Here is a 57,671-nt window from a genome sequence, read left to right on the forward strand (position 1 = left end):
CGCCGCCAGCGTTCGTCCTGAGCCAGGATCAAACTCTCCATAATAGGTGAGTCGATTAGCTCGACTTTGTTGCTGGCGTCAAATTAATGACGTTTATAATGAACGTTTAAGTTCAAGTTTTGCTTCCGGCACCGAAGTGCGTTCCGCTTTTTAGTTGACGTTTTGCTGTTCAGTTTTCAAGGTTCATTTCGTTGGTCACTCTCGCGACAGCAACTTTTATATCTTAGCAAATCCAGTTTGTCATGTCAACAAAAAGTTTTGCTTTTTTATTTATTTCGTTGCAATCATTTTAGCAACTTTATTAATATACCTTCATTCGAAATCAAAGTCAATAACTATTTTGAAATATTTTTCTTCGCTTCCGAAGGACAAGTATTAATATACACCCTCTTGATTTACAAATCAAGAGGTTTTTTACGAAAAAGTTTAATTATCTTCTTAAAGTCGGCTACAAACAGCACTATACCTGCAATTACAATGATTCCTCCGATGATCTGAGTCGTGATTAAATATTCATCAAAGATATAAAACGCTAAAATTGCTGCACCAACTGGTTCAAATAAAATTGCGATTGAAATAATATTTGTAGAAACATATTTTAAAGACCAATTAAACAAAGTATGCCCTAATAAGTTTGGAACAATTGCTAATAAGATAAACCATAACCAATCATCAGCCGGATAAGGTCCAAATGATTCCCCTTTAACTAATACATAGAAAAAGAGCGTGATTGTGCTAATTCCATAAACCACAAATGTATATGTTACCAAGGACAGTCTTTGTCTAACATCTTGTCCAAATAGCAGATAGGCTGTAACAAGTCCACATGCAATGAGGGCCAATACATCTCCATACAATGCACTTCCACTGATTCGGAAGTCTCCCCAGCTTATTAGAATGGATCCTCCAATCGCTATTGCTCCAGAAATAATGGTCTTTAATGATAAGCGTTCTTTAAAAAAGAAATATGTACCCGCAAAAGCAAACAATGGTTGTAGAGTTACTAACACAGTTGAACTGGCCACCGATGTGTAATTTAAAGATTCAAACCATAAGATAAAATGAAAAGCCAAAAAGATACCGGCAATTAATGAAAAGCTCCAATCTCTTTTTGTTAATCGTTTAATTTCAGACGTGTATTTCCAAAAGAAAACGGGTGACATAATCAATACTGAAAATAACATACGATAAAAAGCTATTACTCCCGCGTCCGCATTTGCAAGTTTTACAAAGATTGCAGACATGGAAACAGCAATGACTCCAATAGCAATTGGAATCCAAGGGTGAATTGGTGGTTTTTCCATGAAGTTCACTTCTCTCTGTACCCTCTGAAAAATTGAAAATACTATATAAATAAAGGTACTATATAATTAATCCTTCATAATTGTTTCATGTCTACACGATCAACGCAAGTAAGATTTTATGTTTTGATAAAGGAGGATTTCAATGGGGGAAATAATTATCAACAGTTTTGTACATACTGAAATATTAATGAAATTAGGATTAGCGGCATTTTTAAGTTTAATTATTGGTCTAGAGAGGGAACTTAAGAAGAAACCCGTAGGATTAAAGACAAGTTTGGTTATTGCCACTTTCAGCTGTCTGCTTACATACATCTCTATTGAGTCAGCTTATATGGCTGAAAGCAGAGACGGAGTGAACATTACAATGGATCCCTTGCGCCTCGCTGCACAAATCGTCAGTGGGATCGGTTTCTTAGGAGCCGGGGTAATTCTTCGTAAAGGAAATGACAGTATTACTGGGTTAACAACGGCTGCTATGATTTGGGGTGCTGGTGCAATCGGAATAGCTGTCGGCGCAGGATTTTATGTTGAGGCAACGATTTGTGTATTAATTGTACTGGTTGGAATTGAAGCACTTCCCCCGCTTCTTTCGAAGATTGGCCCCAAACGGCTTAGAATGAAAGAAGTATATATGAAGGTTCTGATTTCTGAAACTGGTTCGATTGAACATTTGGTTTCTTTTATCAAATCAGAAGGAATTGTTGTAGAAAGTCTTCGTATTAAAGACGTACCGCTCTCAGACCATCGTTTGAAACACGAAGTAGAATTACGCTTATCTACTTTACCAAAGCATAATTCGTTCACTATTTACGACAGCATCCATTCTCTTTCATATATTGATCGAGTCGAACTAGAAATTTTAACTTAATAGGAGGAAATTATGAAAGAATTTTTCGTGTTACTTAAAGATGGAAACAAACCGTCGCTGCTCGCGGCAATTGTCAATTCAATTATTGCAGTATTAAAAGGTTTTGCATTCTTTTTCACTGGAAATGTGGCTATGTTCGCAGAAATGATGCACTCCATCGGGGATGCAGCCAACCAGTTTTTCGTTTTCATTGGCTCAGCTTTATCAAAGAAAGCTCCAACACCACGATTTCCTAATGGTTTTGGGAGAGTAGTCAATTTAGTTTGTTTGGGTGCTGTATTAATAGTTGCAATTTTATCTTACGAAACTGTAATTGAGGGATGGCACCATATTCAACATCCTGCGAAATCCGGCGGTTTATTAATTACTCTTGGTGTTTTGGCTATCGCAATTTTATTAGAATTATTTGTACTATATAAAGCTTCTAAAGAAGTTCTTCATGAAGCTGGTGTCCCAAAAGCGCAAGGTTTGGCTCCTTTAGCTCTTGCGTTCACTCATTTAAATCGAGCTAAACCTGCCACAAAATTAGTGTTTATGGAAGACTTAGTGGCGACAGCTGGTGGAATTCTGGCTTTTGTAGCCGTTTTAATCGCTCATTTTACTGGTTTTTTACAAGCAGAGGGTATTGCTTCAATCATGATTGGTTTAATGATGTTCTATGTTGTAGGACGCGTATTCCTTGAAAATGCCAGAGGTGCAATTGGCGAGACGGATGAACAAATGCTAAATCACATTGCTCATCTAGTAATGGAACATAAAGATGTCAAAGATATTCAAAAACTTTCTGTTATTAAAGAAGGCGAGTTTCTACATGTAGAACTTGTTGCGGAAGTTGACTCTTCCATCTCTTTTGCAGAGGCTGATGACATCCGTGATCATTTAGTTGATTTAATTCTTCATCAACAAGGAGTTCAAGATGTAACGATATCGTTTGATGAAGACGATGGCGTCACTCATTGGAAACATGTGAACAATCGACCTGATAAATTATCACCACAATAATTCGCAAAGCGAAAGCCCCGTTCAATGAATATCATTGAATGGGGCTTTTCTTATTGCAAACGACTATCGAGAGTTCTCAGCAATTCTACACCTTGAACAACTAGTTTATTACTGATGGGCGCATCTTTATCCGTTGGCTTTTGAAATTGGTTCAGCAATCCTCCACCAATTCCAAAAAGGGCATCTTTCTCATCATCAATTCCATATTGATAACAATGGCGTAATAAAAAAGGTACGCCACATTCCAATTTAGCAGATGCCTGTTCAAAATCACCACTTTTTACCGTGACCGGAATTCGCAAGACATCATAATAGGGTGTTTTTTGAAACACGTAATCAAAATAAGCATGGTCGTAATCCCAGCCTCCACCTACAGTAAATCCATGGCTAGTTAAAAACTCTTCAAGGTGACCTTTTTCAAAACGTTTTCCTTCTAATGAAGAATTAAGTTCTATCAATTAAAAAACCTCCCGTCTTCTATTAGAATGGACAGGAGGTGTATGGTTTTATTCGTGACTGCAAAAGAAAACATCCATCATAAGCCACGGATTATATCAATGTTAAAGTGAAGCCTTTAAAATGGCGCGTACATCGTCTGCTTCTAAAGGTACAAAGTTTCCAAACGGACCGTAAACCATCGCTTTTTCCACCATTGATTCAATTTGAGAATCGTCGATGTTATAGTCAGCAAGTGTCTCTGGAGCTCCTAATGAAGTCCAAAAAGCACGCAAGTTATCGATTCCTTCATTCGCAATTTCATCAACCGTCTTGCCTTCTGGCTCTACTCCAAATACATAAACGGCTAATCTTGCGAATCGTTCAGGGTCAACTTTGATATTATGGCGCATCCAATGTGGGAATAAAATAGCCAGACCACCTGCGTGAGGGATATCATATATAGCTGATACTGCATGCTCAATATTATGAGTTGCCCAGTCTCCTCGGTATCCCATTTGCAACATTCCGTTTAAAGCAATTGTTCCGGAGAATAGAATGGTTTCACGATGTTCGTATGAATGTAAGTTGTTAAGTAATTTTGGCGCAGTTTCCATAATTGCACGCAAGACACCTTCACACATTTCATCTTGTACTGGTGTATTCGTTGCGTTATTGAAATATTGTTCGAAAATATGAGACATCATATCCACAATTCCGTAAACAGTCTGGTCTTGCGGAACTGAGAATGTATAAGCTGGATCCAGCACCGAGAATTTAGGGAATACTAACGGGCTTCCCCAACCGTATTTTTCTTGCGTTTCTTCATTAGTAATGACCGACCCCGAATTCATTTCAGAACCAGTTGCAGCCAAAGTTAACACCGTACCAAATGGAAGTGCTGCTTCAGGCACTGCTTTACGGCTGACGAAGTCCCATGCGTCACCTTCATATTTTGCACCAGCAGCGATTAACTTCGTACAGTCAATAACAGAACCGCCACCTACTGCAAGTAATACATCGATATTTTCTTTCTTACACATCTCTACGCCTTTTCGGACAGTCGAAATACGTGGATTCGGATCTACTCCACTCAATTCAAAAACGTCCAAATCAGCTTCTTTTAAAGTGGACATAACTTCCTCATAAAGACCATTTTTCTTAATACTTCCACCGCCATAAACGACTAGAACTTTTTTGCCGTATGTAGGTAATTCTTGTTTAATTTGCTCAAGTTGCCCTTTTCCAAAAATCAATTTTACAGGGTTATAAAATGAAAATGCATTCATTTATATCACGCTCCTCTATTGAGTATTATGTGCATATTTACATATAAAATCAAAGAAAAGAACTTATTCTACACTAAAAAAGCGACTTGTCTCCAAGGAGACAAGTCGCTTAATTTTTATACCCAGCCACGGAAGCGAGAAGCTTCAGCAGTTTTACGAACACCCACCATATATGCAGCTAAGCGCATGTTGATATTGCGTGTTGTAGCAACTGTGTATACATTCTCAAATGCTTCTACCATTTTTTTATAAAGTTTCTCATTAACTTCTTCTTCCGTCCAGTAGTACCCTTGATTATTTTGAACCCACTCAAAATAAGATACTGTTACGCCGCCTGCGCTAGCAAGAACGTCAGGAACAAGTAAAATGCCACGATCAGTTAATATTTTTGTTGCTTCAGTTGTTGTTGGACCATTTGCAGCTTCAACCACAATGCTTGCACGAATACGGTCTGCGTTTTCAGCTGTAATTTGATTTTCAATTGCGGCTGGCACTAAGATGTCGCAATCCAATTCTAGCAACTCTTGGTTTGAGATTGTATTTTCGAACAAAGTAGTTACCGTTCCAAAACTATCACGGCGATCCAGTAAATAGTCAATATCTAAACCATTCGGATCATGTAAAGCTCCGTATGCATCTGAGATACCGATTACTTTTGCTCCAGCATCACTCATGAATTTAGCTAAGAAACTACCTGCATTACCGAAACCTTGAATGACTACTCGTGCTCCATTCATATCGATGCCACGTTTTTTTGCAGCTTCCTCTACACAGATTGTTACACCTTGTGCTGTAGCACGTTCACGCCCTTGAGAACCTCCAAGAACAATTGGTTTACCAGTAATAAAGCCTGGTGAGTTAAATTCATCAATTCGGCTGTATTCATCCATCATCCAAGCCATAATTTGTGAATTTGTAAATACATCTGGAGCTGGAATATCTTTAGTTGGACCTACAAATTGACTAATCGCACGAACATAGCCACGACTAAGTTTTTCAATTTCGTTCATCGACATTTGTCGAGGGTCGCAAATAATTCCGCCCTTACCACCACCATAAGGTAAATCAACGATTCCACATTTCAATGTCATCCACATCGATAATGCTTTCACTTCATCTTCAGAAACCTCCGGGTGAAAACGTACGCCACCTTTAGTAGGTCCTACAGCGTCGTTATGTTGAGCACGATAACCCGTGAAAACTTTAACTTTACCATCATCCATTTTAATAGGAATACGCACTTCAAGCATACGTAATGGTTCTTTTAAAAGTTCAAACATTCCTTCATCATATCCAAGTTTGTTAAGAGCGTCCTGAATAACATCTTGTGTTGATGTGAACAGGTTTAGATTTTCAGCCATTTTATAGTTTCGCCTCTTTATTCATAATGATTACGTCGCAATCATTGTAACATATTTATTTTTATTTTTTAACAGTAAAAATTATTTATTGAATACTTTTTGAATTTTTTCGATTGCCCAGTCTAGTTCTTCTTTCGTAATAACCAATGGTGGAGCAAAACGAATCACTGTATCATGAGTTTCTTTACACAAAAGTCCAAGTTCTTTCAATTCCTCACAGAATGGACGTGCTGCCGTGTTAAGTTCCATTCCGATAAATAATCCGCGACCTCGTACTTCTTTAATAGAAGAATGTTCGATTTTTGTCAAAGCATCTTTGAAATAGTTTCCTAGTTCTTCAGAGCGTTCTGCTAACTTCTCTTCTACTAATACGTCTAAAGAAGCAATCGATACGGCACAAGCCATTGGGTTCCCACCGAAAGTTGAACCATGAGATCCTGGGTTAAATACTTCCAGAATTTCTTTGTTGGCAACTACGCAAGAGATAGGGAATACTCCTCCACCTAGCGCTTTACCCAAAATATACATATCTGGATCTACATCTTCCCATTCACAAGCAAACATTTTACCTGTGCGGCATAGACCAGCTTGGATTTCATCCGCAATAAACAAGACATTATTTTCGCGACAAAGTTCACGAGCTGCTTTCATGAATCCAGCTGGAGGAATAACAATTCCTGCTTCTCCTTGAATTGGTTCAATCAAGAAAGCTGCAGTGTTCGGCGTAATTGCTGATTTTAACGCTTCAATGTCACCGTATGGAATTAAGTTGATACCTGGAAGCATTGGTCCGAAGCCACGTTTGTAATCAGGATCTGAAGATAAAGACACTGCGGCCATCGTACGTCCATGGAAGTTTCCGTTACAAGCAATGATTTCTGCCTGGTTTTCAGAAACTCCTTTTACATCATAAGCCCAACGACGAGCTGCTTTAATCGCAGTCTCAACAGCTTCAGCCCCTGTATTCATAGGGAGTGCCATATCTTTTCCAGATAGTTCACAAATCATTTCATACCAAGGTCCTAATTGATCGTTGTGGAATGCACGGGACGTCAAAGTCACTCGGTCAGCTTGATCTTTTAGTGCTTGGATAATTTTTGGGTGACGATGCCCTTGGTTAACTGCTGAATAAGCAGATAACATATCCATATATTTGTTGCCTTCCGGATCTTTTACCCATACACCTTGTGCTTCAGAAATAACAATTGGTAGCGGATGATAGTTTGGTGCACCAAACTTTTCTGTTTGCTCAATCACATTTTGTGAAACTGTCATAATGTTTTGCCTCCTCAAGTTTTCAAAAAAAGGCAGACGCATCTTCTGATGTGCCTGCCTATATTTAATGTCGCTTTTCTTAGTGTTTAGCTTCGACACCCAGCTTGCTGGAATCCAGCGGCGGTCAGAAAGACGAATGGCTTCCATCCTTCCAGCGCGAGATGAGCTACCGTTAGGGTTTCCCGCTAGGCTTAGTGTCTAGTTCCGAAGCCCAGCTCACACCTAAGCTTCAGTCTCTCATGCGAAAGCAAGCTTTCGATTAGAGCCTTCCAGCGCCGGTGATGAGCTACCGTTAGGTTTTCCCGCTAGTCTTAGTGTCTAGTTCCGCAGGGTAGGCTGCACCTAAGCTTCAAATCCTCATTCGGAAACAGGTTTCCGATTCGGCTTTTCCAGCGCCGGTGTCAGCCTAACACACCCTGCTGCACTTTTCTTATAACATTTCAGATGTTGTTTTTGCTTGTAAGTGTAAAGTCAGGTAGTCAGGACCGCCTGCTTTAGAGTCTGTACCTGACATGTTGAAACCACCGAATGGTTGGTATCCAACGATTGCGCCAGTACATCCACGGTTGAAGTACAAGTTACCAACATGGAAGTCTTCACGTGCTTTTTCTTGGTTCATACGGTTGTTTGTGATTACCGCACCAGTTAAGCCGTATTCCGTGTTGTTAGCAATTTCAAGCGCTTCATCGAAATCTTTTGCTTTCGCGATTCCTACAACCGGTCCAAAGATTTCTTCTTGCATGATACGAGCTTTAGGATCTAAGTCAGCGATTACAGTTGGTTGAATGAAGAATCCTTTCGAATCATCACCAGTACCACCAGCAACTAAGCGGCCTTCGCCTTTACCGATTTCGATGTAGCTCATGATTTTTTTGAATGCAGCACCATCGATAACAGGACCAACGAAATGCTCATCTTGATCTGGAACACCAACTGATAGAGCTTTAGTTAATTCTTCAACTCGATTTAAAACTTGATCGTATACATCTTCAACGATTACAGCGCGTGAACATGCTGAACATTTTTGCCCACTGAAACCGAATGCAGATTTCACGATTGATTGAGCAGCTAGTTCTAAATCTGCTTCTTTATCAACAACAATTGTATCTTTACCGCCCATTTCAGCGATTACACGTTTAATCCAAATTTGACCTTCAGACAATTTAGAAGAACGTTCGAAGATACGAAGACCTACGTCACGTGAACCAGTGAAACTGATTAAACGAGTACGTGGGTGATCAACCATGAAGTCCCCAACTTCAGCACCAGAACCTGGAATGAAGTTTACAACTCCTGCAGGCATACCCGCTTCTTCTAAAACTTCCATGAATTTGTAAGCTACGATTGGTGTAGTTGATGCTGGTTTTAGTAATACTGTGTTACCAGTAACCATTGCTGCAACTGCTGTTCCCGCCATAATTGCAAATGGGAAGTTCCAAGGAGAAATAACAACTGCTACACCCATTGGAATATAGTCATAACGGTTATACTCACCTGGACGGCTTTCAACAGGTTGACCATCTTTCAAACGAAGCATTTGACGACCGTAATATTCTAGGAAATCGATTGCTTCAGCTGCTTCAACGTCAGCTTCAACCCATGTTTTACCCGCTTCTTTAGAAAGCAATGCCGAGAATTCAAATTTACGACGGCGCATAATTGCTGCCGCTTTGAATAATACATCTGCACGAATTTCAGGTTTTACTTTTTTCCATGTGTTAAATGTAGCATCTGCAACGTCCATTGCTTTAGAAGCCAATTCTTGGTTCGCTTTAGAAACAGAACCTACAACTTCAGTTTTGTTAGCTGGGTTGTAAGACACGATTTTTTCTTCAGTCGTGATACGCTCGCCACCAATAATAAGTGGGAAGTCTTGACCCATGTAACCTTCTACTGTTTTATAACCTTCTTGAATAGCTTTTTTGTTTTCTTCTTTTGTGAAATCTGTGAATGCTTCATGTTTATAAGGAATCATGTGAATCCTCCTAAGATTTATTTTAGTGCAAAAATAATTTGCGCTTTTAATTCGTTTACATCTATAATAATGCAAAAGATTGTTGCGTTTTTCAAGTGATATTTCTTATTTTCGTAAAAAACTTTAGGAGTGAGCCTCCCTTGAACGATAAAGATCTTCAATTATTGCCTTTTTACCGCTTTGCAAGTGATCATATTTCCGTAGGAATTCACGCAATTGACAGGAATGGGCGTACCATTTTATACAATGAAAAAATGAAGAACATTGAAGGTCTCGATTTACAGGATGTTGCCGATCGCTCCCTTCTTGAATTATTCCAATTTGACCAACAGGAAAGTACTCTTTTGAAAGTACTGCAAAGTGGAGAACATGTCATGAATGTCAAACAGACCTACTGGAATCGTAATGGACATGAAATAACAACCATTAATGATACGCATCCTGTATTTGAAAACGGAGAATTAATCGGGGCTGTAGAATTAGCACGTGACGTAACCACCTTAGAACGATTAGTTTACCAGCCATTGCGTCGTTATGGAGAACCCATTACATTTTCAGTGATAACTGCCGTTTCCGAATCGATGAAACAAGTGATTTCAACTGCCAAAAAAGCAGCAATGGCTCGTTTATCTGTCTTGCTTGTCGGTGAAGCTGGCACTGGTAAAGACTTGGTGGCTGAAGGCATTCATTACGAATTATCCCCACCTTTGTCCCATTTCTATACGTTATATTGCCACAACTCCGATCCAACGATTCTCAATAAATTAAAAGAAGACATGATTGCACTTGAAGCAAGTACAATCTTCTGTGAACGGATAGATTTATTGACATTGGGGATGCAACAGCAATTAATGGACATGGTTAATGATCCAACACTCGGGAATCATCTGTTTTTGGCGAGTGTAGGTGCTGATCCAGTTGATTTGATTGCTTCAGGTGAACTTTTGAAAGAGCTCTATTATTTCTTTGCTTCCATGACGATCGTCGTTCCTCCATTGCGTGAACGGCGAGAAGATATTGATCCGTTTGTTAACGACTATTTTGCTCGCCACAGAGTTCGTTTCGGATCCGCCATTATGGGATTAACCGAAGAAGTACGTGACATTTTCCACGCGTATGACTGGCCTGGTAATTTAAAAGAAGTGGAAATCTTATTGGATGAAATCGCTTCGATGCTCACCGTAGAGGAAATGGTGACGTTTGAAATGTTGCCGCTGCATTTTAAATTAAAAGTACAGGAAATGCGTGAACCTCTGAAACGTGCAGAAGATTTTGTCGTTCAATCAGATCGTGACTTACTACCACTGGATGATTATTTACGCGAAGCAGAGATGTACTATTTGCAGAAAGTAATGGGGATGTTTGAAGGGAACGTGACAAAGGCTGCAGTTGCCTTAGGCATGAGCAGACAGAACTTGCAGTATCGACTAAGGAAGATAAGAAAATAACATAAGATATGCTATCTTACAGAAAATCGTTACTTTTACTACCTCGAAGATTTTTTATTAAAAAAGCGAGCAGACTCACACGGAGTCTGCTCGCTTTTACTCATTGTCTAGCTCCAAGCGCCAGACCGCACCTTAGTTTAGGGCCACATGATGTGGGTCATGAAGGCGTCCCGACACGATGTCGGGATTTTAGCCTTCCTCCCCTTTATCATGCGAAAGCAGGCTTTCGAATCGGTCCCTCCAACACCGGCGTCGGTCTAGAGTGGCGCTTTGCGCTTTTACTCATTGACCGGATTGTTTGATCCAGTCTTGTAATTTGTCTTTTAAAGAGTTGAAACCTTCTGCATCATGCTCGTCAACGCGTGCTTGCAATGATTTTTTCGGTTTGTCTTCTTTACGTAAAACCGGTGGGCGTTCTTGTAATGCGCGAATTGAAAGGCTGATTTTGCCCGCTTCCTCGTCCACTTCAAGTACTTTCACTTCGATTTCTTGCCCGACAGACAAGAATTCACTTACGTCTTTCACATAACCATATGTGATTTCTGAAATGTGCACTAAACCTTGAGTCTCTTCGTCTAATGCTACAAACGCGCCGTATGGCTGAACGCCTGTTACTTTTCCTGAGATTACTTCCCCAACTTCGTACTTCTTAGTCATAATAATCGCTCCTAGTCTTGGATATATACCTATCTACCTTAAGGCCATAGAAGATTATACCATAAACTAGAGTATTACTCAAAAGACTCACTGCATCGGCATGAAGTGGACGCGCCAGCCTTCTACAGTTTTCCGTAACTGGAACCCTTTCTGACTTTCATCATTTGTTTGATGTTCAGGTTTTAAATTAAAATAGATCACTTGATCATGCTCAGCTTGCAAATCTCCAATCATATACTCAACTGAATCAAATTGAGTTTTCCAATCCATGACGTTTTCAGAATGGACATATTCACCCAAAAACTCCTCGCGTGTGGGTTTAATATAGTACTCATCATCCACTAGCAAAGCATATTGAGTTTCAGCATCCCCTGCATATAATGCTTCCAAATAGATTCCCGCAATGACAACTGGACCTTCTGAATTGATAAGGTCGTAGTTATAATCTTTCTTAAATTCCTCGTAAATACTTTGGATTTTGTTTGTATACTGCGAGTTAATAGTTTCGTAAAAGTGTTCACCTTGTAAGGATACTGTTACTCCTAAATCGATTTGCCATACCCCTTCTCGGTTTTTCATTACCGGGATAGTTTTCACAGCTTTTCCCTCTTGTTGGACTTCAATCGTGCCAAAGATTGCTTCAGTTTGATAGCTGCTCATTCGATCGTCATATATAAGTGTAATTGCTTCATTCGGAAGAATATTTTCGTTTCCTAGAAATGCTTGTATATCCGAAACCGTTCCTAATCCTTGAAATGGAAGCACTAAATCCAACATTACTTCCGGAAAACCGATTTGCTGAGCATAGGAAAATAACAGCACAGACTCGATTGGTGTTAAATTCGATAAAGCATAATCAGGATTTGCTGTACCTGAATTTTTCAAGTAGCCATGAATTTTTTGCTGTACATCCGAGTTTGGCCATTCCACCACATCTATGAAATCATATATTTCATCATTCGGCATTACCTTGGCTAGCTCACCTGTTTCTGCAAGCTGGAACGCATTCTTCAAACCATTGAAATCAAGCATTTTGTAGGTTTCATTCACTTCCCAATCATTCGATCGTAAAGAAGCAACTACAGGCGTCATATAATATTTGATTGGTGATACCCTCGTATTTCTAAGTAAAGAATTCCATGCAAATTGATATTCCTCTTTAATTTTCCCATTCTCAAAAACAGCTGTCTGAGGAGAACCGAAAATCAATGTATAGGCAAGATCTTCATAATAAGATTTTATGACCGTATACGTCGCAGTGGGTTTTTTGTCACTCAGAAGATATATTTCTAAGTAATCCAAAATAGTTGCAGATTCCTGTATACCGTAAACAAGTTCCCCCCCATACGTAAATGGAGCCATTTGTTTAATTGCCAATGAATCAATGGCGCGTTGTGCAATTTTTCCATACAGACTGAATATAAGGTCATCCATCTGGAAATCAGCAATGTATTCTTTTTCATTTGGTGCCACTTTAATCACAATACCTTCATGTGAAGAATTTGATATCATTTGCCGCACTGGTTCAGGTAAGTCTTTCTGCTTGCTATTCAAGTAGGCCACGTCAAGTTTCCCATTCATTTTGGCAGTATTTAAAACATCTTTATGTTCGACTAAAACCTGATCATAGACTTCCTTTAAATCATCTATTTTTCCACTTAACTCTTCAGCAAACATCATACTCATTTCTTCATTCATTTCGTTTCCCATGGGAAGTTTCATAATCATTTCAGAAGGCAGCAGTAAATACTTAATCGTTTCACCGTAGGCTACTTTCAGGGAAAGGGATGAATTCTTTATAGTATCGGGATGCGTGATGCGGGCAAATTCACTATCCGCAAATTTAACAAAATTCAGTTGATTGAACTGTTCATTTGTCATTCCTAGCATTTTTCGTCTGAGCTCACGTTCCTTTTGATAGTCTTTCTTAAGCTCTGCAATTTCTGTTTTATTGTATTCAGCGACTGTCTTTGTCTTTTGCTCTTCATGCTCATTGAAAAAAGATGCACTCAAGATTCCAATTAAAAATACACTAGCTAGACTTACTGCCCAAACGCTGACTTTTTGCCATTTTGATGGTTTAGCAGTTTGAACTGTTGGCACTTCTTGCAAATTTTGATTTTCAACATCTATTTTATTTAATACATCATCCGCATTGAATTTAGATGGAACACGATTATACGATTTGTTAAGTAATTTCATTTGTTGGTCAAATTGCTTATCGTCCATATTCGGTCCCCCCATTTAATGCAAGTGCAGATTTGAGTTGTTCTTTTGCTCTTAATAACCTTGTTTTGACAGTTGCCAGCGGAATGTTCATGACATCACCAATCTGATCATAGGTGAGTTCCTGAAAATAAAATAATATGATGGGAATACGATATTTTTCATCCAGCAACTGAATGGCTGCATGCAATTCCCGATCCTCTTCAAAAACCAAAATTTTCGATTCTGCAGATCTTACGCTCGTTCCAAAGTTCTCTTCATCCTGCGCTTTATCTTCTTTATCTTTTTCTCGCTGTTCTCTTCGGTAATAATCCCTGGCTGCATTTAATGTGATTTTGTATAACCAAGTCGTAAAACGGTCACGCTGAAATTGATGGAGGAAGCGATACAGCTTAATGAATACTTCCTGAGTGACATCTTGTACATCATCTGCTTTGACACCACACTGAAAGGCGAATTTTTCGACTGTCCGATGATGTAGATTCATTAAGTCACCATAGGCCGCTCTGTCTCCTTTTTGTGCCCTTTCAATTAGATCAAGTTCGTTCATGAGGCCCCCTCACTCTCTATGTATTACTTGTTATACGAACGAATTCCTCAAATTGTTTCAGAAAATTATATTCTTTTCGACGGCTCTCGTGTAGAATAAGAAAAATCTTTAAAGATTGAAGGAGTTGGAGTACATGGCAAAACGCGATCATTTTGCATCTAAGATAGGCTTCGTCCTCGCAGCAGCTGGAAGTGCTATAGGGCTGGGGGCAATATGGAAGTTTCCATATATGGCAGGAACAAACGGTGGTAGCGTGTTTGTCTTATTATTTATCATCAGTACCTTGTTGATTGGTTTGCCGATTTTGCTTGCGGAGTTCGTCATAGGACGTAAAGGCCAAGCCGATGCAATTACTGGACTTAAAAAACTGGCACCGGGGAAGAAATGGTTTTTAATCGGATGGTCAGGGTTCTTTTTCTCATTTATTATTCTTTCATTTTACAGTGTTGTAGGTGGATGGATTTTATCTTATTTAGGAAGAGCATTAATGTTCAGCCTAAATAATAGTGGTGAAAGTTATTACGCGAACTTATTCGACAGTATTATAGCCAACCCGTGGGAAGTATTACTTGGGCAAGCTGTCTTTATGTTATTAACAATTTTAATCGTTCAAGGCGGCATTGAGGCTGGAATTGAACGTGCCAGCCGCATCATGATGCCCGCTCTCTTGATTTTCTTTGTAGTACTTGTTATTCGTTCATTGACACTGGACGGTGCTATGGAAGGTGTTAAATTCATGTTTGTGCCGGATTGGTCTTACTTTACTGCACAAACCATGCTTTTGGCATTAGGACAGGCGTTCTTCTCACTTAGTGTTGGGGTAGCCGGAATGATGACCTATGCTTCGTACTTGCCAAAAGAACAAAAATTAGGAAATTCAGCTTTCAGCGTCTCATTGTTAAATATCGGCATTTCCCTTATGGCCGGACTGGTTATTTTCCCGGCGGTTTTTGCACTCGGTTACTCACCGAATGAAGGACCTGGTTTAGTGTTCATCATTTTACCTGCAGTATTTGAACAAATTCCATTCGGTGCCTTCTTTATGTTGTTGTTCTTCATCTTGATGTTATTTGCAACTTTAACATCCTCTATTGCGATGTTAGAGACTGTAGTGTCAATGGGAATTAAAAATGCATATGATAAAAGGAAACGTTCTTCATGGATTTACGGTTTGCTTATTTTCCTTGTGGGTATTCCTAGTGCTCTATCTTTCGGTGTATTTTCAGATGTGAAGATTTTTGGAAAAACTTTCTTTGATTTTGCTGATTTCCTGACAAATAATTTTGGTTTACCTTTAGGCGCATTAATGATATCGATCTTTGCAGGGTACGTTTTAAAGAAACAAGAAACGTTCGACGAATTGAATATTTCTTCTTTAACATTTACTACCTGGCATTTGATTGTTCGTTATCTGGCTCCGATTGCTATCATCGTGGTCTTTCTAAATGCCATGATTTCAGTTTTTAGAGGTTAATAACTGTCTGTGAAACGACTTATTTCACAAAATCTTTATCTATGATGTATGATAAGATAGTTGAAAACATACGATGTATGATGGAAAGGAGTGCATGAAGATGAAACATGAATTTCACACTCAACTTCGCTTATTGCGAGAAGAACGTAATATGTCTTTAGAAGATTTATCACTAAAAACAAGAATTGGTGCGGGGAAATTAGAACAATATGAAGCAGGTACGGAAGTCCCTTCTGTACAGACCATTTTGAAATTATCCAACGCACTCGAAGTTCCAGCCTCTAATTTGTTGGACGGACTTCAAGTTAGTTCATAATACATGAAAAGAGCGTTCACCATTGGTGAGCGCTCTTTTTTGTGATGTATTTATACGATGCATTTTGCCTCATATTTTACTGCTATTAATTTATAAGAAATTTGAACACATTGTTCAATAGGAATCCATTGTTCATATGAATGTTCATATACTTCCTGTATGCGTTTTGCGAGTTCAGTTGGGTGATCGATTGCTTGTAGAGCTGCTACGACATCTGCCGTTTCCGTATCATATGCATCTGTACCCATGTTGAAAGGATCCCACAATTGAAGCAACCTCACTGCTTTACGATTCATTTCAATGTTTTCCATCATTTTTCACCTATTTACTTTTCTTTAATAAGAGCTATGATAACATATTAATAAAAAAAGGAAAGAAGGAATTGCTTTGACTTCGTTTGAACAAGTAATCGATCGACGAAATACTCGCTCAGTTAAATGGGATTTAATGGAGACGATATATGGAATAGAAGATGCTTCAGATATCTTGCCAATGTGGGTAGCAGACATGGATTTCGCAGCGCCACAAGCAGTCATTGATGCACTTGAAGAACGACTCAAACATCCAATTTTTGGCTATTCATATATGTGCGAAGGATGTAAAACCGCTGTACAAAATTGGCTATATAAGAGGCATGGCTGGCAAACACAAACTGACTGGATGCTCTTTCATCATGGTGTAGTTCCTGCCATTGCGACAGTTATTGAAACCTTTACTCAAAAAGGGGACCGTATTTTGATTTCATCTCCTGTCTATCCCCCGTTTTTCTCCATTCCTGAAAAACAAGGAAGACAAGTAGTAGAGAATTTCCTCATTGAAAAAAATGGAACATATGAATTTAATTTCCGTAGTTTCGAAGACCAGTTATCTCAAGGTGTGAAACTTTTCATTTTATGTAATCCACATAATCCAGGGGGAATGGTGTGGTCAAAAGAAATTTTGGCAGAAATCGTGCGATTGTGCGCGAAATACAATACCTTGATTTTATCTGATGAGATTCATAGCGATTTGGTTTTCGCTCCTCATCAACACATTCCTCTTGTTTCTGTTGCCAACGGGGAAGAAAATCGCATTATAACTTGTGTCGCTCCCACAAAAACCTTTAATTTGGCTGGTGTACAGGCTGCTGTCATGATTGCAACGGATGAAGAGAAACGAGAAAAGCTGAAAGAAAACGCGCTTGCTCACGGTCAAATGGAATTAAGTCCATTTGCGGCAACTGCATTATCTGCCGCTTACGAACATGGAGAAGCTTGGCTAGAAGAATTGCTCTCTGTCCTTTCTTCCCATATGGACTATGTCATTTCTGAAATAACCAATGCTATTCCATCCATAAAAATAACGAAACCGAACGGAACCTATTTGTTATGGATTGATACCCGCGATACAGGTCTATCTGAAAATGAGATCATGAACCTACTGTTGACCAAAGGAAAGCTAGCTTTGGAACCTGGCTCTAAATATGGAAAAGCGGGAACAGGATTTTTTAGAATGAATATCGCTTGTCCGAGAGAGGTACTTGAGGATGGGGTTGCCCGTTTTATAAAGGCATTAACGTAAAAGGAATTCTTGGATTGCTCAGTAAAATGACAGATTTGAATCAATTTCTCAGGAGTTTTGGTACAACTCTTCAAAAAGAGATGAACTTTTTCGATTTGGTTGCAACTTTCGAGAATTCGTTGAATCTATCCAATGTTCTCCTTAATTTTTCTCGATATACTTATTCTTAGACACTGCGACGAGTAAGCGCAACTGTTTTACGATATATCAATATTCACAAGCAAATAAGAAAAGGGGCTGTCCTAAAAGTCATATTAATGACAAGGACAGCCCCTTATATTTTTAGTTTTGATCTTTTTGTTTGTCGGTCTGACGTTCACGTAAAATACGTTCTTCTAAATCCTTCGTCTTTTGTTCTTGTTTTTTTGAAAGTTTGATAATCCAGCGAAAAGCAAGGACGCAAAGGATTGCAAAAATCAAGAATTGAAAAGCCGCAGGAATATAGGCAGACTTATCTTCTGGAAAGTATAGAAAGTTGAGAATCCAATCATTCATTTGGAACACTTCCTAACTTATTTTTGAAGTACTTCGATAGATTCGATTTTGATGTCTTCAAGTGGTTTGTCGCTTGAGTTCTTTTTAACCTTAGTCATCGAATCCACAACGTCCATACCTTCAATAACTTGTCCGAAAACTGTGTGACGGTTATCCAACCAAGGAGTTCCACCGTTTGTAGAATAAGCTTCAATGATTTCTTCTGGGTATCCAGCTTGTTTCAGTTGGTTTAGCATGCTTGAATCTACACGGCTAGCTTGAACGATAAAGAACTGACTTCCGTTTGTCCCTGGACCAGCGTTCGCCATTGATAATGCGCCACGCAAGTTGAAAGCTTTATCCGAGAACTCATCTTCAAATTTAGGTCCGTAAATGCTTTCTCCACCCATACCTGTACCAGTTGGGTCGCCACCTTGGATCATGAAATCTTGAATGATTCGGTGGAAAATGATGCCATCATAATAGCCATTTTCAGCATGAGTAATAAAGTTTTCGACTGTTTTAGGAGCGATTTCTGGGAAAAGTTTAATCTTAATCGCACCCATCGTTGTGTTCATTACGACTAACGCTTCATTTGAAGCAACTTCTGTTGATAATTGTGGATACATTGCACTCTCTCCTTCAGATGTAGTTGTAGTAGTTTCTTTCGTTTCTTCAGTTGGTTTTTCTGTTTCTTCTTTTTCGACACTTTCTTTTGTGCCACATCCTGCTAACAGGACAAACAAGCTAATTAATAACAGCCATCCTCGTTTTTTCATGTTCATTTCACCCTAAAATAGTCTATCATATTCTGATAACAATTTCAGTAAATAAGTCATTCCACTTCCTTCGTCAGACGAAATGTTTTATAATTAAACAATAACGCTTACTTTGTAGTCGAAATGAAAGAAGGAATTTATTTGGTCAATGAAAAAAGAAATTTTTATATTATATGGATATCAAATTTTTTAGTAGCAGGAACCGCAACGATGATTATGCCCTTCCTGTCACTTTATATAGATACAATGGGTGACTTTTCTGATTCATATGTACAAAAATGGTCAGGTTTTGTTTTTGGCATTACCTTCGTTTCAGCTTTCCTTATGTCACCAATTTGGGGAAGAATCGCTGATCGCTTCGGTTATAAACCAATATTAATCATTACAGGTTTTGGGATATCCATCAGTATTCTACTCATGGGATTTGTACATTCAGTGGAAGCTTTCTTCTTGTTACGTTTGTTTATGGGGGTAGTTACTGGGTTTATACCAACATCACTTGCCTTCATTAGTTCCCAAACACCTAAAGAGGTAGCAGGTAAGACACTTGGAACCCTTCAAATGGGAAGTGTTTCTGGTACATTATTCGGACCCGTTCTCGGCGGCTTTCTTGCAGATTCATTTGGTTTTCAGTATACATTTGTCATCACATCAGCAGTTATTGCATTTGCAGCAATTCTTATTATGGTTGGTATAAGAGAAACTAAAAATATTCCTGCTTCTGATGCACATGTGTATTCACGAAAAACCGTCTTATCTGGAATCATTCATCATCGATTGGTATTTAACGTAATGATTATTACTGCCTTGATTCAAATCGGGAACTTTAGCATCCAGCCGCTTCTTTCGCTTTATGTTTCAGGATTGTCCGATTCCTCTCAAGTAGCTCTGCTTGCCGGAATTACGTTCAGTGCAGCTGGAGTCGGGAATTTATTATTCGCAAGAAAATGGGGACAACTGGGAGATTCCATAGGCTATGAGAAAGTGTTAAGTTTCCTGCTCATCCTGGCTTTTCTTTTCATTATCCCGCAAGCTTTTGTAACAGAACTATGGCAATTGATTATTTTAAGACTCCTATTTGGGATTGCCGTTGGCGGCTTGGTCCCAATTACTACTGCACTGGTCAGACGTGAATCTCCGATAGAGATTCAAGGAGAGATGATGGGTTATAATACGAGTTTTCGATTTTTTGGGAACATCATCGGTCCGATGTTAGGCGGTATAGTCAGTGGATATATAGGGATTTCTTCTGTCTTTTTCGTAACAGGTGCTTTATTTCTCTTGTCGTATTTAGTTCTGACATCTACTCGAAAAAAACCTGATCAAGATTTTGAAAAAGTGTTGCTCAATGAAGAAGCACATCAGCAAGCATAATTCAGTTTTAAAGCGTATCTCTATCTTGAGAGGCGCTTTTTTTTGTGAATTTTTTATGATTAATTATGAAATCTACTGTGGTTTCTTCCTATTTATCATAGTGAGGAAAGTTAGAAGGCAATTCCCACTGCTGTAAGGAGTATCCCATGCAATCACTCTATATGTACGCTATAATTGTCTTTATAGTGAGAAATTGTGATTGTTCTAAAAAGGAGGATTAACTTGTCTTTTGTCTATTTTATTTTCATCCCCATGCTTGCCGCACTAGTGATTCCTTTTTTATATAAAAAAGTACGTGGCATTCACACCGGTTGGTTTGTACTAGCCGTTCCAGTTATATTGTTCAGCCTTTATACCACATTTTTATCAAAGGTTAAAAATGGAGAATCATTTACTTCCTCTTTCGAATGGATTCCTTCGTTGAACATTTCTGTAACCTCTTACATAGACGGATTGAGTTTGTTATTTTCTCTACTCATTACCGGTATTGGCTCATTGGTTGTCTTATATTCCATATTCTATCTGGATAAAACACGTGAGCAATTGCATAACTTCTACGTTTATTTGCTACTCTTCATGACAGCGATGCTTGGGGTTGTACAATCCGATCATATGATCAGTTTGTATTTCTTCTGGGAATTGACATCAATCTCATCATTCTTATTGATTGGGTATTGGTATAAACGAGATCGTTCCCGCTTCGGTGCTTTAAAATCAATGATGATTACCGTATTTGGCGGATTAATGATGCTCGGTGGCTTCGTACTTCTTTCAATCATGGGAGACACTTATTCAATTCGGGAATTGATTGCTTCCGCTCCAGAGCTCGGCAACCATGAATGGTTTGTATGGTCTCTAATTCTCATTTTACTTGGGGCTTTCACCAAGTCTGCACAGTTCCCATTCTATATTTGGTTACCGGATGCAATGGAAGCACCTACTCCAGTCAGTGCTTACTTACACTCAGCCACAATGGTTAAAGCCGGTCTTTATCTAGTAGCTCGGTTCACGCCAATTTTCGCAAGTTCTGAATGGTGGATTTGGCTTGTGACTGGAATCGGATTATTAACACTCTTCTGGGGTTCATTCTTTGCTTTGAAACAAACAGACTTAAAAGGCATTTTGGCTTTCTCAACAGTAAGTCAACTTGGCTTAATTATGTCTTTACTTGGTGCAGGAGCGATTTCTTTCCACACAGGAATAGAAGAGGATTCCATTTTTAAATATGCTGCTTTTGCAGCTATTTTCCACTTAGTGAATCACGCGACATTTAAAGGTAGTCTGTTTATGATTGCCGGTATCGTCGATCATGAGACTGGGACCCGGGATATTCGAAAACTAGGTGGTCTCATGAGCATGATGCCAATCAGTTTTACCATTGCTCTTATTGGAAGTTTTTCAATGGCAGGCCTTCCTCCATTTAACGGTTTCTTGAGTAAAGAGATGTTTTTAACGGGAATGCTCTCCATACAAGATTTTAATTTGTTTGCGTTTGATACTTGGGGGATCTTGTTCCCGATTATCGCTTGGATTGCGAGCGTGTTCACATTTATATATAGTTTCTATTTTGTATTCCGCACGTTTACTGGGAAACACAAACCAGATCTATTACCAAAACAAGCGCATGAAGCACCGATTGGCATGCTCATTTCACCTGCCATATTAGGGTCTCTCGTAGTAGCAATCTTCTTCATTCCTAACGTTATTGGTGATGTTTTGGTAAAACCAGCTGTTGTGGCTATACAACCCTACCTTTACGATGTTCCTGAAGATATACACATTCACATTAAAGCTTGGCATGGGCCCAATATTGAATTGTGGATGACCATTGGAATTGTCCTTTTGGGGTATCTCCTATATGCGACCTTGTCTAAATGGCAACCACTATACAATAAATTCCCGCAAGGTTTCACACTTAATCGTCTGTACGACACCATGATGTTTCTGAGTGAAGTAGGGACAAACCGTCTAACAAGATTTTATATGACAGGCTTCATTCGCTCATATTTAGTGTATATGTTTACTGGGATTGTTCTTTTAACAATTAGTACAGTTTTCATTAAAGAAGCTTTTGATATTAGCTTCGCTACTTTGGCTCCAATTCGTTTTTATGAATTGATTATCGCCCTTGTGTTAATCGCTGGTACATTAACCATCTTATTGGCTAAGTCCCGATTAACTTCCATCATTGCATTGGGTGCAGTAGGATACTCAGTTGCTCTATTCTTTGTCATTTTCAATGCGCCTGACTTAGCACTGACACAATTGGTTATTGAAACAGTTTCAGTTGCACTCTTCCTATTGGCTTTTTATCACCTACCAAAATTAAATCGCCATGAAAATCGAATGAAATTCCGTTTGGGCAATGCATTGGTTGCCATTGGCGTTGGCGTTACCGTTACCATCGTTGCACTTTCCGCTCATTCACAGAAGCTCGTGCCGTCCATTTCTTCTTATTATGAAAAAACGGTCTATAAGGAAGCCGGTGGCGGAAACATCGTAAACGTTATTTTAGTTGACTATCGTGGTTTTGATACTTTATTTGAAATTGCAGTTCTCGCAATCGCATCTCTTGGCATTATTGCGTTGATTCAGCTGCGCCTGACTAAAAAGAAAGAGGTGAATCGAATTGAAGACAAATGATGTTATTTTACAAACAACGACAAAAATCATCTTCTTTATCATTTTTCTCTTTTCGATTCACATTTTCTTCGCTGGTCATTATACACCTGGTGGCGGATTTGTAGGAGGTTTACTGACTGCCAGCGGAATCGTCCTGTTGTTGCTGGCATTTGATTTAAAAACGGTTACAACTGCTTTACCAATCAACTATACGGTCATGACGGCAATCGGATTATTATTGGCATTAAGTACAGCTGCAGGAGCTATTTTCTTCAATGTACCTTTCTTTACACATGCCTTTGATTATTTCCATCTTCCTCTATTGGGGAAACAGTCATTACATACCGCCATGTTGTTTGATACAGGTGTATATTTAGTTGTCGTAGGCGTTACGATGACCATTATTCAATCGATTGGAGCTGATGATTAATGGAAATTGTCATGTGTTTTGTCATCGGTTTTCTATTCATGGCAGCAGTTTATTTAATGCTTTCAAAAAGTCTGCTGCGCATTATTATTGGTACCGGTTTACTCAGTCACGGAGCACATTTACTGATTCTAACGATGGGTGGACTTGAAGGATCCGCACCGCCGGTTGTTTCACATGGTGTGACGGATTACGCTGACCCACTACCTCAGGCACTGATATTGACTGCAATTGTCATCAGTTTCGGTGTAACTGCATTTTTCTTGGTACTTGCTTATCGCGCTTATCAGGAATTGGGTACAGACAATATGAATTTAATGAGAGGAACTGAAGATCATGATTAATTTGCTTTTGTTCCCTATCTTGCTTCCTTTTTTCTTTGCCATGATATTAATGCTTTTTCCAAAGAAGATTCTGGCACAACGAACAGTTGCTTCTACTGCTCTTGTACTGACCTTTGGGGTAACTCTTGTATTACTTTATAAAGTTAAAACAAATGGCATCCAAGCCATTACACTAGGTAGCTGGCCTGCCCCTTTTGGTATTTCGATGGTTTCGGATATGTTATCAGTATTACTTGTCCTGTCCTCGACATTGATTGCCCTTTTAGTTGTCTGGTATAGTTTTTCATCAATCGGAAAGGATCGAGAATCCTTTTTCTACTATCCTGGCATCTTGTTCATGTTAACGGGCGTGAATGGCGCATTTACTACCGGCGATATTTTCAACATGTTCGTATTTTTTGAAGTATTACTTATGTCTTCCTACTTGTTGATTGTTCTTGGTGGTGAAAAAGGACAATTAAGGGAATCTATTAAATATATTTTGGTGAACGTCATTTCATCTGCTTTGTTTGTTGTAACCGTTGCTTACTTATATTCCGTTATCGGTACTTTGAATATGGCTGATATTTCAGTAAAAATCGCACAAATTGATCAACCGGGAATTATCACAGTCATCGCGGTATTATTCCTGCTTGTATTTGGATTGAAAGGTGCGATATTTCCGCTTTATTTCTGGTTGCCAAGTTCTTATGCGGCACCTCCAATTCCTGTATTGGCCTTATTCGGGGCGTTATTGACCAAAGTAGGGGTCTATGCCATCATGCGTACATATACTCTGTTTTTTACGTTGGATCAAGGGTTTACACACGAAATGCTGATGATTCTTTCGATTCTAACAATTATTGCGGGATGTATTGGAGCGCTAGCTTACTTTGATGTAAAGAAAATTATCATCTATAACATCATTATTGCTGTTGGCGTTATATTATTTGGTGCATCCCAAATGAATGAAGCAGCTTTAATGGGTTCTGTGTTCTACTTAATTCATGACATTTTGATTAAAGGGGCTTTGTTCTTATTAATTGGTGTCATTATTGCGATTACTGGCACATCTGATTTAAGAAAAATGGGTGGGTTGATTAAAACTTATCCGATGCTTGGATGGACTTACTTAATAGCTGCTTTTGGATTAGCCGGTATACCACCTTTGAGTGGATTTATAGGGAAATTGCTTATCGTACAAGGTGGATTTGAAGCAGGGAATCTATGGGGAAGTATTTTAATTTTACTTTCTAGTCTAGCTGTTTTATTATCCGTGATCCGCATTTTCATTTATGCTTTCTGGGGTGAGACGGTAGAGATAAAGCCTCTTACAAGACAGCACTACCGCGGATTATTTATGCCAGCAGTCATTCTAGTAGCAATCAGTGTTTTGTATGGCGTAGGTTCTGAGTGGTTGGTCCCTTATATGAGTGACGCAGCGAGTGTATTGCTAGAACCAGCTCTCTATATAAAAGCTGTTTTAGGGGGTGCTTAAGATGGCATTTCAAATTATGCTGAATTTTTTTATCGCCTTTCTTTGGATGTTTTTGTCCGTATCATTTAATGCTTCCACGTTTATCGTCGGATTTTTATTAGGAATGCTGATGCTCTGGATAACAAAAGGATTTTTTCCAGGACGTTTCTATATGAATCGTGTGTTGGCCGTGATTAAACTGATTATGCTATTTTTAAGGGAATTGATTATGGCTAATATTCAAGTTCTATTGTTGATTATTCAGCCCAAGATGCCAATCAAACCAGCCATATTTGCACTTCCTATTGTTTTGGAAAAGGATTGGGAAATCACACTATTAGCAAGTTTAATTACGTTGACTCCTGGTACCCTTGTTCTCGACGTCTCCAAGGATTCCAAAATTTTATATATCCATGCATTGCATTATGACGATGCTGATGAAGCAATTGATTCGATTAAAAATACTTTTGAAAAAGCCATACAGGAGGTGAGCCGCTGATGATGGTGTTCTTTTGGGTCATGGTCATCTTAATCAGCCTGTCCATGTTGGCTTTTATCTACAGATTAATTGTCGGGCCTTCAATTCCTGACAGAGTTGTAGCACTCGATTCATTAGGGGTTGCACTTATCTGCATGATTGGGCTATTTTCTATACTAGTTGATACTAGCTTTTTCCTTGAAATCATTTTACTGTTAGCCATTTTAGCATTTATCGGCACTGTGGCTTTCTCTAAGTTTTTAGAGAAAGGAGAGATAATCCAACGTGACAACGATCATAGCTAATATACTTATCGTTTCTACGATAGTTTTTGGAGTAATTTTCATTCTTGTGACCGCTATTGGCTTAATTCGCCTGCCGGATGTTTATTCCCGAACTCATGCGGCTTCCAAAAGCGCTACGCTCGGGGTTATGTTTATCCTGCTGGGTGTATTTCTCCACTTTTGGTTAATCGAAGGACATATCAATACTCGTATTCTGCTAGGCATCGTATTTTTATTTATCACAGGACCAGTTGGCGGACACGTCATCGGCCGCTCTGCCTATTTGACAGGAGTAAAGCTCTGGGATAAATCAGTTAAAGATGAATTAGCACCTGTTGTAGCTGAACGTAAAAAACAACATGAACAAAATAAAACGTAAAGACTCGGCTTGAAATAAAATAAAACGCTTTTGCTGTTCCCGTAACGGGAGAGCAAAAGCGTTTTTTTAATATGGGCGATATGGATTATAAGGATTATAAGGATATTGATATTGATATGGGTAATAATAAGGCTGATAGTAAGGTTGATTATAGAATGCTGAGCCAAGCAAGCTTCCTGCCAAGCCCCCTAAAAATGGACCACCAAAAAAGCCCAGTCCTCCAAAACCACGTCCAAACCCACCACCAAATCCTCTTCCAAATCCTCCACCATAATAAGGTCGATAGCGATTCATATGTCCCCTCCTCTCTTTCCTAACGTATGAAAAAAAGGAAGTGTGACATATGCATATAGCCTATAAGCCAAAATAGCACCCTAAAACTAGTCTTTACATTCTAACCGTTTATTCTTCAGGATTTTCCAGACTCATCCGTTCCACAAGCGTCGCTAATGAACGGACCATTGCTCCAGTTCCACCTTTTGGTCCTAAATCGTGTGCTGCGCTTGCATCAGAAGTACCTGCGATATCTAAATGAATCCAAGGTGTATTTTCAACAAATTCACCAACAAACCCACCACCAAAAATCATATGACCGTCTCGACCCGGCGAATTATTTAAATCCGCCACATCACTTTTTCGAATTCGTTTCTTATCGCTTTCAGTTAAAGGCAATCTCCATACAAACTCGCCTGTTTCAACCGTTGCTTCTAAAAATGTTTCAAAGAACGTTTCATCATTCGTCAGTGCACCTGTTTTATCTTTACCAAGAGCGATAATTACGCCACCAGTCAACGTTGCAACGTCTACAATATAGTTCGCGCCTTGTTGCTTGGCATATGTGACGGAATCAGCCAACACAAGTCGTCCTTCAGCATCCGTATTTAGGATTTCAATCGTTTTCCCACTTAAAGACGTGATGACATCATCAGGTTTAAATGCATTGCCTGAAATCATGTTATCAGTAGAGGCAATGACAGCTATGACGTTTTTATTAGGGCGTGTTTCACCAATAATGCGCATCGCACCTAAAACAGCCGCTGCACCACCCATATCACCTTTCATGCCAACAAGACCATCCTTAGGCTTAATGGAGTAACCACCAGTATCGTAAGTAATCCCTTTACCTACCAGACCAACAACATCTGTCCATTCTTCATTTGCACGGTATTTGATAACCATTAATCGTGGTTCCTCTGTTGAACCTTGATTCACTGCCAAAATTGCGCCCATTCCGAGTTCTTCCATTTCAGCTTTACCTAGTTCTTCATATTCGAAATCATATGTTTCTGCCAATTCTTTTGCGTACTCAGCCATTTTGGTTGCCGTCAATACGTTCGAAGGCATGTTAACTAACGTACGGGCTTCATTAACTGCTTCTGCATACACTTGTCCGACTTCAAAATAAGCCAAAATTTCCTGTTCATCCGAATTCGTTAACAAATCAACATTGTCCAGGTAAGTTTCTACTTCATTAGAAGATGTTTTGTAGTTCGGTACTTTATATAGTCCCATTCCAATTCCTTCTGCAGAAAGATAAGCCACATCTTCTATTTCAATATCTTCATTGATAAACGAATCCAACCAAATGGAGACACTAGACGTTTTAGAAGAAACTAGTTCTTTTCCAACTGTCCCAAAAATATCACGTAATTCATCTTGATCTAAAGTTTTACGATCGCCAAGTCCAACAAAGAAAATGCGTTGCAGTTTACCCTCTTGAAGTGTTGGTAATTTCGTCAATTTCTTGTGATCAGTCGAAACATCTCCTGCCTTTAACCATTTCTCCAAGGATGAACCATAGAAAGAAACAAAGTCTGACCAGCCTTGTGTATTTTCAGGATGTTTAAATGTTCCCACAATCAATACTTCTGTTTGTACTTCATTAAAATTAATACCAGCAACATTTACTTTCACATTAACCCCTCCATCTATTTACATTCGAATTCTATTATATACGAATATGTTACGCTTTTCGAATTATCTGTCATTACATGATTTTACGCGTTTTCTAGAGTACTAGATGTGGTATACTTTACTATACAATTCAACACGAAAGGGTGGACAACAATGGACATTCTAACAAATATTCCACTCCTTGCAGCGCTATTCGGAATCATATTTGCTCAACTCGTAAAAATCCCGATTACCTATTTAGTAACAGGAATTGTGGACTGGAAGCTTTTCACTTCAACTGGTGGCATGCCGAGCTCCCACTCTGCAGCAGTAACGGCCTTAACCACTGCAGTGGCATTTGAAACCGGCTTGGGTTCACCACTTTTTGCTGTATCTGCGATTTTTGCCATCATTGTCATGTTTGATGCGACTGGCGTGCGTTTCCAGGCTGGACAGCAAGCAATCATGATAAATCAAATGCGAGTTGACTTTCAAGTATTTGTTAATCAATCAAAAGGATGGTCTCAGAAAAAAAACGAAGAAAAAATTGAAGAGCTCAAAACACTACTTGGACACAAGCCTAGTGAAGTGTTTATGGGCGCTCTGACTGGTATAGTTATTTCCATTATCATTTATGTCTTTATATTATAAAAAGCAGTGAAGCTCTTTTGTGAGCTTCACTGCTTTTTAGTTAAATGAAATATTAAACTTTGTGGGTCCATGAAAGAATGCCAGGTGTTTAAGCTTTCCTTCCGTAACTCAGACGGAAGCATTTCCACATCAATACTTAAAGCGTCAGCGTTGAGCTTAAAAGACACTTTTTGTTAAAACATTTGATATCCATTTTTACGTAACATTTTAATTACGATTCCTGCAATGATTGCGCCCACCAAACCACTCGATAAAACTAAAATATCTGCGAAATGAAGAGCCATCAATTTATCTCCAAGAGCTTGAAATGCCATTACAGGTGATGTGAAGTATTCAAAGAATTCCACTTCATCGATAATCAAGATGACGATTATTGGATAGACAATTGCCATCAACCAGGTCATGCGAAGTAACATATTGAGTAAAAAACCAATCCCGAAAAACATTACCATAAATATTAATACGGATAACATAACCGTTACAAGTGTAAAATTACCGTCCATTGAATTGTTCCCTCCATGCGTTCCTTTCAACAGTTTACATGATTGGTATGTTGCTTTCAATATCCTGGTGAGTTGTTCATCGGAATGTAACATGTTATGGACTTATTCAGCGTCAAAGGAGCTATTCGGATTGATTGTATGGACAAACAATAAAGGCTCTTTTCGCATCTCTACGAAAAGAACCTTTATTGCTGATTATTTTCTACCTGATCCAGCACAGCATGAACAAGTCTCAGATCCACCAAGACGTAATTGGAAGTATCCATTTCCTTTACAGTATGGGCATTGATTGGCTTTAACATCCTTTTTATAAGTAGTCAAATTGACCATCTCCTTTTGATTTTCAATTCTTAATTTTCAGATAATATAACACACAGAAATTTACCTGTAAACCATATGCCCATACAATGTAAACGAATACATATTACTTTTACTCTCATATCCTCTCTTTTTCTCTTTTTTTCTCGTTTTTTTATAAAAGGAGCTTCTTATAATCTACATCTTCCTATATATGCGTTAAACGCCCATTAATTGCCTAATAATAATGGGTATACTCAAATTTTTTTCAGTAAGACCTAAATTACAATACAAACTTTGCCTAATCTATAAACAGCTATTTTGTAAATAATTCCATGAATACATTGTCATTGAACCTAAAAAAATCCCATCTGGACGATCCAGACGGGATTTAGAAATCAATATTAAAGAACGTTAAACTTACCTTTTTTAACAACTAATGAAGGGCCACCTAACATGTATAGAGCACGGTTATCAACCATTTTCTTCATGAATGAAGCTTTAGCACCCGTCACTTTTTTACCGAAGACTACGCCAATTGCATCGTCCTCACCAAGTGAACATACACTACCTTTTAAGTCAGGTACGAATGTTTCTGTTTCTTGACCGTTGATTAAAGCGATAAGGTTCTTCGCCACTGTCACACCTTGTTGCATAGCAATTTGAGCTGTTGGTGGGTATGGACGGTTAACTTCTTCATTAATTAATAAAGCACAATCTCCAACGATAAATACATCATCGTGGCCTGGAGCACGCATATCTTTTTCAACTTTAACGCGAGCACGCATGTTTTCGATGCCAGTTTGTTCGATTAAACGATTTCCTCGAACGCCTGCAGCCCAAACAACTGTGCCAGCTTTCACGAAATCAAACTCTTCTTCGCCTTTTTTGATCTTAACGCCTTCAGGAGTTGCTTCAACAACTGGTGTTCCAATTGAGAATTCAATTCCTTTTGCTTGAAGGTGTCCAACTGCGTATTCAACTAATTCCGGGTCGAAACCTGGTAATACCATTGGTGCAGCTTCTACACAAATAACGCGAACTTTTTCTTGAGGTACATCAAACTCTTTGCAAAGTTCAGGAACTCGGTTACCAAGTTCACCAAGGAACTCGATACCTGTAAACCCAGCACCACCTACAACGATTGTTAAACGGCTATCATCTTTTACTTCTTCCATTGACCATGTAGCGAATTGGTATTCGATATGTTCACGGATTTGACGAGCTGCTTTGACATTTGCAATAGACAAAGCATACTTATCTAGACCTGGAATACCGAATGTTTCGCCTTCGAATCCAAGACCGATTACTAGGTAGTCATAAGAAAACACACCGTTATCAGTTGTTACTTGTTTTCCAGGAATATCGATTCCTTCTACAGATGCTTTAACAAATTTAACTTTATCTGATTTAATAACATCTGCGATGTCATAACGTACTTGATCTGGTCTTAATGTTCCTGCTGAAGCTTCATGTAACCAAGTTGATTCATAGTGATAATCATTTTGGTTGATTAGTGTAATATCCGCAACGTCAGGTCCAATGTTTTTTTGTAAGTTGACTATAGTTGCTAAACCGCCATATCCGGCGCCTAATACTAAAATTGTCGGTCTTTTCACGAAGATCGAAACCACCTTTAAATAGTTTTATATTTATTCGTCCAGTCAAAGAAAAAAGAAGTATTCCCATACTTCAATCAGACTAAAGCGAATTTGTCTCTTTTTCGACAAATGTACTATCCTCTATAATATACTTCTTATGTTTTGATTTCAATATAATCTTGTCAAGAGTAAAAGGTTTGAATTTACAGAAAAAAACCAATCAATAGCAGTTTTAGCAATTTTCTGGTGTGCCTGTTTTGCTGGCTGTTCTAAATGAAGAACCGCATCCACAAGACGCAATGGCATTTGGATTTTCAATCGTAAACCCGCCGCCCATCAAGGATTGCTTATAATCAATCACGGTACCTTTTATAATCGCCGCATCTTCACTTGACACCAGAATGGTCAAACCATGTTGTTCAAGAGTAATGTCGGAGTCTTTCTTTTCATGTTCAAAACCCATTCCATATGAAAGTCCGCTGCACCCGCCTCCATGTACGGCTACACGTAGAAAAGCTCCGTGCTCTTCATTGTGACTCATCATTTCTTTGACTTGGTAAGCTGCAGCTTCTGATAATTCGACAACTTGTGTCATCCGTTACACCTTCCTTCTTTCCTTTATGATACCAATTATGAACAATTACATACAACTACAACAACTTAAATTGATTCTCCATAAATCCAACCTTTTGGTTATAATGGAGAAAGATATGTATAAAAAAGGAGCCTTTTAAGGCCCCAAATTGTACAGCATAAAAACAGCTGGCTTTCACCTTCGTATTGTCCCGCTACTATCTATGCAACAGGTCATTAAGCGAAAGTAAACTATTTATTCAGCTCTTCCAGCACAAGTGTCAATCTGAAATGGCGTTCTGGATTTTCGGATTAAAATACTTGTTCTACTTCAACCACACCTGGAACTTCTTCCAATAGGGCTCTTTCAATACCTGCTTTTAATGTAATTGTAGAACTTGGGCAGCTTCCGCACGCACCTAGAAGGCGAAGTTTGACGATGCCATCTTCTATATCGACAAGCTCACAATCTCCACCATCGCGGAGTAAGAATGGTCGTAATTTATCTAGTACTTCTTGAACTTGTTCTGTCATCATTGTATCAGTCATTTATTTCGACTCCTTTCCTTATAATTATTATAATGTGAAGAGAAGAAAAAATCCATCAGTACATACGAAACGGGGATAATAATCATGGAGAAAAAGGCAATATCAATTGAAATTTATGGTGCAGATGTCGTTTGCGCCAGCTGTGTCAATGCACCTACGTCAAGAGATACGTATGAATGGCTTCAAGCAGCCATTGATCGCAAATACCCTAATCAACCATATGAAATAACTTATATTGATATTGAAAAGCCAGTGGACAATGAGCGTCAGAGGGAATTGGCAAACAGGGTATTGGAGGAAGAATTCTTTTTCCCGCTCGTTTTAGTTGCTGGAGAAGTGGTTGGTGAGGGCTATATTCAACTCCAACCAGTATTTGTCGAATTAGAAAAGCATGGCTTTGTGAGTAAATAAAAAAGAGAGACCTGAAAGTTATTTTTAACTTTCAGGTCTCTTTCTATTCATCAGCCATTATGCCACTTGTACATCCATAGCACACCGGATTTCAGCAAACGTGCAATACGCCCGGTAACTGTGCGATCTGCCAAGTATGCAAAACCTTGTTTTTTCCCTAAAGAACCGAGGAAACCTTTAAGTTTGATTTCTGGCATAGTTTCAGGCAACTCTTTGCCTTTCCATCGTGCATGAAGCACTTCAACAATTTGTTCCGCTTGTTCTTCCGCAACTTGAGCACTTGGTGCATATGGTAACGCTGCGCAATCCCCGACTACATAGACACTTTCGTCTTCGGGTAAGTTATGGTATTGAGTCAACATAACACGCCCTATAGAGTCAGTTTCCGTATCCATGTTTCGTACAGGTGCGACAGGTTGAATACCTGCAGTCCATACCACTGCATCCACTTCAATCGTCTCTTCATGGTTATGCAAAACAGTTGGTTCTACTTTTGTGATGTTTGAATTACTGATCACTTCTACATTGTGCGTATCAAACCATTTTTTCACGAAATTACTTAGACGTTCTGGGAAGTCTCGTAAAATACGTGGGCTTCGATCGAACAATTTAATTCTTAAATCCGGTCGTGATTCACGTAATTCGCTGGCAAGTTCGATTCCACTTAACCCGGCTCCAACAATCCCGACTACTGAGCCAGAAGGCAATCCACATAACTTGTTAAATGTCTCACGTGAACGACCGATTGTTTGAATGCTTAGAGTGAATTCGTCAGCACCAGGTACACCATGGTACTTATCTTCACAACCTAATCCAATCACTACATCATCATAAGGAATTTCAATATCGTTGGCCAATACGACCATTTTTTTGTCACGGTTAATCTCAACGACTTCACCATAAACCATTTTCAAGCGTTCATGTTCTGGATACGACACACGCACTTCCTGATCAGGAACAGTACCTGCTGCTAACGCATAAAACTCTGTTTTTAAGCTGTGGAATGGTGTTCGATCCACTAAAGTAATTTGTACATCTTCAGGTAAATTATTAGGAAGTAAACGAAGCAACACACGCATGTTGCCGTATCCACCGCCCAGTAGCACTAAGTTTTTCATAAAAAAATCTCCCTTGAGCAATTTATATACAGTCTTTCTTTACGTTGTAAGTATAAATCATTGTGAGAAGTTTCACAATAAGACACTCGAATTGACGAACGAAAAAAAAAAGAGTAGCATGGCGATGTAGCGAGGTGAAGAACGTGAATCCAATGGTAGAATTTTGTGTGAGTAATTTAGCGAATGGTTCGCAAAAAACATTTGAACAATTAGAACGCGACCCGAACCTAGACGTTCTGGAATACGGTTGTTTAAGTTATTGTACAAAATGTGCTGAGTCTTTTTTTGCAGTTGTGAATGGTGATGTCGTAGAAGCTGATTCGCCAGATGAACTAACGAAGAAGATTTATGAATATATAGATGAAAATCCACTATTTTAACTCAAGGGGAGCTGCGATGATGCAGCTCCTTTTTATATACATTCCACTAAAGTTTCAAAAGTACCTGTTGGTCGTACTGATTTCAGCAACGCTTCTTCTGTAGAAGTCACGCCAGTATTAACATGAATGGTATCAATTCCAAAATTTATTCCTGCCATAATATCGGTATCATAATTGTCTCCAATCATCACCATGTCTTCTTTTTCATATTGATGTTCAAGCCGGATCATTTCAAGCATATGCCCCTGTGGCTTTCCAATAAATATTGGCTCAATCCCTGTGGAATTTTGAATGAGTGCAGTAAACGCTCCATTTCCGGGCATCAAGCCTCTTTCATTAGGAAAAGCGCGGTCGCTATTCGTTGAAATAAACGTTGCACCTTGCCTGATATCCAAACATGCCTGTGCCAGTTTTTCATATGTAATTTCTCGGTCAATTCCCATCACAAAAACTTCTTTTGAAGAAGAAACAATGTTTACGCCATTTTCAAGCAGTGCATCGTGAAGACCTCTTTCCCCGATCATAGACACGTCTTTGCCAGGGTAATGATAAGCAATGTACTTCGCAGCTGCCATAGCAGAAGTCATAATATGACTGCGCTTTGCTTCTATCCCAAAGCCCGAAAGCTTTGAAAGCACCTGGTCAGGTGTTTGTGATGCATTATTGGTCACAAAAAAAGGTTCTTTTCCTTGTTGTTGCAAGTGGTGAACAAATTGTACTGTCTCGTTAATCGGCTCTTTTCCACGATAGACAGTTCCATCCAGGTCGATGCAATAACATTTATATGTTTTCATGCTTGATCCTCAGGCAAAAATGCTGAAACTGGCCCAAGTTCATGTGTTAAATAATGCTCAATGCTCAAAGGAAATTGTCTTAACGCCTGGAAATTTGTTTGCAAAATGGTTTGTACTTTCCCGTGGTCAACTTTCATAAAATCTCTCACTAACATTTTACGAAGTTCAATCACTTCTTTCAGTGGCGCGTCCATCTCAACAGATATAACTTTTTCGTCAGTCAATATGTCAATAATGTCTTCATAGCTACCAGGGTCTCTCATGATGAATCCGTCTATCATTGAGTTCCCTACGTCAATCATGGACTCAATGATATTTTGAGCTATTCGTTCCAACGCCAGTTTTTCGAATTCATTCCCATTTGAATTTGCAGATGTCTCTAGCATTTCTAAAAGTGATGTCATATACGTTAATGTCATATTAATTTTTTTGCGGTCTACGAAATACATAAGGTTTCCTCACTTTATATGTTCTTGGTTGATTGTCTTTTCCATCCTATAGTACCATAATTGCTAGGAGTGGAAGGAGAACTGCTATATGGAACGTTTTTTCTTATATGATGATGTAGAAGATACAAAAACACGCTTTGTCAGCTTTACCGGAGAATCCCAAAGATATGACTTGGCGATCTTACAAAGTAGCCGTTTTTTCGGAAAAGTACTTGTAATGGATATTCAATATAATCGTTTTGCTATATTGGGTTCTGATGATTTAGAAGAAGAAGGTTATTTGGAACATGTTTATAACCGGAGTGAAGAAGAAGCAGCAGAACTACGGGATTATTTACAGGAATTATTGGGATAAGGAAAAACCTCGATTAGGATGATTGAACATCCGAATCGAGGTTTTCTTCTTGTGGTATTTCTTCTTTCACAACTTCTTCTATTGCAGCTGGAACTGCCACCGGTTTTGCTGGTCCGGTTTTTTTCAAAATAAAGTAGGCACAGCCGAAATTACAGTATTCATACAAGTAGTCTTGCAATGTACTGACTTTCGTATCGTAAGTTGCTTTTTGATTTTTATCATCAAAGAAACCTTTCAGGCGAAGTTGTCCATAGCCCCAGTCACCTAAAATGTAATCATATTTATTTAAAATCTCACTATAACGATCTTGAAAAGCCTCTTCTTTAAATGCTTCTCGATAATCTATCAGAATCTCATAGTCCCATCGATCGATTGTAATCATCAATTCACGCTCCATCAACTTGTTGTGAGAGCTAATTGCTCGTCACCAAGACGCTGTTTTTCTTTTGCTGCTGCATTTACCTGTTCATCTGCATGGTAACTACTGCGAACCAATGGTCCCGCTTCACAGTGTGAAAATCCTTTGGACATGGCAATTTTACGTAGTTCCCCGAATTCAAGTGGTGAATAATATTTTTGAACTGCAAGATGCTTTTTAGATGGCTGTAGATACTGGCCAATGGTCATAATATCCACATTGTTAGCACGCAAATCATCCATTACTTCAATAATCTCTTCTTTTGTTTCCCCTAGTCCGAGCATTAAAGATGATTTAGTTGGAATATCAGGTTGCATTTCTTTTGAACGACGTAAAAACTCCAAAGAACGATCGTATTTTGCACGTGCACGAACTCTCGGTGTTAAACGACGAACTGTTTCTATATTATGGTTTAAAATATCTGGTTTTGCATCCATCAGCATTTTCAGGTTTTCTTCAATACCACCCATGTCTGACGGTAAAACTTCAATTGTAGTGAATGGATTTTTGCGACGAATTGCACGCACAGTTTCTGCAAATACAGCAGCACCGCCATCTTTTAAATCGTCACGCGCTACTGCAGTTACCACGACATGTTTTAAATTCATCATGACAACTGAATCTGCTACTCGTTCCGGCTCCGCTAAATCAAGTTCATTTGGTAAGCCTGTTTTGACTGCACAGAAACGACATGCACGTGTACAAATTGCACCTAAAATCATAAATGTGGCTGTACGTCTAGTTCCCCAGCATTCGTGAATATTTGGGCATTTTGCTTCTTCACATACAGTATGTAAATTGTTTTCACGCATCATTTTTTTAAGACCTTTATAATTGTCATTCGTGTTTAATTTAATCTTCAACCAGGCAGGTTTTCGGATATGTGTTTCTTTTGTCGTCATGATTTTTAACCCCATTCTTTTCAGACTATGTAGGTAAGTTACTCACTGTTGTCAATGTACCATATTCCAACACGTCCCACAACCATACACCGGCATCAAAAAATAAAGCGCCTCTGTGTAAGAGGCGCTCTTTCTTATGCTTTTTGTTTTGCTTTAGATACAGCATACATAATACTTGCTGCCAGGCCGCCCCAAATGATGACGACTCCAACAATCATCATGATAATTGCACTAACTGTCATGTGAAGTCCCCCTTATTCGCCATCTGCATGTTGATATGCATCAACATCCGTATTTTTGTTCCATTTTAGCGCTGAGAAGATGAAGCCTAAAATGATGACACCTGCAGCTACAAACCAACCACAATATAAAATGAAGCTGTCTTTATAGCCTTCATAGTTCCCAATGATGTTTCCATCGCCATCTGTATGTTGTTTCAATAGGTTCAGTTTCAGTAAACCGAACATCATGTAACCAAGAACTAATGGAGTGACGAATTTCAAACAGATCTGCCACCATGCTCCCAATCGGATATCCGAAACTGCGTTTGCATGTTCTTCGAATAGTGGAAGCTTTTTGAAGAACCAAGCAATCGCGATCACTTCGATTAAACCGATTGCCGCAATACCGAATTGGTTGATGAAATAGTCTGCAACATCAAGGAAGTATAAACCGCCATTTGTAGCAAATAAGAATGAAATAACTGCTGCTAACCCAACACCGAAAGCAACCGCTTTATTGCGTGAAATTCCAAACTTCTCTGAAAAACCGGCAACATACGTTTCACAAATGGAGATAAGTGATGTCAAACCAGCCAATACGAGTGAAAGGAAGAATAATACGCCGAACAGACCATTCATTCCAGGGAATTCACTGATGATTTGTGGGAATACAACAAATGCCAGACCCACACCAGCAGAAGCAACGTCACTTACTGCCACACCTTGTTGCGCAGCCATAAATCCAAGTGCTGCGAAAACCCCGATACCTGCTAGTAACTCGAATGCAGAGTTGGCAAATCCAGTGATAAACGCATTGTTCGTAATATCGGATTTCTTTGGAAGATAACTAGAATACGTAATCATGATTGCAAATGCAATGGATAAACTGAAGAAAATATGACCGTAAGCAGCAACCCATACTTTTGGATTACTTAACTGAGAAAAGTTCGGTTCGAAGAATGCTGTTAAGCCTAATCCTGCACCGTCCAATGTCACAGCACGAATAACTACTAATAAGAAAATAACGACAAGCGTCGGAATGAAAATTTTGTTTGCGAGTTCAATACCCTTTTTAACTCCAGCGAATAAAATAATAAATGCAATAACCCAAACAAGTAATAATGGCAAAGCTACACCAGGAACCAATCCGCCAGCTTCACCTGGTGTATCACCAAGTTTCAACACTGTACCAAATAAGAATCCTGCCGTGTCATCTCCCCATGCTTGATTGATCGAGTACACTGTGTACTTCATCGCCCAGGCTATGATGACCGCATAGTATGTTGAAATGACAAAAGAAACAAAAATTGCCCACCATCCAAGCCATTCTGCTTTTTTCCCACCTAAACGGAAGAAAGATAACGGAGCAGAACCACGATATTTATGGCCCATAGTGAATTCTAAAATCAGAATAGGAATACCAGCTGTTAAAAGTGCGAATAAGTACGGGATAAAGAAAGCTCCACCACCATTTTCATACGCTACGTACGGGAAACGCCAAATGTTTCCGAGACCTACCGCGGAACCGACTGCAGCCAAAATAAAGCCCGCTCGTGTTCCCCATTGAGAACGTTGTTCCATGTTAATTCCCCCTTTTTATTTCGCTCTCCAAATTACTATTGTAATATTAGGAAGCTTGTTTATTTTCAGATTATTTACTAATCTTAAAAACAGTATACTATAGGGAATTGACTTGTAAAGCTGTTTTTTCAAAAAAAATAATTATTACTTATAAAAAGAACAGCAAGGGTATAAACCCTTGCTGTTCAAAGTATCTATCTATTTAACTGTTACTTCTTCAACTTTTTTAGTTTTCTTAGCCAGGAAGAAAAATAGTATAGCAAGGATAGCAATTACGAGACCAAAAGATAACCATACAGACTCTGTTAATCCTAAAACTAAATAACCAATGGCTGCCACCGCTGCACTAATTAATGCATACGGTAATTGAGTTGTTACATGATCAATATGATTACTTCCTGCCCCGGTAGAAGACAAGATAGTCGTATCTGAAATCGGTGAACAATGATCCCCAAATACTGATCCTGCCAACACTGCTGCTAAAGCAGGCAATAACATGGTCGGTTCCGCATTGATCATAATCGTTCCTGCTATCGGCAATAAGATACCGAACGATCCCCACGAAGTACCTGTTGCGAATGCCATACCTCCAGCTAGAATAAACAAAATTACTGGCAATAATCCTAGAGGAATGTTGGCGTCTGTTACGACTTGAGCCAAGTATTCTCCAGTTTTAAGTTCACCAATGATGAAAGTTAAAGACCAAGCAAATACCAAAATTAATACAGCTGGTAACATTGATTGCAAGCCGCTCCAGATTCCTTTAAATAAAAATGCTGAGCTGGCTTTTTCATTTTTCCCAAACTGTTTCAGGTAAAGCAAAATTGAAACGACTGCACCAGCGCTTCCACCAATTAATAGTGATTTTGGTACATCTGTATTTTCGAAAATTGCCCATATATCCATAACACCTGCGTTTTGATATCCTGTCCAGACCATTGCACTGATGGTTGCGACAACCAAAGTTACAATCGGAAGTACTAAATCACTTACTGTCCCGTGGTTGTGAACCGGGAAATCTTCTTTTAATTGGCCAGGAATTTCTTTCGCTGGGTCATACACTTCTCCTGTGTCAATTGCTCTTCGTTCATGTTTTTTCATTTCCAGTAAATCAAAATCTGTGATGGCTACAAAAAATACCATTGCAAGAGCTGCGACCACATAAAAATTCATTGGAGCCATCATGACAAAAGCAGACAATGGTGAATACGTAATGACTGATTGTGTTGCCAAAATTGTACCAATCAAGCCAATTAAGTAAGCACCCCAGCTGGATACGGGTGAAACTACACATACCGGTGCAGACGTTGAATCAATAAAGTATGCTAACTTTGCTCGTGAAATGCGGTGATGATCGGTAATTGGACGAGCAATCTGACCAACAGCCAAAGCATTGAAATAGTCATCGATAAAGATAATAATGCCTAAAAATGCTGTTAATAATTTCGCCCCACGACGTGTCTTAATGTGCTTAACTGCCCATTCCGCAAATGCTCGGCTTCCACCTGACAAGCTGACGAATGCCGTAATGATGCCCAGTAGAAATAGAAAAAGAATGATAAATACATTATACGTATTTAAACCGGCATCCCAAAATGTCCCTTTGAATGATTGCCACAATGTAGCTAATGATTGTACTGGAGCGAATGAATGGATTAATAACGCTCCAAGAACGATTCCTACCCCTAGAGAGAGTAGTACGCGACGTGTAATGAGAACCATCACGATCGCAATAATTGGTGGTAAAATTGAAAAAATAGTGCCTGACATACCTATGTTCCTCCTCCTTTATGGGGGTGGTCACAGAATACGAGTAAACATACAAAAAAGGCTGGCATCTTTAACACTCTGAACGAATGTTTTGGAAGCCAGCCTCTACAAGTTGCGAATAGACAAATTGATGTATCCTACCCACGATCTGTAGCTCACCATTTATAAGTATTTCACTTATAAATGACAGTGTTATCCTTATTCAGAATAACCCCAATCAAATGCTGGTGGACCCAGTCATTTCATTTCGGCAAAGCTTCCTTTAGCATACGGTCTTCGTTGTCATCCTCGCGTATGTTACTCATAAGCCATGCGGCCTCTACCCATCGATATTAATTTCCCTTTTAGACTAACAATATTCTGCTAGTTTTGCAAGCTTATTCTGGTGGTGTTGGTGAAGTTGGTACCTGCGGATTTTGTAACGGCACTTCAATTGAAGGTTGTGTACTGCCCTCACCTTTGGTATAAATTTGAGGTACCTGACCTCGAATGATTCCCAGTGCAACGGGAATTTTCTGCTTGATTGTTGTGGTTTTAGTTGCAAGTGGCACAATAACTTGTACATTGACATTTATTACAATGCTTACATCAACCATTGCGTTATTAATACCAAATTCAGTGATATCATATACCACGTCCGAATGTACATTTCCGATTACATGGAACCGAATTGGTATTTTAGGTCCGAGGTTACCTATAAGCGGGATATTCGTTGCTTGACCAAGAGGGACATAAAATACGATTCCTCCGTTATCTTCCATTGCATGTGGGTCATACTCTATGTCGTCTAAATAAGGTAAATTATCCAAATTCCCTTCTTCAGCCTGTTCTAAGTGTGTTTGTACTAACGTGTTCGTGTCAGCCTGGACTCGATTGATAATCTCCGTGTTGAATTTCGTTGTTACCATATTTGGTTGATCAGTAGGGATTTCTTCAATAATATCATTTACATCCATTACATCGGCTGTGCGGGAGTTTATTGCTTTACTTACGACCAGTGAGGCGATTTTAGCGGATTGTACTTCTGCATATTGTAAGTAAATTGGCGTCAAGCGAACATTGACAAGATAAAACATTAAAGCAACAGAAATCACCACAATAACAAATAGTATCGGAACAATATTTTTACCCTTCCAAGAAATTGACCTTTTTGGTACTTTACGTAATCGCACAAGAAAAGCCTCCTAGGTCATGTTACGACCAGGAAGCCTCAATTATTCCTATTATTGTTGTTTTGACCATGTGCAATCAGAACATCCCGAATGAATTCCGGCATATAGTAAATTTTGGGCAGTACTTTAAAAGCAGGAAAGAAATATCCAAAAGTGAACATATCAATAGTCGCCAAACGGACTCTATCTGTAGGGTTAATGTAACGACCGTGCACAATCAAGTCTTCATCAACTACCTTAAAATGATGTGTGATCATTTTCCCCATCACTACACCACGAAAACCCAGTCCTTTAAGTTCAAGATTTGGCCAGCTTTCGTTTAACGATAACTTATATATATCTTTTAATTCTTCGCCTGTGAGTTCAATGACACATGGGTTAATTGGATGGGGCATCAATTGGTGAATATCAAAACGAGATACTTCCCCTTTATGTAAATCTGTTAAAAACAAGCCTGCATTGAAAAGCGCGCATTCGGTGTTGCAAAATGCATTTAATGCGTCCCCAAAAAAAGACGACAAAGTGGAGTCCTTAAACCATTCTTTTTGAAGATGTTCTGACTGGGTAAATGCCGGAACAGATAAGAGATTTTTCCCCTTCTTGACTAAATCATTTAGAAATTCTTCTTCATTTGGACTCTCTTTCAACTCATTTGTGTCATACAAAAGTGCATGTTTCTCTACAATTTCTTTCTTCTCTAAATCAAAGCTCAGCGTGACATGCCCAACGTAATAACCGAATTTACCGGCTGCAGCTAAAAGGGATTGATTGACCAGCTTTCCTTCATGCAAAATGTGGTGCGTATGTGCTCCGAAAATCACATCTATTTCAGGAAACTGATCAGCCATCTCTTCATCTACCTGAATTCCCAAATGCGACATACAAATAATGATATCGGTTTCGTCTTTTAAATGATCAATATGTGCTTTCATAGCTCCAAATGCATCTGTCACTTGCCACCCAAGTTGTTTATAAATATGCGTGTACTCAGCTGTTAGGGCAGTTACACCGATTTTTGTTCCTTGGATTGTTGTAAGAATGGTAGTAGGTAGTAACCAGTTTGGGACTTCTCCATTTTGATTGAGCAAGTTTCCTACTACAACCTGAAATTGTGCATCTTGATAAAGATTTTCCAATTCATTGTTAGCCAATGTAATACCTTCATTGTTACCAATGGTAGCCACGTCATAAAGAGCTTTGTTTAATAATTCAACATTACCAGTTCCCAGTGTTCCTTCAGTAAAAACATGTGAGCGGTCAATATGATCTCCTATATCTAACGTGAAACTTGATTCGCCTTCTTCAAGATGCCATTTTTTTCGTGTGGTCACAAGTTCATGAATACGTGGCCAATGTTGAAAGTGACTATGCAAATCATTGGTATGATAAAAATGAATGGTTTCAATCATTTGACCAACTCCTTATCCCATGAGTCCCGCAGTTATCGAACGTACGCCGAGTAGTAATAGAATTATACGCAAAGCAAATACCAATGTTTCCGATTGAATACGTTGATTTAAGTGTGCACCTATTTTGGCTCCAATATAAGCAGCCGGGACAACAGGAATTGTATATAACCAAGGTACATTCCCTAGAGATATATGGCTGGCTGAGTTGACCAATGCGGATAAAAACACCATGAACATGGAAGTCCCGACAGCAACGTGTGGTGGGAATAGAAATAGCAAAATCATGGCTGGTACAATAATGGAGCCCCCACCGATTCCAAATAATCCAGATGCAAAACCTACTCCGAAAGTCAGCAACAAAGCGAACCATACAGGATATCCATACACATAATTTTGCCCCTGTACATCAGTAAATGTCTTTTGCTTGCCATGTTTGACAAACCACTCAACAGGTTTTAAATATTTTCGAACCATTAATAACGTCGATAAGATAATCATTAAAATGCCAAAATACAAATTAAATGAAGGTAAATCCAGTCCTTTGTTCACCCAGGCGCCTAAAATTGTACCAGGAACACTTCCAGCAAAAAAGATTAGACCACTGCGGTAATCAACTGTTTTGGCTTTCATGTATGTCAAAGTAGAGGCTAGTCCAGTAAAAATCATCATAAAAACAGAAAGCCCCACGACATTCTGAGGTGTGATTCCAGGAATTAATCCAAGGGAGCCCCCTAAAAAAAGAGTTGCGGGCACCAGAATGATACCTCCTCCGAGTCCAACCAATGCACCTACTATCCCGGATAACAATCCCACAATCACCAATAATACATATTCCATTACCATTCTCCTTCAAACATCTCTAGTTGCTTTGGTGCCAATCCTTCATATTGAAGATTTAGCATTTGCATAAATTGCTTGGCATTCTTAGCTGCATGCCCACCCGAGTTATTGTTGAATAACACAGTCACTTGTCTAGACTGCTTGTCTAGTGATCGTACGACATTCGCTAATTGCAGCATCTCTTCTTTGTTGTAATCGTATAGATAACGGACTTCCCGCCACTTTTGGTCGTTTCCAGGATTCCGCCAACCATGAACATTACGGCCATGGAGTCGCAGCAATACTTGGTCCTTTGAAGTCGCTATCGGGACAAGTGGAATACTTCCTTCACCCGCTTGAGGTTCATCACATACCGAATGAATCCAATGATTCTTTACTAAAAAGTCGAGCGTCTTTTCCTTAAACTCTGGGTAATACCAAGACTGGTGACGAAATTCGATTGCTAAAGGAAACCCTTGGAGCTGTTCTTTCACTTCCTGTATGTAGTCAACGTGTTTCTTTTGACAATCAAACCATGGTGGGAATTGTATGAGAACTATACTTAATTTATTGGCTTCCACCAATGGACCAAGCGATTCTTTGTATAACGTGAACATCTCTTCGGTTGTTGCAAAAGGTGATTCCCCACGTTGATGACCGGTAATCCCTTGATAGGCTTTTACGATAAATTGGAACGTTTCAGGAGTTTCGCGAATCCACTTCCGCATATTCCGTTCAGGTTGAATCGCATAAAAAGCTGCATCTAGCTCAACCACAGGAAAATGAGCACTGTAATCGACTAGTTTTTCGCTACTTTTTGAATCTTTGCTGTAAAGGTCCGGATGGTCACCCCATCCCGTAAGACCGACGTGAATCATCTGAATCACCCCTTCATTTGTTCATTATCATACCATAATTTCTAATGACAACAGGACAAAACAGCCTCTGTATAGCTCTCCTGCGAAGTATAGTGTTCAATCGTTCATATGGCCCCCATTCAGGTTTTAAAGAATAAATTATTTTGTTTTCGCTATGCTCCTGTTGAAAAGTAGAAACTGTTTCATTGGCTAGTACACTTGGACAATGAGACGCATATTTAGCCCCGCTGACGTTTGTGAAAAATTTAACGCTCATTTCGCGTAGTTTATCGCTCATACTGGAGATTTGTCGATCATACCGAAGATTTATCGCTCATATCGACCACTTTATCGCTCAAAGACGTCTCATCTCCAAGTTAACTTGCAGAGTTAAGTAGCATTCTTCTCTCACAGAAAAGAGCCTGGAGCGAATGAGCGGAATGGCTCCAATTCGTGTTTAAAGATTTAATGGTCTTGTTTTCGCTGCGCTCCTGTTGGAAAGTAGACGCCCTCGTCATAATAAATGCTCCATATCTCATAGAAAGCTTTTGTATGTAGTGAGATTAAGGAATTTGATGGTTTTGTTGCAGGCGAGGATGTGCCGTGATGATGAAGCATACGCCAAAAGATGCTTTTCCTACGTGAACGTCGATTTTTCCTACGTCATCTCCGATAATTCCTACGTCAACTCTTAAGCCCCCTTAAAGTTTTAGACACCATAAAGTAAGCGAGTTACAATAAAACAAAACTTGTGAGCGGATGTTTAAATCGAATAGGAGGGGAAAAAAATGCCTAATAAGAAAATTGCCGTAGTTGAAGAAGTGAAAAAGAAATATGTTCGCATGGCATTAGAGACAGGAAACAACGCTTCCATTGCACGAAAAGCTGGAATCGATCGTTCAACATTAAAAAAGTGGATGATTGAATACCAAGATGAGATTAGCGATCAAATGGAAAAAGAGGATATTTCCATCCTTTCGGATGAGCCTACACATGACGAACTCCAGAAGAAATATGATCAGGCCATGAAGCTATTGGGTGAAAAAGAACTTGAAGTCGCTTTCTTGCGAGAAATCGTAAAAAAAACACTTTAGTATAGATGAACAGTTGGAGATGGTAAAAGAATGGCATGAAGAAGGGTTTTCTATTAAACGGTTGATGAAATTCCTTCGTTTAAGCCGTTCCCTGTTTTACTATAAGCCAGTCGCTCAAAATCCTGAAAAAGCGGAAGAGCGTGGACGTCCCTGTCCTGGTTTTTCCTTAACGAACAAGGAAGAGCGAATTTCGGATGAACAAATTCAAGAGTTTCTGATGGAAGCGATTGAGGGTGAAGAAGGCGTGTACGGTTATCGAAAACTTACCCACCATTTAAAGACTGTGTATGATTTAAAAATCAACGCAAAGAAGGTGTATCGCCTCTGTAAAGAGATGGGTATCCTCTTGCCGCAGCGCAAGAAGAAAAGCAAACACCCACGGCGTTTGGCAAGAAATCACGTTATTACAGGTCCAAATCAGATGTGGCAATTAGATATTAAATATGGATCTATCGCACAAAGTGGCCGTTTCTTCTTTGTCGCAAGTGCAATTGATGTCTTTGATCGTTCAATCGTTGGCTATTATCGAGGATCTGATTGTAAAGCTACTAGTATCACCAATATGATTCAAGATTCCTTGAAACGTCGTAACGTCCCTCGACCAGAGGAAGATGAACAAGAGAAACGTTTGATCATTCGGACAGACAATGGTCCACAATTTGTTAGCGATCACTTTGGCGATTTTTGTGAGGATGAACGGATTTACCATGAACGAATTCCAAAGAAATCGCCGAATTCAAATGCGTTTATCGAATCATTTCACAGCATCCTGGAGCGAGAATGTTTTCAGCAACAAGACTTTGAATGTTTTGATCATGCCTATGAAATATTGGATGTATTTATCGATTTTTACAATGAACGACGATATCATGGAAGTTTAAATTATCTTTCACCTTGCCAATTTTTAAGTCGTTTTCAAGAAAATAATGGCCATTCACAAAAGATTAGTCTTTAATTTTTAAAGATGGTGTCTAAATAGAGGGGGCCAACCCGTCAACGCCAAATTTTCCTACGTGAACCTCGATTATTACAACCAAGAGTCCTGGTTTCTACTCTCAGCCCTATTGGCAACTTAAAAACCTTTCACTACTGAGTTTAAAACAAAGAAAACCTCGCCCAAAAGGCGAGGTTCGTAAAATTATTGGTTTAGCCGATTGAGCCTTCCATTTCGAATTTAATCAAACGGTTCATCTCAACTGCGTATTCCATTGGTAATTCTTTTGTAAATGGCTCGATGAAGCCCATAACGATCATTTCAGTTGCTTCTTCCTGTGAAATACCGCGACTCATCAAGTAGAACAATTGCTCTTCAGATACTTTAGAAACTTTCGCTTCATGTTCTAAAGATACATTATCGTTCAAGATTTCATTGTATGGAATCGTATCTGAAGTCGACAGGTTATCCATGATCAATGTATCACACTCGATATTTGAACGGGCACCTGAAGCTTTAGGACCGAAACGAACGACACCACGGTAAGTCACTTTTCCGCCTTGCTTCGAAATTGATTTAGAAATAATTGTCGAAGACGTGTTCGGAGCCAAGTGAATCATTTTAGCGCCTGCATCTTGATGTTGACCTTTACCTGCAAGAGCGATTGATAATGTCATACCACGTGAACCTTCACCTTTTAAGATGACGGCCGGGTACTTCATTGTCAATTTAGAACCGATATTTCCATCAATCCATTCCATCGTAGCGTTCGCTTCACAAACGGCACGTTTCGTTACGAGGTTATAAACATTGTTTGCCCAGTTTTGGATTGTTGTGTAGCGGCAATATGCGTCTTTTTTTATAATGATTTCAACAACCGCACTATGAAGTGAGTTCGTCGTGTAAACCGGTGCTGTACATCCTTCTACATAATGCACATGTGCGCCTTCATCAACGATGATTAGCGTTCGTTCGAATTGACCCATATTTTCTGAGTTAATACGGAAGTAAGCTTGTAAAGGCGTTTCAACTTTGATACCTGGTGGCACATAGATGAAAGATCCGCCTGACCATACTGCTGAGTTCAATGCTGCGAACTTGTTATCAGAGTTTGGAATAACCGTACCCCAGTGCTTTTTGAACAATTCTTCGTTTTCACGTAGAGCTGAACCAGTATCTTTAAAGACGATTCCCATGTCTTCTAGTTCTTGTTTCATGTTGTGGTAAACTACCTCAGATTCATACTGAGCAGATACACCAGCCAAGTACTTTTGCTCAGCTTCAGGAATACCAAGTTTATCAAACGTACGTTTAATTTCCTCTGGTACTTCATCCCATGAAGTTTGAGTAGCTTCCGATGGTTTTACGTAATACGTAATTTCATCGAAGTTCAGGGAAGCTAAATCTCCACCCCATTGTGGCATTGGTTTTGAGTAGAACAGTTCCAACGATTTCAGACGGTAGTCCAACATCCATTGGGGTTCTTCTTTCATATTTGAAATTGTTTCAACGATTTCACGTGTCAGTCCACGTTTTGAACGGAAAATAGATACGTCTTTGTCGTGGAAACCATATTTGTAATCGCCGATTTCAGGCATTTTTTTTGCCATCATCTTTCCTCCGTTCTGTTACGAATGTGATTCGTTTTCTACACCTTTTTCCATGGCTTTCCAAGCAAGGGTTGCACATTTAATACGCGCAGGAAACTTGGCTACACCGGATAGTGCTTCGATATCACCTAAGTCAATAGAGTCATCATATTCTTTTCCAAGCATCATATCCGAGAAAATTGTGGATAGTTTTAACGCTTCATCCACAGGCTTCCCTTTAACAGCTTGTGTCATCATGGATGCTGATGCCATGGAAATGGAACATCCTTCTCCGTCAAACTTTGCATCTTGTACTACACCATCAGAAACTTGCAATGTCAAATGAATGCGGTCCCCACATGTAGGGTTATTCATATCGATTGTTACGCTGTCTTCAAGTGCCCCTTTATTACGTGGCTTTTTGTAATGATCCATAATCACAGTTCTATAAAGTTGATCTAAGTTATTAAAAGACATCGTTAAAATACTCCTTTGCCGTGTTAAGTCCCGCCACTAGTCGGTCAATATCCTCTTCCGAATTGTAAACATAGAAACTTGCACGTGCAGTCGCAGATACTTGCAACCACTTCATTAATGGTTGTGCACAATGATGTCCGGCACGTACGGCAATTCCACTCATATCGAGAACAGTTGCCACATCGTGTGGATGTACATCATCTAAATTGAAAGTTACAAGTCCAGCTCTTTTTTCAGGATCTTTCGGACCGTACATCGTCAATCCATTAATAGTAGACATACGTTCCATCGCGTAAGCAGCTAATTTGTGCTCATGTTTTTCGATCTCATCAAGGCCGATTTCTTCGAGGAAATCGATTGCAGCCGCTAAACCTACTGCACCTGCAATAATCGGCGTGCCACCTTCAAACTTCCAAGGGAGCTCTTTCCACGTTGAATCATACAATCCAACGAAGTCAATCATTTCTCCGCCGAATTCAATCGGCTTCATTTGCTCAAGCAATTCTTTCTTACCATAAAGGACACCAATCCCGGTAGGACCGCACATTTTATGACCAGAAAAAGCAAAGAAATCGCAGTCCAGATCTTGCACATCGATACGCAGATGAGGTGCAGCTTGTGCACCATCTACCACCATAATGGCACCATTTTCATGAGCAATTTGTGCAATTTCTTTTATTGGATTCATTGTGCCAAGAACATTTGAAACATACATGATTGAGACAATCTTTGTACGAGGCGTCACGGTTGCGCGAACTTTTTCCAAAGACAACGTACCGTCTTCTTCTAAATCCACATATTTTAATACCGCGCCTTTTTGTTTCGCCAATTGCTGCCATGGAATGATATTCGAATGGTGTTCCATGTAAGTGATGACGATTTCATCGCCTTCCTCCACATTTGCACCACCATAGCTTTGTGCGACCGTATTAATAGCCGTTGTTGTACCGCGCATAAAAATGATTTCCTGAGTAGACTTTGCCGAAATGAAGTTGCGGACTTTTTCACGTGCTCCTTCATAACTTTCAGTCGCCCGGTTACCAAGGGTATGAACACCGCGGTGAACATTGGAATTATCGAACTCGTAATATTTTTTTAAGGCTTCAATGACTTGAACGGGTTTTTGAGATGTTGCCGCACTATCCAAATAGACAAGTGGGTTGCCGTTCACTTCTTGATTCAATATGGGAAAATAGCTTCGAATGTCTTTACTGATCATTAGCGCACTTTCCTTTCAATTACCTCCGTCAGTTGCTTTTTAACGCCTTCGATTGGCAATACGTTTACAACTGGCGCAAGGAAACCATGAATTACTAATCGTTCTGCATCTTGCTTGGAAATCCCGCGACTCATCAAATAGTAAAGTTGAAGTGGATCTACACGACCTACAGAAGCTGCGTGACCTGCAGTAACGTCATCTTCATCAATTAATAGAATTGGATTAGCGTCTCCACGTGCTTTTTCATTCAACATCAATACACGAGATTCCTGAACTGCATTTGATTTCGTAGCACCATGTTCGATTTTACCAATTCCGTTGAAAATAGAAGAAGCTTCATCTTTCATAACACCATGTTTTAAAATGTATCCTTCGGAATGTTTGCCCCAGTGAATGATTTTAGTCGTGAAGTTTTGCTTTTGATTCCCACGACCGACGACTACCATTTTCGTATCGCCATAAGAAGCGTCACCAACTAAGTGTGTAACGTTCTCTGAAATCGTATCGCCATCATTCATTAAACCAAGAGCCCATTCAATTCGTGCATTGCGATTAGCGATTCCGCGACGGTTAACATATGTTGTACCGCCTTTAGCAAGAACATCAACAGCTCCGTAAGTAATACGGGCATTGTCCTCAGCGAAAACTTCAGAAACAATATTTACAAGTCCTGCAGATTCGGGAACAGTTGAAAGGTAGTTTTCTACATAAGTTACTGAGCTATTCGCATCCGCCACAACAATTGTGTGGTTGAATAGCGACGCTTGAGCATCGTCATGCAGGAACACAACTTGAATTGGTTCAACTAATTCAACATTTTTCGGTACGTAAACAAACACGCCTCCATTTAACAAAGCTGCATGTAAGCTGGCAAGCTTATGCTCGTCCGATTTCACACCGTTTGTCATGAAGTACTTTTGTACAAGGTCGCTATGTTCACGAACAGCCGTGAAGATATCTGTGAAAATGACACCTTGTGCTAATAACTCTTCAGAAATCTGTAAAAAAGCAGGCGTATTATTGCGTTGAATATAGACGCTTTTTTGTTCATTATTTACAATGGCTTTCACTTCTTCAGGTAATTCAGCAATTGAAGCAAAAGGTGTGCTTTCAACCGAATGAACTGGGAAGTTAGTGAAATTCCATTTATCGATTTTCGTTTTATCTGGTGTTGGCATTGGCAAATTTTCTGCCGCTAGTAAAGCTTGTACACGATATTCAGCAAACCAAGAAGGTTCTTGCTTAGCCGATGAATAGGAGCGTACATCTTGTTCGGTTAATGCCAATTTTGTTTCAACCGTCATGTGTATGTCTCCTCCTTACGCTTCTTGACCTACAGTTTCGTCTTCAATTCCTAATTCTTCTTTAATCCAATCGTAACCTTGAGCTTCCAGTTTATGAGCAAGTTCAGGTCCACCGGATTTTACAACACGACCTTGCATCATTACGTGAACATGATCAGGTGTGATGTAGTTAAGCAAACGTTGGTAGTGAGTGATGATTAAACAACCGAAGCCTTCGCCGCGCATTTGATTGATTCCTTTAGAAACCACTTTAAGTGCATCAATATCAAGACCAGAATCAATCTCGTCAAGAATCGCAAATTTTGGTTGAAGCATCATTAATTGTAGAATTTCGTTACGTTTTTTCTCACCACCAGAGAAACCTTCGTTTAAATAGCGTTGAGCCATGTCTTGATCCATTTCAAGATATTCCATTTTGGAATCTAGTTCACGGATGAATTTCATGATTGAAATTTCATCGCCTTCTTCTCGACGAGAGTTAATTGCAGATCGTAGGAAGTCCGCATTTGTAACACCAGTGATTTCACTTGGGTATTGCATAGCCAGGAAAAGACCTGCTTGTGCACGCTCATCTACTTCCATTTCCAGAACATCTTCACCATCTAAAGTGACAGAACCAGAAGTTACTTCATATTTAGGATGACCCATGATAGCTGAAGCTAATGTTGATTTACCAGTACCGTTTGGTCCCATAATTGCGTGAATTTCGTTTGTATTAAGTGTAAGGTTCAATCCTTTAAGAATCTCCTTACCATCAATGGCAACGTGAAGATCTTGAATAACTAAAGTCGACATTTTGTAACCTCCATATTATAAATGAACGGAAAAACCCATTCTTAATTTATTATCATTCTAATCTTAACCGAATTATCGAGCCCTTGCAAATCTTTTAGACGGGCTATTAAATATATAAAAATCGTTTAAACAATTGAAATCTACTAATATCAGCACGTGTTATTTTATGCATCCATGCCGAATTTTTCATTTTCAATAAAGCCCTTCTAAATGAGAATTGATTTCACTAAGAAACGACAAAAAAGTCAATGAACCGAGGCTCACTGACTTTCATTATTAATTATTATACTTCTCTATGGGCTTGTCGCTCTAAACGAGCTGCTACTTGTTGGCCAACTTCATGGTCTCGCTCACGTTGCATTTCGATTTTAATACGTAAATCTGCATTGTTTTGGTAATCAACCAGTCCAACTCCATGTGCGCTTCTGAATGCTTGGTCCATACGTTCTGTGTAGGTAAAATCTAGTGATTGGATAGTGAATCATTCCTTTCAGTTTTTCAACCTACTTCTGCAAGTTGTTATCCTTCACAATTATATATATACCCAATTAAAACGAGGTTAAACAAAAAAAGTTCATCCGAATGAACGGACGAACTTTTTCATGTTACTTCTTATAAAGAAACTTCATTAAAAATGCTTGAACCAACCAAACCAATTTCTTCTAGTACCGCATTTAACTCTGTGTCAGCTTCCTGGAATTTCACATTTGCTTCATCGAACTTAACGTCACCTTCAGAAACTAATGCTTGTGATTTCATTGTGTAAGCTTCTTGCATTTTAGTCAGTGCACTTTCGATCGCTTCTTGTTGTTTTGTCAAAGCTTCAGGAACTTCCAAAGCTTCTACTTTTGCAGCCGCATTATCCGCAGAGACTTTTGCAGCATCTTTCATTGTTTTCAATTCTTCACCTTCAGGAAGTGCAGCTTCGCCTTGTGCATTTTCAAAAGTGTTTAGGTCAGCATCAACCTCATTAATAGATTGGGAAATTGATAAGTAAAACTTCATCATGTCTGCCGCTGGGTTTGCTTTTTCTTCAGTCTTTGCTGCCCCTGCACCATTAGTTGAAGTATCAGGAGTTTCTTCTTTCTCAGATGAACATGCCGCAAGGACGATGGTAAGTGAAGCTAGTAATAATAATAATTTTTTCATGAGTAAATCTCCTTTAAATGGGGTCAAATTGCTTTGCTATCCTACCATAACAATAGTCCCACTGTAAAGGTTATACAAAATAGTCGAAACTCATTGAATATTATGATTCTAAGGAGTTGTGGTTACTCGTTTTATCACGAGCAAAGCGACTTACGATTAATGCCAATGCTCCATCACCAGTTACATTTGTTGCCGTTCCAAAACTATCCTGTGCTAAGTAAAGAGCAATCATTAATGCAATCATCGTTTCGTTAAATCCTAACATGGAACTTAACAATCCGATTGCAGCCATGACAGCTCCTCCAGGAACACCAGGTGCAGCAATCATTGTAATTCCCAGCATAAAGATGAAAGGAATAATTTCTTTTAATTCAACTGGCTGACCATTCAATAATAGAACTCCGATTGCACAAGTTACCAGTGTAATCGTACTCCCAGATAAATGAATTGTAGCGAATAATGGTACCGTAAAGTCCGTTACTTTTTCAGAAGCACCCGTTTTACGAGCTTGCTCCAATGTAACTGGAATAGTTGCAGCCGATGACTGTGTGCCTAGTGCAGTGAAGTATGCCGGCGACATAATCTTCATCAGCTTGAATGGATTTTGATTGTTCAATGCACCTGCAGTTGAATATTGCAGCAAAAGCATAACGAAATGAAGGGCAATAATCAAAACGAAAACAATTGCAAAGACTGATAATATTTTCGCCACTTGTCCACCATAGGTCATGTTCATAAAGATCCCGAAAATATGTACAGGTAGTAAAGGAATAATTACGTTGGCAATGACTTTTTCAATAATGATATTGAACTCATCAAAACCTTTTTTTAGGATATCACTATTTGTTGATGCCATCCCAATTCCAAAGATAAATGCTAGAAGTAATGCTGACATAATTCCTACCGCTGGAGGCATATCAACTTTAAAGAATGCTGTCGCGAGAAATTCTTCAGGATTTTCAAATGAATCTCCTGAAGAGGAAGAAATGAACTTTGGTAACACAACAGATGCCACAAAGAAGGCAAGAAAACCAGCCACTAATGTTGATCCATATGCAAAAAACGTTGCCAGTCCAAGCAGTTTTCCAGAACCTTTGCCAAGTTGCGCAATCCCTGGAGCAATGAACGCTATGATAATTAGAGGTACCACGAATCCTAGGAAGTTCCCGAATAAACCGTTGAAAGTCGCCATTAATCTAACGACACTTTCAGGTGCTATGGAACCAATTAAAATACCGAGCGCGATTGCCAATACGATACGTGCCAATAAGCCAATTTTGATCTTCTTCATGATGTCCTCCTTAAATGTACAAGTGTTCTTTCTGAAAAGATGACATTACTTTATCACACCTACTTACTAAAGTGAACGCTATTCTAAATAGACGGAATTTTTTGTTTTCATTAGCTGTTAGAATGGTGATATTTTAATCGGATTAGTCATTGACTTTGGCAGCATGAACAAGGAATTTATCGTTTTCATCCACAAATAAAATCTAAAATAACAAGATCAAAAAATGACGCCGGTTTCCCGACGTCTTGACTGCTTGTTACTATTTTTCAACAGGTACGACTGAGCCGCCCCATTCATCCAAAATAAAATCTTGAATTTCTTTCGATTTCAATACTTCAACTAAAGCTTTAATTTCTTTCTTCTCTTCATCACCAGTTTTAACTGCAATAATGTTTACATAAGGTGAATCTGTATTTTCAATTGCAATTGAATCTTCCAAAGGATTCAAACCGGCATCAATTGCATAGTTAGAATTGATTAACACCGCATCGCCTTCTTCATTTTCATACAACTGAACAAGAAGTGCAGCTTCATATTCTGCATCGAATTGAAGGTCTTTAGGATTTTCAACAATATCTTTTACTTCAGCAGTTGTTTTATCAATGCCTTCTTTTAATTTAATTAAGCCTTCAGCTTCCAACATAGAAAGAACACGACCATGGTCAGCAACAGAATTACTAATTAAAATTGTTGCGCCTTTAGGTAGATCATCAAGTGATTTATATTTTTTTGAATATACGCCGATTGGCTCGATATGAATACCGCCTGCATTGACGAAATCATAACCATTATCCGCAATTTGTGATTCCAAGTAAGGAATGTGTTGGAAGTAGTTTGCATCCAGATCGCCAGCTTCTAAATCTTTGTTCGGCAAAATGTAATCCTGGTAAGTTTCGATTTTAAGTTCGATTCCTTTTTCCTCAAGCAACGGTTTTGCTTGTTCTAGGATTTCTGCATGGGGTACGTTCGACGCCCCAACAACTAGCTCTTTGTTGTCTCCTGAAGATGAGTCATCCCCACCGCATGCTGCAAGTGTAATGACACTTGCCGATAATAAAATTCCTGCTACAAATTTCTTCATGAAAGTCTCTCCCTTTTTTGTTGTATATTTTATCGAGTTAACCCGATGAAACCAAATTAACGTTTGTCTGCTTTAGTTGTAATAGCGTCTCCCACCCATTGGATGACGAAGACTATGAGTAAGATTAGAATCGTGGAGACAATTGTTACATCTTCACGGCTTCGTTGGAAGCCATCCAGGAACGCTAAGTTACCAAGACCACCCGCTCCGATAATGCCGGCCATTGCTGTATAACCAACTAATGCGATAGCAGTAACGGTAAGCCCTGATAGCAATGCCGGTAAAGACTCTGGCAAAAGAACTTTCCATATAATAGTAGAAGTTTTCGCTCCCATTGAACGAGCCGCTTCTATTACTCCTTTATCGATTTCGCGTAATGCAATCAGCACCATGCGGGCATAAAATGGTGCTGCACCGATAATTAGTGCTGGTAATGCGGCATTTGCCCCACGAATCGTATCAAGTAAAAATTTAGTGAACGGAATCAACAAAATAATTAAAATGATAAACGGGATCGATCTGAAAATATTTACGAACGCTCCTGTTAACCAGTAGACTATTTTGTTTGCCCATAATTGATGAGGACTAGTCAGAAATAGCAATATTCCAAGGGCCAGACCGATAATGAAAGTCAGACCAGTAGCCATTGCTGTCATATATAACGTTTCAAGTGTGGCTTCCCACATTTTTTCCCAGTCAACATTCGGTAGAAGGTTTTCAATCATTTGAGATCACCTCCGTTTGAACTTCTTGACCATGTAAATAATCAATTGCTTGATCGATTGCGATTGAGTCTCCATCGATTTGAAGATATAACGTTCCATACGCACCATTTTGAGTTTGTGCAATATTTCCTTGAACAATGTTTACTTCTACTTGGTATTGTTTAATCAACCTTGAAAGAATTGGTTGTTCAGTTCTGTCTCCGACAAACACCAGTTTTACAAGTTTTCCTGTAGGATATTGCTCAACCAAATGAGCAATTGTCTGGCTTGCAGATTCTGGACCATTTACTTGTGCAACAAAGCGTTTTGTAATGGGTTGTTCTGGTGTTTGGAATATTTGTAGAACACTTCCCATTTCAACTACTTTTCCAGCTTCCATAACTGCAACCCGATGACAGATTTTACGGATGACATGCATCTCATGCGTGATTAGAACGATCGTCAATCCTAATCGTTTATTAATATCTACTAACAGTTCCAAAATGGCATCTGTAGTTTCTGGGTCAAGCGCTGATGTTGCTTCATCACATAACAGTACTTCTGGATTGTTTGCAAGGGCACGTGCAATTCCTACCCGCTGCTTTTGACCGCCGGATAACTGGGAAGGGTATGCTTTCTCCCTACCTGTCAATCCTACAAGTTCGATTAATTCTTTCACTCGTTCTGCACGTTTTGTTTTGCTGATCCCGGCAATTTCTAGTGGGAATGATATATTCTCTTCTACTGTACGAGACCATAACAAATTGAAATGTTGGAAAATCATACTTACTTTTTGTCTTGCGCTACGAAGAGCTTGTCCTGAACTGGATGAGATTTCTTGTCCATTCACAGTGACGCTCCCAGCAGTAGGTTTTTCCAAGCCATTCAACAATCGAATCAAAGTACTTTTCCCGGCGCCACTGTATCCAATAATGCCAAAGATCTCTCCTGTAT

At 39.2% G+C, this 57,671-nt stretch carries 61 protein-coding genes, 1 pseudogene and 1 riboswitch (1 of these 63 running past the window's edge); of the genes and pseudogenes, 20 read left to right on the forward strand and 42 right to left on the reverse strand.

Translation table 11 applies throughout. From position 1 onward, the window contains the following. Positions 1-395: 395 nt before the first annotated feature. Positions 396-1,304 carry a DMT family transporter gene (locus M9R32_RS09320; RefSeq protein WP_269926471.1) on the reverse strand — a complete coding sequence of 303 codons (909 nt, stop codon included), beginning with the start codon at positions 1,302-1,304 and terminating at the stop codon, positions 396-398. A gap of 142 nt (positions 1,305-1,446) precedes the next feature. Here M9R32_RS09320 and M9R32_RS09325 point away from each other — a divergent pair, with 142 nt between their 5' ends. Both M9R32_RS09325 and M9R32_RS09330 read left to right on the forward strand, forming a co-directional pair. Next, entirely contained in the window at positions 1,447-2,172 is a 726-nt protein-coding gene (locus M9R32_RS09325; RefSeq protein ID WP_269926472.1) for an MgtC/SapB family protein, read from the forward strand. Positions 2,173-2,184: 12 nt separating this feature from the next. Beyond that, positions 2,185-3,174 (forward strand): cation diffusion facilitator family transporter, encoded by a 990-nt coding sequence (locus tag M9R32_RS09330; RefSeq protein ID WP_269926473.1) that lies wholly within the window; start codon positions 2,185-2,187, stop codon positions 3,172-3,174. Between the two features lie 50 nt (positions 3,175-3,224). Here the strand turns inward: M9R32_RS09330 and M9R32_RS09335 are convergent, their stop codons facing one another. The 5 genes from M9R32_RS09335 to pruA form a co-directional block, all read right to left on the reverse strand. Then, positions 3,225-3,632 (reverse strand): YugN family protein, encoded by a 408-nt coding sequence (locus M9R32_RS09335; RefSeq protein ID WP_269926474.1) that lies wholly within the window; start codon positions 3,630-3,632, stop codon positions 3,225-3,227. A gap of 102 nt (positions 3,633-3,734) precedes the next feature. Continuing rightward, positions 3,735-4,898, reverse strand: a complete 1,164-nt coding sequence (locus tag M9R32_RS09340) for an iron-containing alcohol dehydrogenase (RefSeq protein WP_269926475.1) — start codon at positions 4,896-4,898, stop codon at positions 3,735-3,737. A 116-nt stretch (positions 4,899-5,014) separates the two neighbouring features. After that, positions 5,015-6,259 (reverse strand): Glu/Leu/Phe/Val family dehydrogenase, encoded by a 1,245-nt coding sequence (locus tag M9R32_RS09345; protein ID WP_269926476.1) that lies wholly within the window; start codon positions 6,257-6,259, stop codon positions 5,015-5,017. Between the two features lie 81 nt (positions 6,260-6,340). Beyond that, positions 6,341-7,534 (reverse strand): ornithine--oxo-acid transaminase, encoded by a 1,194-nt coding sequence (locus M9R32_RS09350; RefSeq protein WP_269926477.1) that lies wholly within the window; start codon positions 7,532-7,534, stop codon positions 6,341-6,343. A gap of 430 nt (positions 7,535-7,964) precedes the next feature. After that, complete coding sequence (gene pruA / locus M9R32_RS09355; protein ID WP_269926478.1) at positions 7,965-9,509, reverse strand: L-glutamate gamma-semialdehyde dehydrogenase; 1,545 nt, start codon at positions 9,507-9,509, stop codon at positions 7,965-7,967. Positions 9,510-9,649: 140 nt separating this feature from the next. On the opposite strand from pruA, the gene M9R32_RS09360 reads away from it, so the two are divergent. Continuing rightward, positions 9,650-10,957: an AAA-type ATPase lid domain-containing protein gene (locus M9R32_RS09360; protein WP_269926479.1), complete on the forward strand. Its 1,308-nt coding sequence runs from the start codon at positions 9,650-9,652 to the stop codon at positions 10,955-10,957. Positions 10,958-11,239: 282 nt separating this feature from the next. On the opposite strand, the gene yugI is transcribed toward M9R32_RS09360, so the two are convergent. The 3 genes from yugI to M9R32_RS09375 all read right to left on the reverse strand — a co-directional run bounded on the left by yugI (position 11,240) and on the right by M9R32_RS09375 (position 14,390). Beyond that, entirely contained in the window at positions 11,240-11,614 is a 375-nt protein-coding gene (gene yugI / locus M9R32_RS09365; protein WP_016428978.1) for a S1 domain-containing post-transcriptional regulator GSP13, read from the reverse strand. A gap of 87 nt (positions 11,615-11,701) precedes the next feature. Continuing rightward, positions 11,702-13,843, reverse strand: a complete 2,142-nt coding sequence (locus tag M9R32_RS09370) for a hypothetical protein (RefSeq protein ID WP_269926480.1) — start codon at positions 13,841-13,843, stop codon at positions 11,702-11,704. Further along, complete coding sequence (locus tag M9R32_RS09375) at positions 13,833-14,390, reverse strand: RNA polymerase sigma factor (RefSeq protein WP_269926481.1); 558 nt, start codon at positions 14,388-14,390, stop codon at positions 13,833-13,835. The genes M9R32_RS09370 and M9R32_RS09375 overlap by 11 nt, the downstream gene beginning before the upstream one ends. A gap of 133 nt (positions 14,391-14,523) precedes the next feature. Here M9R32_RS09375 and M9R32_RS09380 point away from each other — a divergent pair, with 133 nt between their 5' ends. Together M9R32_RS09380 and M9R32_RS09385 are read left to right on the forward strand one after the other, a co-directional pair. Further along, positions 14,524-15,864 (forward strand): sodium-dependent transporter, encoded by a 1,341-nt coding sequence (locus M9R32_RS09380; RefSeq protein ID WP_269926482.1) that lies wholly within the window; start codon positions 14,524-14,526, stop codon positions 15,862-15,864. 100 nt (positions 15,865-15,964) lie between these two features. Next, complete coding sequence (locus M9R32_RS09385; RefSeq protein ID WP_269926483.1) at positions 15,965-16,180, forward strand: helix-turn-helix domain-containing protein; 216 nt, start codon at positions 15,965-15,967, stop codon at positions 16,178-16,180. A 50-nt stretch (positions 16,181-16,230) separates the two neighbouring features. Here the strand turns inward: M9R32_RS09385 and M9R32_RS09390 are convergent, their stop codons facing one another. Continuing rightward, a complete protein-coding gene (locus tag M9R32_RS09390; RefSeq protein WP_269926484.1) occupies positions 16,231-16,491 on the reverse strand; it encodes a DUF1871 family protein in 261 nt (86 codons plus the stop codon). Positions 16,492-16,567: 76 nt separating this feature from the next. Between M9R32_RS09390 and M9R32_RS09395 the strand changes: the two genes are divergently transcribed. Beyond that, positions 16,568-17,740, forward strand: coding sequence for a MalY/PatB family protein (locus tag M9R32_RS09395; protein ID WP_269926485.1), 1,173 nt, complete (start codon positions 16,568-16,570; stop codon positions 17,738-17,740). Between the two features lie 282 nt (positions 17,741-18,022). Here the strand turns inward: M9R32_RS09395 and M9R32_RS09400 are convergent, their stop codons facing one another. Both M9R32_RS09400 and M9R32_RS09405 read right to left on the reverse strand, forming a co-directional pair. After that, positions 18,023-18,235, reverse strand: a complete 213-nt coding sequence (locus M9R32_RS09400; RefSeq protein ID WP_269926486.1) for a hypothetical protein — start codon at positions 18,233-18,235, stop codon at positions 18,023-18,025. A gap of 17 nt (positions 18,236-18,252) precedes the next feature. Further along, entirely contained in the window at positions 18,253-18,993 is a 741-nt protein-coding gene (locus M9R32_RS09405) for a peptidylprolyl isomerase (RefSeq protein WP_269926487.1), read from the reverse strand. 141 nt (positions 18,994-19,134) lie between these two features. Between M9R32_RS09405 and M9R32_RS09410 the strand changes: the two genes are divergently transcribed. The 8 genes from M9R32_RS09410 (at position 19,135) to mnhG (ending at position 26,357) form a co-directional block, all read left to right on the forward strand. Further along, on the forward strand, positions 19,135-20,367 hold the full coding sequence (locus M9R32_RS09410; protein ID WP_269926488.1) for an MFS transporter: 1,233 nt from the start codon (positions 19,135-19,137) through the stop codon (positions 20,365-20,367). A gap of 222 nt (positions 20,368-20,589) precedes the next feature. Further along, complete coding sequence (locus M9R32_RS09415) at positions 20,590-23,010, forward strand: Na+/H+ antiporter subunit A (RefSeq protein ID WP_269926489.1); 2,421 nt, start codon at positions 20,590-20,592, stop codon at positions 23,008-23,010. After that, positions 22,997-23,419, forward strand: a complete 423-nt coding sequence (locus M9R32_RS09420) for a Na(+)/H(+) antiporter subunit B (RefSeq protein WP_269926490.1) — start codon at positions 22,997-22,999, stop codon at positions 23,417-23,419. The genes M9R32_RS09415 and M9R32_RS09420 overlap by 14 nt, the downstream gene beginning before the upstream one ends. After that, entirely contained in the window at positions 23,419-23,760 is a 342-nt protein-coding gene (locus M9R32_RS09425; protein ID WP_269926491.1) for a Na(+)/H(+) antiporter subunit C, read from the forward strand. Before M9R32_RS09420 ends, M9R32_RS09425 begins: the two co-directional genes overlap by 1 nt. Continuing rightward, positions 23,753-25,237, forward strand: a complete 1,485-nt coding sequence (locus M9R32_RS09430) for a Na+/H+ antiporter subunit D (protein ID WP_269926492.1) — start codon at positions 23,753-23,755, stop codon at positions 25,235-25,237. The genes M9R32_RS09425 and M9R32_RS09430 overlap by 8 nt, the downstream gene beginning before the upstream one ends. 1 nt (position 25,238) lies before the next feature. Then, on the forward strand, positions 25,239-25,715 hold the full coding sequence (locus tag M9R32_RS09435; RefSeq protein WP_269926493.1) for a Na+/H+ antiporter subunit E: 477 nt from the start codon (positions 25,239-25,241) through the stop codon (positions 25,713-25,715). Beyond that, the gene (locus tag M9R32_RS09440) at positions 25,715-25,999 is read left to right on the forward strand and encodes a Na(+)/H(+) antiporter subunit F1 (RefSeq protein WP_269926494.1); all 285 of its coding nucleotides are present in this window, start codon (positions 25,715-25,717) and stop codon (positions 25,997-25,999) included. Before M9R32_RS09435 ends, M9R32_RS09440 begins: the two co-directional genes overlap by 1 nt. Further along, positions 25,980-26,357, forward strand: a complete 378-nt coding sequence (gene mnhG, locus M9R32_RS09445) for a monovalent cation/H(+) antiporter subunit G (protein WP_269926495.1) — start codon at positions 25,980-25,982, stop codon at positions 26,355-26,357. The genes M9R32_RS09440 and mnhG overlap by 20 nt, the downstream gene beginning before the upstream one ends. Before the next feature lie 66 nt (positions 26,358-26,423). Here the strand turns inward: mnhG and M9R32_RS09450 are convergent. Both M9R32_RS09450 and M9R32_RS09455 read right to left on the reverse strand, forming a co-directional pair. Then, a pseudogene (locus tag M9R32_RS09450) lies at positions 26,424-26,639 on the reverse strand (hypothetical protein); the annotation flags it as partial. A 120-nt stretch (positions 26,640-26,759) separates the two neighbouring features. Next, positions 26,760-28,271 (reverse strand): leucyl aminopeptidase, encoded by a 1,512-nt coding sequence (locus M9R32_RS09455; RefSeq protein WP_269926497.1) that lies wholly within the window; start codon positions 28,269-28,271, stop codon positions 26,760-26,762. A 153-nt stretch (positions 28,272-28,424) separates the two neighbouring features. On the opposite strand from M9R32_RS09455, the gene M9R32_RS09460 reads away from it, so the two are divergent. Continuing rightward, positions 28,425-28,901: a divergent PAP2 family protein gene (locus tag M9R32_RS09460; RefSeq protein ID WP_269926498.1), complete on the forward strand. Its 477-nt coding sequence runs from the start codon at positions 28,425-28,427 to the stop codon at positions 28,899-28,901. A 173-nt stretch (positions 28,902-29,074) separates the two neighbouring features. Here M9R32_RS09460 and M9R32_RS09465 read toward each other — a convergent pair whose 3' ends face one another. From M9R32_RS09465 to M9R32_RS09485, 5 genes are all read right to left on the reverse strand, one after another. Then, a complete protein-coding gene (locus tag M9R32_RS09465) occupies positions 29,075-29,404 on the reverse strand; it encodes a YuiB family protein (RefSeq protein WP_269926499.1) in 330 nt (109 codons plus the stop codon). A gap of 195 nt (positions 29,405-29,599) precedes the next feature. Continuing rightward, positions 29,600-29,734 (reverse strand): YuiA family protein, encoded by a 135-nt coding sequence (locus M9R32_RS09470; RefSeq protein ID WP_269926500.1) that lies wholly within the window; start codon positions 29,732-29,734, stop codon positions 29,600-29,602. Positions 29,735-30,105: 371 nt separating this feature from the next. Beyond that, positions 30,106-31,320 (reverse strand): NAD(P)/FAD-dependent oxidoreductase, encoded by a 1,215-nt coding sequence (locus M9R32_RS09475; protein WP_269926501.1) that lies wholly within the window; start codon positions 31,318-31,320, stop codon positions 30,106-30,108. Positions 31,321-31,534: 214 nt separating this feature from the next. Next, positions 31,535-31,897: a HesB/IscA family protein gene (locus tag M9R32_RS09480; RefSeq protein WP_269926502.1), complete on the reverse strand. Its 363-nt coding sequence runs from the start codon at positions 31,895-31,897 to the stop codon at positions 31,535-31,537. A gap of 290 nt (positions 31,898-32,187) precedes the next feature. After that, the gene (locus tag M9R32_RS09485; RefSeq protein ID WP_269926503.1) at positions 32,188-32,424 is read right to left on the reverse strand and encodes a NifU family protein; all 237 of its coding nucleotides are present in this window, start codon (positions 32,422-32,424) and stop codon (positions 32,188-32,190) included. An 84-nt stretch (positions 32,425-32,508) separates the two neighbouring features. On the opposite strand from M9R32_RS09485, the gene M9R32_RS09490 reads away from it, so the two are divergent. Next, positions 32,509-32,835 carry a YuzD family protein gene (locus tag M9R32_RS09490; protein WP_269926504.1) on the forward strand — a complete coding sequence of 109 codons (327 nt, stop codon included), beginning with the start codon at positions 32,509-32,511 and terminating at the stop codon, positions 32,833-32,835. 50 nt (positions 32,836-32,885) lie between these two features. Here M9R32_RS09490 and M9R32_RS09495 read toward each other — a convergent pair whose 3' ends face one another. Then, entirely contained in the window at positions 32,886-33,953 is a 1,068-nt protein-coding gene (locus M9R32_RS09495) for an NAD(P)/FAD-dependent oxidoreductase (RefSeq protein WP_269926505.1), read from the reverse strand. Between the two features lie 143 nt (positions 33,954-34,096). Between M9R32_RS09495 and M9R32_RS09500 the strand changes: the two genes are divergently transcribed. Beyond that, a complete protein-coding gene (locus M9R32_RS09500) occupies positions 34,097-34,333 on the forward strand; it encodes a YuzB family protein (protein ID WP_269926506.1) in 237 nt (78 codons plus the stop codon). Between the two features lie 32 nt (positions 34,334-34,365). On the opposite strand, the gene M9R32_RS09505 is transcribed toward M9R32_RS09500, so the two are convergent. Next, entirely contained in the window at positions 34,366-35,127 is a 762-nt protein-coding gene (locus M9R32_RS09505) for a TIGR01457 family HAD-type hydrolase (protein WP_269926507.1), read from the reverse strand. After that, positions 35,124-35,576, reverse strand: coding sequence for a DUF86 domain-containing protein (locus tag M9R32_RS09510; RefSeq protein WP_269926508.1), 453 nt, complete (start codon positions 35,574-35,576; stop codon positions 35,124-35,126). The genes M9R32_RS09505 and M9R32_RS09510 overlap by 4 nt, the downstream gene beginning before the upstream one ends. Positions 35,577-35,664: 88 nt before the next feature. Between M9R32_RS09510 and M9R32_RS09515 the strand changes: the two genes are divergently transcribed. Next, positions 35,665-35,931: a DUF3055 domain-containing protein gene (locus M9R32_RS09515; RefSeq protein WP_269926509.1), complete on the forward strand. Its 267-nt coding sequence runs from the start codon at positions 35,665-35,667 to the stop codon at positions 35,929-35,931. A gap of 13 nt (positions 35,932-35,944) precedes the next feature. Here the strand turns inward: M9R32_RS09515 and M9R32_RS09520 are convergent, their stop codons facing one another. The 9 genes from M9R32_RS09520 to M9R32_RS09560 form a co-directional block, all read right to left on the reverse strand. Continuing rightward, positions 35,945-36,313: a YutD family protein gene (locus M9R32_RS09520; protein ID WP_269926510.1), complete on the reverse strand. Its 369-nt coding sequence runs from the start codon at positions 36,311-36,313 to the stop codon at positions 35,945-35,947. Between the two features lie 14 nt (positions 36,314-36,327). After that, positions 36,328-37,251 carry a lipoyl synthase gene (gene lipA / locus M9R32_RS09525; RefSeq protein ID WP_269926511.1) on the reverse strand — a complete coding sequence of 308 codons (924 nt, stop codon included), beginning with the start codon at positions 37,249-37,251 and terminating at the stop codon, positions 36,328-36,330. A 134-nt stretch (positions 37,252-37,385) separates the two neighbouring features. Then, on the reverse strand, positions 37,386-37,493 hold the full coding sequence (locus M9R32_RS09530) for a methionine/alanine import family NSS transporter small subunit (protein ID WP_269926512.1): 108 nt from the start codon (positions 37,491-37,493) through the stop codon (positions 37,386-37,388). 12 nt (positions 37,494-37,505) lie between these two features. Next, positions 37,506-39,053, reverse strand: coding sequence for a sodium-dependent transporter (locus tag M9R32_RS09535; protein WP_269926513.1), 1,548 nt, complete (start codon positions 39,051-39,053; stop codon positions 37,506-37,508). A 198-nt stretch (positions 39,054-39,251) separates the two neighbouring features. Beyond that, on the reverse strand, positions 39,252-40,823 hold the full coding sequence (locus tag M9R32_RS09540) for a Na+/H+ antiporter NhaC family protein (RefSeq protein ID WP_269926514.1): 1,572 nt from the start codon (positions 40,821-40,823) through the stop codon (positions 39,252-39,254). 143 nt (positions 40,824-40,966) lie between these two features. After that, a riboswitch (Lysine riboswitch) is annotated at positions 40,967-41,153 on the reverse strand. Between the two features lie 47 nt (positions 41,154-41,200). Beyond that, positions 41,201-41,995 carry a sporulation protein YunB gene (yunB, locus tag M9R32_RS09545; protein WP_269926515.1) on the reverse strand — a complete coding sequence of 265 codons (795 nt, stop codon included), beginning with the start codon at positions 41,993-41,995 and terminating at the stop codon, positions 41,201-41,203. 38 nt (positions 41,996-42,033) lie between these two features. Continuing rightward, positions 42,034-43,404, reverse strand: a complete 1,371-nt coding sequence (locus M9R32_RS09550) for a bifunctional metallophosphatase/5'-nucleotidase (protein WP_269926516.1) — start codon at positions 43,402-43,404, stop codon at positions 42,034-42,036. A 12-nt stretch (positions 43,405-43,416) separates the two neighbouring features. Next, positions 43,417-44,241, reverse strand: coding sequence for a sulfite exporter TauE/SafE family protein (locus M9R32_RS09555; RefSeq protein ID WP_269926517.1), 825 nt, complete (start codon positions 44,239-44,241; stop codon positions 43,417-43,419). Next, positions 44,241-45,101: a DUF72 domain-containing protein gene (locus tag M9R32_RS09560; protein ID WP_269926518.1), complete on the reverse strand. Its 861-nt coding sequence runs from the start codon at positions 45,099-45,101 to the stop codon at positions 44,241-44,243. The genes M9R32_RS09555 and M9R32_RS09560 overlap by 1 nt, the downstream gene beginning before the upstream one ends. 767 nt (positions 45,102-45,868) lie before the next feature. Between M9R32_RS09560 and M9R32_RS09565 the strand changes: the two genes are divergently transcribed. Together M9R32_RS09565 and M9R32_RS09570 are read left to right on the forward strand one after the other, a co-directional pair. Continuing rightward, on the forward strand, positions 45,869-46,174 hold the full coding sequence (locus M9R32_RS09565; protein ID WP_269926519.1) for a helix-turn-helix domain-containing protein: 306 nt from the start codon (positions 45,869-45,871) through the stop codon (positions 46,172-46,174). Position 46,175: 1 nt separating this feature from the next. Then, positions 46,176-47,129, forward strand: coding sequence for an IS3 family transposase (locus M9R32_RS09570; RefSeq protein WP_336283074.1), 954 nt, complete (start codon positions 46,176-46,178; stop codon positions 47,127-47,129). Between the two features lie 191 nt (positions 47,130-47,320). Here the strand turns inward: M9R32_RS09570 and sufB are convergent, their stop codons facing one another. The 11 genes from sufB to M9R32_RS09625 form a co-directional block, all read right to left on the reverse strand. After that, entirely contained in the window at positions 47,321-48,718 is a 1,398-nt protein-coding gene (sufB, locus tag M9R32_RS09575; protein ID WP_269926521.1) for a Fe-S cluster assembly protein SufB, read from the reverse strand. A gap of 18 nt (positions 48,719-48,736) precedes the next feature. Continuing rightward, entirely contained in the window at positions 48,737-49,174 is a 438-nt protein-coding gene (gene sufU / locus M9R32_RS09580) for a Fe-S cluster assembly sulfur transfer protein SufU (protein ID WP_269926522.1), read from the reverse strand. Beyond that, positions 49,164-50,393, reverse strand: coding sequence for a cysteine desulfurase (locus M9R32_RS09585; protein ID WP_269926523.1), 1,230 nt, complete (start codon positions 50,391-50,393; stop codon positions 49,164-49,166). Before M9R32_RS09585 ends, sufU begins: the two co-directional genes overlap by 11 nt. Further along, positions 50,393-51,697: a Fe-S cluster assembly protein SufD gene (gene sufD, locus M9R32_RS09590; protein WP_269926524.1), complete on the reverse strand. Its 1,305-nt coding sequence runs from the start codon at positions 51,695-51,697 to the stop codon at positions 50,393-50,395. Before sufD ends, M9R32_RS09585 begins: the two co-directional genes overlap by 1 nt. A gap of 15 nt (positions 51,698-51,712) precedes the next feature. After that, positions 51,713-52,492 carry a Fe-S cluster assembly ATPase SufC gene (sufC, locus tag M9R32_RS09595; protein ID WP_269926525.1) on the reverse strand — a complete coding sequence of 260 codons (780 nt, stop codon included), beginning with the start codon at positions 52,490-52,492 and terminating at the stop codon, positions 51,713-51,715. Positions 52,493-52,775: 283 nt separating this feature from the next. Then, positions 52,776-52,934 (reverse strand): YuzK family famiily protein, encoded by a 159-nt coding sequence (locus M9R32_RS09600; RefSeq protein WP_269926526.1) that lies wholly within the window; start codon positions 52,932-52,934, stop codon positions 52,776-52,778. Between the two features lie 170 nt (positions 52,935-53,104). Then, complete coding sequence (locus tag M9R32_RS09605; RefSeq protein WP_269926527.1) at positions 53,105-53,641, reverse strand: hypothetical protein; 537 nt, start codon at positions 53,639-53,641, stop codon at positions 53,105-53,107. 100 nt (positions 53,642-53,741) lie between these two features. Then, entirely contained in the window at positions 53,742-54,932 is a 1,191-nt protein-coding gene (locus M9R32_RS09610) for a dicarboxylate/amino acid:cation symporter (protein ID WP_269926528.1), read from the reverse strand. A 259-nt stretch (positions 54,933-55,191) separates the two neighbouring features. Next, the gene (locus tag M9R32_RS09615) at positions 55,192-56,013 is read right to left on the reverse strand and encodes a MetQ/NlpA family ABC transporter substrate-binding protein (RefSeq protein WP_269926529.1); all 822 of its coding nucleotides are present in this window, start codon (positions 56,011-56,013) and stop codon (positions 55,192-55,194) included. A gap of 56 nt (positions 56,014-56,069) precedes the next feature. Next, positions 56,070-56,738: a methionine ABC transporter permease gene (locus tag M9R32_RS09620; protein WP_269926530.1), complete on the reverse strand. Its 669-nt coding sequence runs from the start codon at positions 56,736-56,738 to the stop codon at positions 56,070-56,072. Further along, positions 56,731-57,671: the 3' portion of a methionine ABC transporter ATP-binding protein gene (locus M9R32_RS09625; protein WP_269926531.1), read on the reverse strand. The gene runs 85 nt beyond the window's last position; 941 of the gene's 1,026 nt are visible here — the last part of the coding sequence; the start codon falls outside the window, past its right edge; it ends in the stop codon at positions 56,731-56,733. The genes M9R32_RS09620 and M9R32_RS09625 overlap by 8 nt, the downstream gene beginning before the upstream one ends.

Origin of the sequence: Paenisporosarcina quisquiliarum (assembly GCF_027563315.1) — a bacterium.
Taxonomy (GTDB): domain Bacteria; phylum Bacillota; class Bacilli; order Bacillales_A; family Planococcaceae; genus Paenisporosarcina; species Paenisporosarcina quisquiliarum.

Coding starts and splice junctions, on each gene's coding strand:
- M9R32_RS09465 (WP_269926499.1), bottom strand. CDS start 29,404: ATGGACGGTAATTTTACACTTGTAACGGTTATGTTATCCGTATTAATA.
- M9R32_RS09380 (WP_269926482.1), top strand. CDS start 14,524: ATGGCAAAACGCGATCATTTTGCATCTAAGATAGGCTTCGTCCTCGCA.
- M9R32_RS09325 (WP_269926472.1), top strand. CDS start 1,447: ATGGGGGAAATAATTATCAACAGTTTTGTACATACTGAAATATTAATG.
- M9R32_RS09555 (WP_269926517.1), bottom strand. CDS start 44,241: ATGGAATATGTATTATTGGTGATTGTGGGATTGTTATCCGGGATAGTA.
- M9R32_RS09510 (WP_269926508.1), bottom strand. CDS start 35,576: ATGTATTTCGTAGACCGCAAAAAAATTAATATGACATTAACGTATATG.
- M9R32_RS09405 (WP_269926487.1), bottom strand. CDS start 18,993: ATGAAAAAACGAGGATGGCTGTTATTAATTAGCTTGTTTGTCCTGTTA.
- M9R32_RS09330 (WP_269926473.1), top strand. CDS start 2,185: ATGAAAGAATTTTTCGTGTTACTTAAAGATGGAAACAAACCGTCGCTG.
- M9R32_RS09490 (WP_269926504.1), top strand. CDS start 32,509: ATGGAGAAAAAGGCAATATCAATTGAAATTTATGGTGCAGATGTCGTT.
- yugI (WP_016428978.1), bottom strand. CDS start 11,614: ATGACTAAGAAGTACGAAGTTGGGGAAGTAATCTCAGGAAAAGTAACA.
- sufU (WP_269926522.1), bottom strand. CDS start 49,174: ATGTCTTTTAATAACTTAGATCAACTTTATAGAACTGTGATTATGGAT.
- M9R32_RS09605 (WP_269926527.1), bottom strand. CDS start 53,641: ATGAAAAAATTATTATTATTACTAGCTTCACTTACCATCGTCCTTGCG.
- M9R32_RS09350 (WP_269926477.1), bottom strand. CDS start 7,534: ATGACAGTTTCACAAAATGTGATTGAGCAAACAGAAAAGTTTGGTGCA.
- M9R32_RS09530 (WP_269926512.1), bottom strand. CDS start 37,493: ATGACAGTTAGTGCAATTATCATGATGATTGTTGGAGTCGTCATCATT.
- M9R32_RS09535 (WP_269926513.1), bottom strand. CDS start 39,053: ATGGAACAACGTTCTCAATGGGGAACACGAGCGGGCTTTATTTTGGCT.
- lipA (WP_269926511.1), bottom strand. CDS start 37,251: ATGACGACAAAAGAAACACATATCCGAAAACCTGCCTGGTTGAAGATT.
- M9R32_RS09485 (WP_269926503.1), bottom strand. CDS start 32,424: ATGACTGATACAATGATGACAGAACAAGTTCAAGAAGTACTAGATAAA.
- M9R32_RS09340 (WP_269926475.1), bottom strand. CDS start 4,898: ATGAATGCATTTTCATTTTATAACCCTGTAAAATTGATTTTTGGAAAA.
- M9R32_RS09370 (WP_269926480.1), bottom strand. CDS start 13,843: ATGGACGATAAGCAATTTGACCAACAAATGAAATTACTTAACAAATCG.
- M9R32_RS09610 (WP_269926528.1), bottom strand. CDS start 54,932: ATGAAGAAGATCAAAATTGGCTTATTGGCACGTATCGTATTGGCAATC.
- M9R32_RS09520 (WP_269926510.1), bottom strand. CDS start 36,313: ATGATTACAATCGATCGATGGGACTATGAGATTCTGATAGATTATCGA.
- M9R32_RS09400 (WP_269926486.1), bottom strand. CDS start 18,235: ATGAATGATTGGATTCTCAACTTTCTATACTTTCCAGAAGATAAGTCT.
- M9R32_RS09425 (WP_269926491.1), top strand. CDS start 23,419: ATGGAAATTGTCATGTGTTTTGTCATCGGTTTTCTATTCATGGCAGCA.
- M9R32_RS09375 (WP_269926481.1), bottom strand. CDS start 14,390: ATGAACGAACTTGATCTAATTGAAAGGGCACAAAAAGGAGACAGAGCG.
- M9R32_RS09430 (WP_269926492.1), top strand. CDS start 23,753: ATGATTAATTTGCTTTTGTTCCCTATCTTGCTTCCTTTTTTCTTTGCC.
- M9R32_RS09540 (WP_269926514.1), bottom strand. CDS start 40,823: ATGTCAGGCACTATTTTTTCAATTTTACCACCAATTATTGCGATCGTG.
- sufD (WP_269926524.1), bottom strand. CDS start 51,697: ATGACGGTTGAAACAAAATTGGCATTAACCGAACAAGATGTACGCTCC.
- M9R32_RS09615 (WP_269926529.1), bottom strand. CDS start 56,013: ATGAAGAAATTTGTAGCAGGAATTTTATTATCGGCAAGTGTCATTACA.
- M9R32_RS09460 (WP_269926498.1), top strand. CDS start 28,425: ATGGACATTCTAACAAATATTCCACTCCTTGCAGCGCTATTCGGAATC.
- M9R32_RS09385 (WP_269926483.1), top strand. CDS start 15,965: ATGAAACATGAATTTCACACTCAACTTCGCTTATTGCGAGAAGAACGT.
- M9R32_RS09585 (WP_269926523.1), bottom strand. CDS start 50,393: ATGATCAGTAAAGACATTCGAAGCTATTTTCCCATATTGAATCAAGAA.
- M9R32_RS09345 (WP_269926476.1), bottom strand. CDS start 6,259: ATGGCTGAAAATCTAAACCTGTTCACATCAACACAAGATGTTATTCAG.
- M9R32_RS09390 (WP_269926484.1), bottom strand. CDS start 16,491: ATGGAAAACATTGAAATGAATCGTAAAGCAGTGAGGTTGCTTCAATTG.
- M9R32_RS09495 (WP_269926505.1), bottom strand. CDS start 33,953: ATGAAAAACTTAGTGCTACTGGGCGGTGGATACGGCAACATGCGTGTG.
- M9R32_RS09505 (WP_269926507.1), bottom strand. CDS start 35,127: ATGAAAACATATAAATGTTATTGCATCGACCTGGATGGAACTGTCTAT.
- M9R32_RS09600 (WP_269926526.1), bottom strand. CDS start 52,934: ATGGACCAAGCATTCAGAAGCGCACATGGAGTTGGACTGGTTGATTAC.
- M9R32_RS09320 (WP_269926471.1), bottom strand. CDS start 1,304: ATGGAAAAACCACCAATTCACCCTTGGATTCCAATTGCTATTGGAGTC.
- M9R32_RS09435 (WP_269926493.1), top strand. CDS start 25,239: ATGGCATTTCAAATTATGCTGAATTTTTTTATCGCCTTTCTTTGGATG.
- M9R32_RS09560 (WP_269926518.1), bottom strand. CDS start 45,101: ATGATTCACGTCGGTCTTACGGGATGGGGTGACCATCCGGACCTTTAC.
- M9R32_RS09440 (WP_269926494.1), top strand. CDS start 25,715: ATGATGGTGTTCTTTTGGGTCATGGTCATCTTAATCAGCCTGTCCATG.
- M9R32_RS09480 (WP_269926502.1), bottom strand. CDS start 31,897: ATGACACAAGTTGTCGAATTATCAGAAGCTGCAGCTTACCAAGTCAAA.
- pruA (WP_269926478.1), bottom strand. CDS start 9,509: ATGATTCCTTATAAACATGAAGCATTCACAGATTTCACAAAAGAAGAA.
- M9R32_RS09565 (WP_269926519.1), top strand. CDS start 45,869: ATGCCTAATAAGAAAATTGCCGTAGTTGAAGAAGTGAAAAAGAAATAT.
- M9R32_RS09470 (WP_269926500.1), bottom strand. CDS start 29,734: ATGGTCAATTTGACTACTTATAAAAAGGATGTTAAAGCCAATCAATGC.
- sufB (WP_269926521.1), bottom strand. CDS start 48,718: ATGGCAAAAAAAATGCCTGAAATCGGCGATTACAAATATGGTTTCCAC.
- M9R32_RS09550 (WP_269926516.1), bottom strand. CDS start 43,404: ATGATTGAAACCATTCATTTTTATCATACCAATGATTTGCATAGTCAC.
- M9R32_RS09515 (WP_269926509.1), top strand. CDS start 35,665: ATGGAACGTTTTTTCTTATATGATGATGTAGAAGATACAAAAACACGC.
- sufC (WP_269926525.1), bottom strand. CDS start 52,492: ATGTCGACTTTAGTTATTCAAGATCTTCACGTTGCCATTGATGGTAAG.
- M9R32_RS09620 (WP_269926530.1), bottom strand. CDS start 56,738: ATGATTGAAAACCTTCTACCGAATGTTGACTGGGAAAAAATGTGGGAA.